52 protein-coding genes (1 of these 52 running past the window's edge) are annotated in these 57,159 nt (G+C 71.6%); 28 read left to right on the top strand and 24 right to left on the bottom strand.

Annotation, left to right across the window (positions count from 1 at the left end; all coding sequences use genetic code 11):
- Window positions 1-626, top strand: partial view of a non-homologous end-joining DNA ligase gene (gene ligD / locus ACFQE5_RS11810; RefSeq protein WP_379584909.1) — the 3' portion only. Its footprint begins 418 nt before the window's first position; only the last 626 of its 1,044 coding nucleotides appear in the window; its start codon lies beyond the left edge, outside the window; its stop codon occupies window positions 624-626.
- Window positions 627-670: 44 nt separating this feature from the next.
- On the opposite strand, the gene glmS is transcribed toward ligD, so the two are convergent.
- The 9 genes from glmS to ACFQE5_RS11765 all read right to left on the bottom strand — a co-directional run bounded on the left by glmS (window position 671) and on the right by ACFQE5_RS11765 (window position 12,824).
- Window positions 671-2,539 carry a glutamine--fructose-6-phosphate transaminase (isomerizing) gene (glmS, locus tag ACFQE5_RS11805; protein WP_379584908.1) on the bottom strand — a complete coding sequence of 623 codons (1,869 nt, stop codon included), beginning with the start codon at window positions 2,537-2,539 and terminating at the stop codon, window positions 671-673.
- A gap of 85 nt (window positions 2,540-2,624) precedes the next feature.
- Window positions 2,625-3,581, bottom strand: coding sequence for an NAD-dependent epimerase/dehydratase family protein (locus ACFQE5_RS11800; protein ID WP_379584907.1), 957 nt, complete (start codon window positions 3,579-3,581; stop codon window positions 2,625-2,627).
- Window positions 3,578-4,891, bottom strand: coding sequence for a nucleotide sugar dehydrogenase (locus tag ACFQE5_RS11795; protein WP_379585065.1), 1,314 nt, complete (start codon window positions 4,889-4,891; stop codon window positions 3,578-3,580). The genes ACFQE5_RS11800 and ACFQE5_RS11795 overlap by 4 nt, the downstream gene beginning before the upstream one ends.
- Window positions 4,892-4,944: 53 nt before the next feature.
- On the bottom strand, window positions 4,945-5,814 hold the full coding sequence (locus ACFQE5_RS11790; protein ID WP_379584906.1) for an endo alpha-1,4 polygalactosaminidase: 870 nt from the start codon (window positions 5,812-5,814) through the stop codon (window positions 4,945-4,947).
- Between the two features lie 104 nt (window positions 5,815-5,918).
- Entirely contained in the window at window positions 5,919-6,881 is a 963-nt protein-coding gene (locus ACFQE5_RS11785) for an NAD-dependent epimerase/dehydratase family protein (protein ID WP_379584905.1), read from the bottom strand.
- Window positions 6,881-7,621 (bottom strand): sugar phosphate nucleotidyltransferase, encoded by a 741-nt coding sequence (locus tag ACFQE5_RS11780; RefSeq protein ID WP_379584904.1) that lies wholly within the window; start codon window positions 7,619-7,621, stop codon window positions 6,881-6,883. Before ACFQE5_RS11780 ends, ACFQE5_RS11785 begins: the two co-directional genes overlap by 1 nt.
- Window positions 7,622-7,654: 33 nt before the next feature.
- Window positions 7,655-9,055, bottom strand: coding sequence for a hypothetical protein (locus tag ACFQE5_RS11775; protein ID WP_379584903.1), 1,401 nt, complete (start codon window positions 9,053-9,055; stop codon window positions 7,655-7,657).
- Window positions 9,052-10,875: a GT4 family glycosyltransferase PelF gene (gene pelF, locus ACFQE5_RS11770; RefSeq protein WP_379584902.1), complete on the bottom strand. Its 1,824-nt coding sequence runs from the start codon at window positions 10,873-10,875 to the stop codon at window positions 9,052-9,054. The genes ACFQE5_RS11775 and pelF overlap by 4 nt, the downstream gene beginning before the upstream one ends.
- A complete protein-coding gene (locus tag ACFQE5_RS11765; RefSeq protein WP_379584901.1) occupies window positions 10,872-12,824 on the bottom strand; it encodes an Agd3-related carbohydrate-binding protein in 1,953 nt (650 codons plus the stop codon). Before ACFQE5_RS11765 ends, pelF begins: the two co-directional genes overlap by 4 nt.
- A 437-nt stretch (window positions 12,825-13,261) precedes the next feature.
- Here ACFQE5_RS11765 and ACFQE5_RS11760 point away from each other — a divergent pair, with 437 nt between their 5' ends.
- Entirely contained in the window at window positions 13,262-13,498 is a 237-nt protein-coding gene (locus ACFQE5_RS11760; RefSeq protein WP_379584900.1) for a hypothetical protein, read from the top strand.
- A 97-nt stretch (window positions 13,499-13,595) separates the two neighbouring features.
- Here the strand turns inward: ACFQE5_RS11760 and ACFQE5_RS11755 are convergent, their stop codons facing one another.
- The 11 genes from ACFQE5_RS11755 to ACFQE5_RS11705 all read right to left on the bottom strand — a co-directional run bounded on the left by ACFQE5_RS11755 (window position 13,596) and on the right by ACFQE5_RS11705 (window position 21,313).
- On the bottom strand, window positions 13,596-15,176 hold the full coding sequence (locus ACFQE5_RS11755) for an alpha/beta fold hydrolase (protein WP_379584899.1): 1,581 nt from the start codon (window positions 15,174-15,176) through the stop codon (window positions 13,596-13,598).
- A gap of 77 nt (window positions 15,177-15,253) precedes the next feature.
- Window positions 15,254-15,883: an alkaline shock response membrane anchor protein AmaP gene (locus ACFQE5_RS11750; protein WP_379584898.1), complete on the bottom strand. Its 630-nt coding sequence runs from the start codon at window positions 15,881-15,883 to the stop codon at window positions 15,254-15,256.
- Window positions 15,880-16,440, bottom strand: a complete 561-nt coding sequence (locus ACFQE5_RS11745; protein WP_379584897.1) for a DUF6286 domain-containing protein — start codon at window positions 16,438-16,440, stop codon at window positions 15,880-15,882. The genes ACFQE5_RS11750 and ACFQE5_RS11745 overlap by 4 nt, the downstream gene beginning before the upstream one ends.
- Window positions 16,441-16,463: 23 nt before the next feature.
- Window positions 16,464-16,853: a hypothetical protein gene (locus ACFQE5_RS11740; RefSeq protein WP_379584896.1), complete on the bottom strand. Its 390-nt coding sequence runs from the start codon at window positions 16,851-16,853 to the stop codon at window positions 16,464-16,466.
- The gene (locus ACFQE5_RS11735; protein ID WP_379584895.1) at window positions 16,850-17,029 is read right to left on the bottom strand and encodes a hypothetical protein; all 180 of its coding nucleotides are present in this window, start codon (window positions 17,027-17,029) and stop codon (window positions 16,850-16,852) included. The genes ACFQE5_RS11740 and ACFQE5_RS11735 overlap by 4 nt, the downstream gene beginning before the upstream one ends.
- A 16-nt stretch (window positions 17,030-17,045) precedes the next feature.
- Window positions 17,046-17,282, bottom strand: a complete 237-nt coding sequence (locus ACFQE5_RS11730) for a hypothetical protein (protein ID WP_379584894.1) — start codon at window positions 17,280-17,282, stop codon at window positions 17,046-17,048.
- 31 nt (window positions 17,283-17,313) lie between these two features.
- The gene (locus ACFQE5_RS11725; RefSeq protein ID WP_379584893.1) at window positions 17,314-17,802 is read right to left on the bottom strand and encodes an Asp23/Gls24 family envelope stress response protein; all 489 of its coding nucleotides are present in this window, start codon (window positions 17,800-17,802) and stop codon (window positions 17,314-17,316) included.
- Between the two features lie 73 nt (window positions 17,803-17,875).
- The gene (locus tag ACFQE5_RS11720) at window positions 17,876-18,643 is read right to left on the bottom strand and encodes a pyrimidine reductase family protein (RefSeq protein ID WP_379584892.1); all 768 of its coding nucleotides are present in this window, start codon (window positions 18,641-18,643) and stop codon (window positions 17,876-17,878) included.
- 9 nt (window positions 18,644-18,652) lie between these two features.
- Complete coding sequence (locus ACFQE5_RS11715; protein ID WP_379584891.1) at window positions 18,653-19,513, bottom strand: (2Fe-2S)-binding protein; 861 nt, start codon at window positions 19,511-19,513, stop codon at window positions 18,653-18,655.
- A gap of 168 nt (window positions 19,514-19,681) precedes the next feature.
- Complete coding sequence (locus ACFQE5_RS11710; RefSeq protein WP_379584890.1) at window positions 19,682-20,677, bottom strand: inorganic phosphate transporter; 996 nt, start codon at window positions 20,675-20,677, stop codon at window positions 19,682-19,684.
- Window positions 20,678-21,313, bottom strand: coding sequence for a DUF47 domain-containing protein (locus ACFQE5_RS11705; protein ID WP_379584889.1), 636 nt, complete (start codon window positions 21,311-21,313; stop codon window positions 20,678-20,680). It lies immediately after the preceding gene.
- Between the two features lie 123 nt (window positions 21,314-21,436).
- Between ACFQE5_RS11705 and ACFQE5_RS11700 the strand changes: the two genes are divergently transcribed.
- From ACFQE5_RS11700 to ACFQE5_RS11665, 8 genes are all read left to right on the top strand, one after another.
- The gene (locus tag ACFQE5_RS11700; RefSeq protein ID WP_379584888.1) at window positions 21,437-22,399 is read left to right on the top strand and encodes an aldo/keto reductase; all 963 of its coding nucleotides are present in this window, start codon (window positions 21,437-21,439) and stop codon (window positions 22,397-22,399) included.
- Window positions 22,400-22,475: 76 nt separating this feature from the next.
- Window positions 22,476-23,816: an FAD-binding oxidoreductase gene (locus ACFQE5_RS11695; protein ID WP_379584887.1), complete on the top strand. Its 1,341-nt coding sequence runs from the start codon at window positions 22,476-22,478 to the stop codon at window positions 23,814-23,816.
- Complete coding sequence (locus ACFQE5_RS11690) at window positions 23,813-25,048, top strand: class I SAM-dependent methyltransferase (RefSeq protein ID WP_379584886.1); 1,236 nt, start codon at window positions 23,813-23,815, stop codon at window positions 25,046-25,048. The genes ACFQE5_RS11695 and ACFQE5_RS11690 overlap by 4 nt, the downstream gene beginning before the upstream one ends.
- Before the next feature lie 13 nt (window positions 25,049-25,061).
- A complete protein-coding gene (locus ACFQE5_RS11685) occupies window positions 25,062-26,459 on the top strand; it encodes a WS/DGAT/MGAT family O-acyltransferase (RefSeq protein WP_379584885.1) in 1,398 nt (465 codons plus the stop codon).
- 67 nt (window positions 26,460-26,526) lie between these two features.
- Window positions 26,527-27,459: a metallophosphoesterase family protein gene (locus tag ACFQE5_RS11680; RefSeq protein ID WP_379584884.1), complete on the top strand. Its 933-nt coding sequence runs from the start codon at window positions 26,527-26,529 to the stop codon at window positions 27,457-27,459.
- A 61-nt stretch (window positions 27,460-27,520) separates the two neighbouring features.
- Window positions 27,521-28,198 (top strand): response regulator transcription factor, encoded by a 678-nt coding sequence (locus tag ACFQE5_RS11675; RefSeq protein ID WP_379584883.1) that lies wholly within the window; start codon window positions 27,521-27,523, stop codon window positions 28,196-28,198.
- Window positions 28,191-29,576, top strand: a complete 1,386-nt coding sequence (locus ACFQE5_RS11670; RefSeq protein WP_379584882.1) for a sensor histidine kinase — start codon at window positions 28,191-28,193, stop codon at window positions 29,574-29,576. Before ACFQE5_RS11675 ends, ACFQE5_RS11670 begins: the two co-directional genes overlap by 8 nt.
- A 71-nt stretch (window positions 29,577-29,647) precedes the next feature.
- Entirely contained in the window at window positions 29,648-30,016 is a 369-nt protein-coding gene (locus tag ACFQE5_RS11665) for a PepSY domain-containing protein (protein ID WP_379584881.1), read from the top strand.
- An 8-nt stretch (window positions 30,017-30,024) separates the two neighbouring features.
- Here ACFQE5_RS11665 and ACFQE5_RS11660 read toward each other — a convergent pair whose 3' ends face one another.
- Both ACFQE5_RS11660 and ACFQE5_RS11655 read right to left on the bottom strand, forming a co-directional pair.
- The gene (locus tag ACFQE5_RS11660; RefSeq protein WP_379584880.1) at window positions 30,025-30,693 is read right to left on the bottom strand and encodes a response regulator transcription factor; all 669 of its coding nucleotides are present in this window, start codon (window positions 30,691-30,693) and stop codon (window positions 30,025-30,027) included.
- Complete coding sequence (locus ACFQE5_RS11655; protein ID WP_379584879.1) at window positions 30,690-32,267, bottom strand: sensor histidine kinase; 1,578 nt, start codon at window positions 32,265-32,267, stop codon at window positions 30,690-30,692. Before ACFQE5_RS11655 ends, ACFQE5_RS11660 begins: the two co-directional genes overlap by 4 nt.
- A gap of 245 nt (window positions 32,268-32,512) precedes the next feature.
- Between ACFQE5_RS11655 and ACFQE5_RS11650 the strand changes: the two genes are divergently transcribed.
- From ACFQE5_RS11650 to ACFQE5_RS11565, 18 genes are all read left to right on the top strand, one after another.
- Window positions 32,513-34,942 (top strand): glycosyltransferase, encoded by a 2,430-nt coding sequence (locus ACFQE5_RS11650; protein WP_379584878.1) that lies wholly within the window; start codon window positions 32,513-32,515, stop codon window positions 34,940-34,942.
- A 152-nt stretch (window positions 34,943-35,094) separates the two neighbouring features.
- Window positions 35,095-36,603, top strand: a complete 1,509-nt coding sequence (locus ACFQE5_RS11645; protein WP_379584877.1) for an ArnT family glycosyltransferase — start codon at window positions 35,095-35,097, stop codon at window positions 36,601-36,603.
- The gene (locus ACFQE5_RS11640) at window positions 36,600-37,976 is read left to right on the top strand and encodes an alkaline phosphatase family protein (protein WP_379584876.1); all 1,377 of its coding nucleotides are present in this window, start codon (window positions 36,600-36,602) and stop codon (window positions 37,974-37,976) included. The genes ACFQE5_RS11645 and ACFQE5_RS11640 overlap by 4 nt, the downstream gene beginning before the upstream one ends.
- The gene (locus tag ACFQE5_RS11635) at window positions 37,973-38,989 is read left to right on the top strand and encodes a hypothetical protein (protein ID WP_379584875.1); all 1,017 of its coding nucleotides are present in this window, start codon (window positions 37,973-37,975) and stop codon (window positions 38,987-38,989) included. Before ACFQE5_RS11640 ends, ACFQE5_RS11635 begins: the two co-directional genes overlap by 4 nt.
- The gene (locus tag ACFQE5_RS11630; RefSeq protein WP_379584874.1) at window positions 38,986-40,104 is read left to right on the top strand and encodes a hypothetical protein; all 1,119 of its coding nucleotides are present in this window, start codon (window positions 38,986-38,988) and stop codon (window positions 40,102-40,104) included. The genes ACFQE5_RS11635 and ACFQE5_RS11630 overlap by 4 nt, the downstream gene beginning before the upstream one ends.
- Window positions 40,105-40,109: 5 nt before the next feature.
- Window positions 40,110-41,165 (top strand): metallophosphoesterase family protein, encoded by a 1,056-nt coding sequence (locus ACFQE5_RS11625; RefSeq protein ID WP_379584873.1) that lies wholly within the window; start codon window positions 40,110-40,112, stop codon window positions 41,163-41,165.
- A 32-nt stretch (window positions 41,166-41,197) separates the two neighbouring features.
- On the top strand, window positions 41,198-41,734 hold the full coding sequence (locus ACFQE5_RS11620; protein WP_379584872.1) for a hypothetical protein: 537 nt from the start codon (window positions 41,198-41,200) through the stop codon (window positions 41,732-41,734).
- Window positions 41,735-41,745: 11 nt separating this feature from the next.
- Entirely contained in the window at window positions 41,746-43,260 is a 1,515-nt protein-coding gene (locus ACFQE5_RS11615) for a CBM96 family carbohydrate-binding protein (RefSeq protein WP_379584871.1), read from the top strand.
- Window positions 43,261-43,404: 144 nt separating this feature from the next.
- On the top strand, window positions 43,405-43,623 hold the full coding sequence (locus ACFQE5_RS11610; RefSeq protein ID WP_379584870.1) for a hypothetical protein: 219 nt from the start codon (window positions 43,405-43,407) through the stop codon (window positions 43,621-43,623).
- A 159-nt stretch (window positions 43,624-43,782) separates the two neighbouring features.
- Window positions 43,783-46,947, top strand: coding sequence for an efflux RND transporter permease subunit (locus ACFQE5_RS11605; RefSeq protein WP_379584869.1), 3,165 nt, complete (start codon window positions 43,783-43,785; stop codon window positions 46,945-46,947).
- A gap of 32 nt (window positions 46,948-46,979) precedes the next feature.
- Entirely contained in the window at window positions 46,980-47,414 is a 435-nt protein-coding gene (locus ACFQE5_RS11600) for a hypothetical protein (RefSeq protein ID WP_379584868.1), read from the top strand.
- A 33-nt stretch (window positions 47,415-47,447) separates the two neighbouring features.
- Window positions 47,448-50,594, top strand: a complete 3,147-nt coding sequence (locus ACFQE5_RS11595) for an efflux RND transporter permease subunit (protein ID WP_379584867.1) — start codon at window positions 47,448-47,450, stop codon at window positions 50,592-50,594.
- A gap of 119 nt (window positions 50,595-50,713) precedes the next feature.
- Window positions 50,714-51,670 (top strand): hypothetical protein, encoded by a 957-nt coding sequence (locus ACFQE5_RS11590; RefSeq protein ID WP_379584866.1) that lies wholly within the window; start codon window positions 50,714-50,716, stop codon window positions 51,668-51,670.
- Window positions 51,671-51,683: 13 nt separating this feature from the next.
- The gene (locus ACFQE5_RS11585; RefSeq protein ID WP_379584865.1) at window positions 51,684-52,388 is read left to right on the top strand and encodes a hypothetical protein; all 705 of its coding nucleotides are present in this window, start codon (window positions 51,684-51,686) and stop codon (window positions 52,386-52,388) included.
- A gap of 18 nt (window positions 52,389-52,406) precedes the next feature.
- Window positions 52,407-53,594, top strand: a complete 1,188-nt coding sequence (locus tag ACFQE5_RS11580) for a peptidoglycan-binding protein (protein WP_379584864.1) — start codon at window positions 52,407-52,409, stop codon at window positions 53,592-53,594.
- Complete coding sequence (locus ACFQE5_RS11575) at window positions 53,584-54,270, top strand: ABC transporter ATP-binding protein (RefSeq protein ID WP_379584863.1); 687 nt, start codon at window positions 53,584-53,586, stop codon at window positions 54,268-54,270. Before ACFQE5_RS11580 ends, ACFQE5_RS11575 begins: the two co-directional genes overlap by 11 nt.
- Entirely contained in the window at window positions 54,267-55,568 is a 1,302-nt protein-coding gene (locus ACFQE5_RS11570) for an ABC transporter permease (RefSeq protein WP_379584862.1), read from the top strand. The genes ACFQE5_RS11575 and ACFQE5_RS11570 overlap by 4 nt, the downstream gene beginning before the upstream one ends.
- A 23-nt stretch (window positions 55,569-55,591) precedes the next feature.
- Entirely contained in the window at window positions 55,592-56,434 is an 843-nt protein-coding gene (locus tag ACFQE5_RS11565) for a hypothetical protein (RefSeq protein WP_379584861.1), read from the top strand.
- Between the two features lie 23 nt (window positions 56,435-56,457).
- Here the strand turns inward: ACFQE5_RS11565 and ACFQE5_RS11560 are convergent, their stop codons facing one another.
- Window positions 56,458-56,715 carry a hypothetical protein gene (locus ACFQE5_RS11560; protein ID WP_379584860.1) on the bottom strand — a complete coding sequence of 86 codons (258 nt, stop codon included), beginning with the start codon at window positions 56,713-56,715 and terminating at the stop codon, window positions 56,458-56,460.
- A 215-nt stretch (window positions 56,716-56,930) separates the two neighbouring features.
- A partial coding sequence (locus tag ACFQE5_RS11555) for an arsenate reductase/protein-tyrosine-phosphatase family protein (RefSeq protein WP_449301269.1) occupies window positions 56,931-57,159 on the bottom strand: 229 nt, incomplete at its 5' end.

Genomic DNA, 57,159 nt, shown 5'->3' with positions numbered 1-57,159 from the left:
TCGACCTGGATCCGCAGCCCGGCACCGGGTTCGCCGAGGCGGTCGAGGTCGCTTCGGTGCTGGACGAGGTGCTCGACGAGGCCGGGCTCGTCGGCTGGCCCAAGACCTCCGGCGGGCGCGGGGTGCACGTGTCCGCCCGCATCCGTCCGGAGTGGACCTTCATCGAGGTGCGCCGGGCGGTGATCGCGATCGCCCGCCGGGTCGCCGACCGGATCCCGGATCTGGCCACCGTGGCGTGGTGGAAGGAGGAGCGCGGCGAGCGCGTGTTCCTCGACTACAACCAGGCCGCCCGGGACCGCACGATCGCGTCCGCCTGGTCGGTGCGCGGCCTTGCGCGGGCCACCGTGTCGATGCCGGTGACCTGGCAGGACCTGCCGGCGGTCGAGCCGGAGGACTTCGACGTGCGCACCGTTCCCGGGCTGCTGGCCGCGCGTGGCGACCCGCACGCGGGGATGGACGCCGCGGTCGGCGGGCTGGAGACGGCGCTGGACTGGTACGCCGCCGATGAGCGCGACCGAGGCCTGGGCGAGCTGCCGTACCCGCCGGAGTATCCGAAGATGCCGGGCGAGCCGATGCGGGTGCAGCCGAGCAGGGCCAGGACCGGCACGGTGCGAAAGTCCCGCTGATCGGTCGAGGAGACGCCCGGCAGCGACGAGCGCGGCCGGTTGCCTCACTCGACGGTCACCGACTTCGCGAGGTTCCGGGGACGATCGACATCGTGACCGAGTTCGACGGCGACCTCGCGGGCGAGGTGCTGCAACGCGACGACCGACTCGAGAGGGCCCCATGGCGGTTCCCGGGCGGGCAGGACGGCGGGTAGCACCGCATCCGGGATCCGCCCTCCGACGGTGATGACCTGCGCACCGCGCGCCGCGACCTCGCGGAGATTGACCGCAAGGCGCTGGGTTGGCATCGCGGTGACCGCGACGACCGGCACGCCGGAGGTGACGAGAGCGATCGGGCCGTGCTTCAGCTCGCCGGCCGGCAGCGCTTCGGTCCAGCGGTAGGCGAGCTCCTTCAGCTTGAGCGCACCCTCCTGGGCGTAGGGCACTCCCGCGCCGCGGGAGATGAAGATCCAACCGGGCTGCCCGGCGAACGTGCTCGCCAGCTCGGCGGCGATAGGCGCGGCCAGGGCGTCCGTCGCGGCAAGACGGTCGGGAACGGCGAGCAGCACCCGTTCCCACGCCAGGATGTCGCGCCGGCTGCGACTCGTGGACAGCGCGAGCGCCAGGGCGGCGCCCGCGAGAACCTGGGTGGTGAACGACTTGGTGGCCGCCACGGCGAGCTCGGGTCCGCACTGGATGTCGAAGACGGCATCGCACCGGCGGGCGAGGGTCGACCCCGGGTTGTTGGTGATGGCGAGCCAGGGGCCACGCCGTCCGTCCTGCAGGCACGCGAGCACGTCCGCGGTCTCGCCGGACTGGGAGAACGCGACGGTGAGAACGTCTCCGTCGCTGGGGCTCGCGATACGCTCGCTGGCCGTCATGACCCGGGTGCGGAGTCCGGCGAACTGGGTGAGCAGGCGGGCCGTGACGGCGGCGGCGTAGGCGGAGCTACCGCAGGCCAGCAGGTGTACCGGAAGCGTCGAGGGGAGGCCGAGGTCGTCGAGCAACCGGCCACCGACCAAGCGTCCGGCTACGGTGTCGAGGATCCGGGCGGCCGCGGCAGGTTGCCCCGCGATCTCCTTGCTCGTGTAGTCGAGCGCCCCGCCGAGCTCGGCGTCCACGTGCCGCACCGACAGTCGTAGCGGATCCGGCGGCGCGACGGCTCGACCGCCGCGGTCATACCAGCTGACCTGCCGGTTCGGCGCGAGGGCGACAACATCGCCGTCGCGCAGTTCGCGAACGTCCTCGACGTGCGGGCCGAGCCCGAGGGCGTCGGAGGCCGCCATCAGCGCCGTGCGGGTGACCCCGAGCAGCAAGGGACTGCGGTGGCGGGCCAGCACGATGCCGGGCACGCCGTCCATCGCCACCGCCAGGGCCCACGAGCCGCGCAGGTGTTCGACGGCCCCGGCGACAGCGGCGACGAGCCGCTCGAGCGCGGCGGGGCCTGCGACGCGATCGGCCGGGCCCTCGGTCGTGGTGACCGGGGATGCGCGCAGTGGATCGCAGGCTTCGAGCAGGTGCTCCTCGATCAGATGAGCGATCAGCTCGGTGTCGACCTCGGTTGCGATCTTGTGACCGCGCGCGTCGAGCCAGTCGGTGACCTCGTCGGCGTTGTCGATGGTGCCGTTGTGCACGACCGCGATCATCTGCGTGCAGTCCTGATGCGGATGGGCATTGGCCGCCGTGGGCTGGCCGTGCGTGGCCCAGCGGGTGTGGCCGATCCCGGTCGTGACCGCCTCCAGGCCGGAGTTCGGCAGTGCGGCGACCAGATCGGTGAGCCGGCCGGCGGCCCGATGGACGCACAGCCGGTCGTCGGGGCGGTGCAGCAGTCCTACTCCGACGGAGTCATAGCCGCGGTACTCCAGCCGCTTCAGCCCGGACAGCAGACGTGGTACCGCGGGCGGCGCACCGCAGTAGGCGACGATTCCACACATCGATGTCTCCTCATGACGGAAAGAGGGTTGTACCGGATAGGGCCGCGAAATTCACCGGCCCACCGGGTGGGCCGGTGACCGGCGATCAGGCCGGGTTCGCGTTCTCGCGATACCACTCGAACGTCCGGCGCACTCCCTCCGCCAGGCAAACCTTCGGCTCATAGCCGGTCAGCGCACGAAGCTTCGTCAAATCAGGACAGCGCCGAGCCACCGATCCGCGCGGTGCCGGAATCCTGTGTACCGCTGGCGTGAAGTCGGCTACTCGCAGCACCAGATCGGCCAGCTCGCCGATGTTCGTCTCTTCGGTGTCATTGCCGATATGAACGACCTGATCGGGAGCCACATCGGATCGCATCAGCCGCTCCATCGCGTCGGTGGCGTCGTCCACATGACAGAAGGCGCGATATTGTTCGCAGCCGAACACCGAAAACGGATCCTGTCGGCGGATCGCTCGAAGTGACAGCTCCGGGATGACATGATCAGTCCCCATCCGAGCGCCGTAGACGTTATGGAACCGTCCGATCACATAAGGGATCCCCTTTGCGCGGGCGGTATGGATGACCGCCGCCTCGCCGAGCATCTTGCTCACGGCGTAGGTGGATCGAGGCGCAGCGATGTCGGCCACCAGCAGCGGGACCGTCTCCGCGGTCGGCACGGGTACGGCGCCCGCTGTGACACCGTCGGCGTAGATCTCACTGGTGGATGCGAAGAACAGTCGCGCGCCCGGTTCCAGCCAATCCAACAGGTTCATCAGGGCGAGCGTGTTGATACGGATGACCCGGGCCGGGTCCATTTCGACATTGCGGACCCCGACCACGGCGGCCAGCATGTAGACCTGATCCCAGCCGTGGGGAATTCTCCGGTAGGCCATCGGGTCGGTGAGGTCGGCGTCCAGGATCGGGACGTCGACGGCGGACAGCTCCGGATCCTGGCGCCCACGAGAGAAGTTGTCCACGATCATGACGGAATGGCCGTCGGCCAGCAGCCGCCGCGCCAGGTGCAACCCGATGAAGCCCGCCCCGCCGAGAATCAGTGCCCTCATGCCGGGACCTCCGTCACCGTCGGCCGCACCATCGGGTCGAAGCCGAGACCGGCGTAGCGCACACCACACCCGGTCACCGCGGCCGCATCGAGGATCCGCCACGAGTCGAACACCACCCGGACCGGCGAGCCGCGCAGCAGGCCGGCCACATCGAGTGCGCGGTACTGCGGATGGTCGGTGATGACAAGAACCGCGTCCGCCGCCCGGAACCCGGAAACCGGATCGACCGGCCGGCCACCGTAGGCACGGATGACGTCGGCGCCCACGAGCGGGTCGTGTCCGAGCACGGTGATACCGGCGTCCTCGAACACCGGCATCATCGCCGCGATCGGCGTCCCCCGCATGTCGTCGGTGGGTGGCCATCCCTTGTACGCCCAGCCGAGGACGGTCAGCGTGCTGCCGCCCGTCGCGCGCATCAGTTCGACCATGCGGTGGGCCACGTGGACCGGGAGCTCCTCGTTCAGTTCGCGCGCCGTGCGGATCAGGTGCGGGACCGGCCCGCCAGCCCCCGAACTGGCGATCATGAGGTAGGGGTCCTTCGACAGGCAGCCCCCGCCCACATAGCCGGGCTTGGCGATGTCCGGTCGCGGGTAGTCCAGATTCGTCGCGCGGATCACCTCGAGCGGATCGAGCCCGAACCGCTCGGTCAGCATCGCCACCTCGTTGCCGAACGAGTAGATCACGTCGGTGTGGCAGTTGTTGGTGAGCTTGACCAGCTCAGCGGTCTCGAGGTTCGAGACCGCAACGATCTGTTTGGCGAACCCGGAGAACAGGGCCCGGCCGAGCTCGAGGCTCTCCTCGTCGAGTCCGCCCACGACCTGCGGCAGGTCCACCAGCTCACGAAGTGCCTGGCCCTGGATGGTCCGCTCGGGTGCCATGACCAGCCGCGCGGAACCCCAGCCGGCCACCAGCGGCGGGAGGACGACGCTGCGACTGGCGCCGACCGGCACGGTGCTGCGGACGACGACCAGCGTGCTCGGTGCGCACCGTTCGGCGACGTGCCGGGCCGCCGCGGCCAGGTTCCTCAGGTCCGGCTCGCGGGTGATCTCGTCGATGGGTGTCGAGACGCAGATGACGGCGGCATCGACGCCGTCGGCCGGCAGCTCGGATGCGACGACGAGGTTCTTGCCGATCAGTTCGCCGAACGCCTCCTCCACGCCCGGCTCGAAGATGTGTGGACGGCCCCGAGAAAGGGATTCCAGCACCGCCGGGCGAATGTCCACCCCGTGGACCTCGTATCCTTTCCGGGCCATTCCAGCGGCTAGCGTCAAGCCGACGTATCCCATACCGATGATGCCGATCCTGCGCATGTCACGCGGCGTCGATGGCATAGTTTCTCCTTCTGTCGATTCTGCGAAGTCCTTCATGAACATCGCGGTCGTAGTGTGTCGAGAGAACGTGTCGTGAGATAGCCGGCGAAACCCTCCTCCCGGTATCTCCGGCAAGCCTGGGTGACATTTTCCGGCCGGTCCGCGTAGTCAATCGCCAGCACCGTCTTTCCGGCCTTGCGGAGGGCGCGGGCCGCGGCCAGGTCCGTTGCGCAGTAGTCGTCGTCACACGGCCGGTCCATGGGCCGGAAGAACAACGACTCCATGGCTATCCCGTCGATCGCCTCGGCGTACCCGGGATACCTTTGCAGTTCGGGTGAGTTCAGCGGGAAGACGAGGAAGCCGGGAGCGGTGGATTTTCCGTAGGCGCTGATTCTCTTGATCAGCTCGACCATATCGTGACCCAGGTCGTTGCGGTTCCGGTCGGGTACCAGGCCGAGATCGATCTCCTCATAGGCCAATGGCGTGTCCAGGAAGACGCCATCGAATCCGGCGGCGAGTGCACGGTCGATCCGCGGTTGTACGGCAAGTTCCCACCAGCGTGGCTCCCAGTACTTGACGAAGTACTCGCCGGGCCAGTCCCGCCATTCGTTGAGCAGCAGCTGGGCCTGGTCGTTCGCGATGACCGAGAAGTCCGGGCGAAAATTCTCGACGGAGCCGATCTCGAAGTACGCCAGAACCGTGGTGGTCGCCCCCTTCAACCGGCGGATCTCGTCGGCGGTGAAGTAGTCCCGATGGGCGTCGCGGGCGAGATCGATCACGACCAGTTCGAACCCGCCATGGGCGATCTGGTCGAGGTGCCCACCGGGATAGTTCTGGAGCTGAATGGCGAAGTTCGGCACACCGGTCGGGGTGCCGGCACGGTGCGTGTCGACCGATCGTTCGTTGCCGGGCACGGTACTCATCTCCTTCCCCGAGGCGGGTGGTGTCAGCAGGCAGGCCTGGAGCAACAGCAGGCAGACCGCGAGAACTCGACGGGACCGTCCCCGACCAGCCACGCCGTCAGCTCCTACGGCGACGGCGCTGAGCGGGCCCGGACGAGTGCGGTGTCGCGACCCGCGGTCGTCCACGCGGCTTCCAGGGCCGAGCGAAGGTCGTGGGCCGGGACCCAGCCGAATGAGCGGTTGATCAGGCTCGTGTCTGCGGCGATCCAGTCCACCGTCCGGGAGCGGTCCGGCGCCGGAGCGGACTCGCGGATCTGACCGGAGAACCCGGCCACCTCGGCCAGCAGCTCGATGACCGCACGGGTGGGCACCGCCACGCCCCGGCCCACGTTGAGCACCGGTGCTGCGACCTCGTCGGCCAGCGCCGCGGCCGTGATCGCGGAGGCGACGTCACGGACGTCGACGAAGTCGCGGTACGCACCGAGCGGCCCGAGCCGGATGTGGTCGTCGCCGTGCTCCATGGCACGTCTCATGTCGGTCACCGCGCGACCCAGCACGGTGGTGTCCGGTGTACCGGCGCCGATCGGGTTGAACACGCGCAGGACGACGGCCTCCACCCGACCTTCGGCAGCCGCGAGCCAGGCCAACCGGGTGGCAGTCAGCTTGGTGACGCCGTAGTCGCTGGCGGGGCTCGTCGGCGAGTCCTCCGCCACCGGCTCACCGGCTCGAACCACTCCGTACTCGGCCGCCGAGCCCAGAACGACGAGCCGGGCGGTGGGCGCATGCATCGCGATCGCGTCCAGCAGGCGCGCGGTGGTCAGCACATTGGCCTCGACCAGTGCCGCGTAGCCACCCGACATCCGGCCGGTCGCGTTGATGACGACGTCCGGTTCGACGTCCTGCAGCAGCCGTCCCAGCTGCTCGGGTGTGCCGGTGACGAGGTCGTGCCGCCGCCGGCCCTGGTCGGCACGCTCCTGCCGCCCGACCCGGATGAGCGCGCCGACACGCGGATCACCCGTCAGGGCCGCGGCCAGCGGGCGGCCCAGGAATCCCGACGCGCCGAACAGCAGGACCCGCGCGGTGCCCATCACGCGACCTCCGGCCGGCAGGAGAGATCGACCTGCGGCAACAGTCGTGGCCGAATCTCGGCGAAGGTCTCGTTGGCCTCGTCGTAGTCGTCGGGCCGGCCGATGTCCAGCCAGTATCCGTCGAATGGATAGGCCTTCGGCCGCTGCCGCCGGGCCAACAGGTCGTGGACGAGGTCGTCGAACCCGAAGGGCACGTTCTTCGGATAGCGGGCGAGGGTCGAACGCGAGATGGCATACACCCCCATACTCACTCCATAGCGCAACGTCGGCTTTTCGCGAAACGTGACGATCTCGCCGTCGACCGTCTCCAGCGTTCCGAAGTCGATATTCACCCGGCGCTGGTAGGTGGCGACCGTCAGCGGGGCGTCCGAGCAGATATGTGTGCGCAGCAGGGATGCATAGTCCAGGTCGGTGAGAAGATCCCCGTTCATGACCAGAAAATGCTCGGGAAGGTCGTCGAGGAAGTTCAGTACCGGCCCGATCGTGGATAACGGCCGTTCCTCCTCGGCGTACCGGACGGTCAGCCCCCAGCGCGCGCCGTCCCCGACGAACGCGCGGATCAGCGAGCCGAGGTGCCCGATGGCCAGCGTCACCCGCCGGAAGCCCTGGGCGCTGAGCTGTTGCAGGATGATGTCCAGGATCGCGTATTCACCGCCGATCGGGACCAATGGTTTGGGTAGCGCAGTCGTGTACGGTCGTAGCCGGACTCCGCGCCCTCCCGCGAGAATTGCGACATGCATTGCGTGACCTCCGTGATCGGAGAGGTGACCGGGTCACCGGAAGTGGTAGACCCGTGACGTGGTCGTCCAGAGCTTGACCGACAGCAGGACGAGCAGCACAGAAGTGCTCGCGAGAAATATCTTGATCGGCCCACCCGGGCCGAGTTCGTCCGCCAGCAGGAGCACGCCGATGATATCGGCTGCGGCGACGGCCGCCGATATTCTGAGGAGTGCGGGAAATTGTTCGTGCCGGGCCAGGGTGAAACCTGCGAAATATGCGCCACCGAGTATGACGTGGGCTTCGACCAGGTACACGCCGTCCGTACTGAGCGTTCCCAGGCCCCGCAGGGCGATGAGCACGACCGCCGCGAGGACGCCGAGGACCAGGAGGCACCGGGCCAGTTCGCGCACGACCAACTGCCGGGTATCGCGGCGGAAATCCTCGGGGCCCGCGTCGCGGTCGAGCAGGTCGGCGGCTCGTTCGGTGAGCCGGACTGCACGCCATTCGACGGCACCCATCCCCAGCACCAGCGGCGCGACCGCGATCGCCAGGTCGAACTGCCCCACGATGTAGCGAGCGTCGGTGAACAGCAGGAACACCGCCCCCACCACCGCGTAGCCGACGCTGGGTGCCGCCCCGCGGGCCGCCCTGCGCCAGTGGACGACTCCCGGCGGATCGGGCTCGGCCCCGGCGATCTCCCGGAGGGTGATCAGCCATGCCGTGCCCGAGACCAGGGCAGCCGACAGCCCGGCCGCGACGATGGTCGGCTCGACCAGGACGCGGGGGTATCCCGACGCGATGTGGGTGACGCCGAGAAGCAACGCGGGGGCCATCATCGTGACGAGCCACCGCTCCTTGCGGTAGAAGACGAGGATGCCCGCGGTGAGCTGAAAGGCGATCTGACCGGCGACGAACGCCACCATCCCCGGTCTGGTCCCCCCGAGGAGCGCCAGCAGCGCGGCGATGACCAGGGCCGTGCCGATGCCCGCGACGCCGAGCCACCGCAGGGCCCTGCCCGCGGCCCGCTCCCGGCGCTGGCCCCGCAGCTGATAGGCGACGGCGCTCATCCCCATTCCCCACGCCCATCCCAGCCCGGTCGCGAGCACCATTCCGCGCACCATCGCGGTGGTGCCGAGGACGGTGAAGACCGCCGGGTACACCGCGCTGGGCAACGCGTACAGCGGGCCGTGGGCCACCATGCGCAGCGCGTCGAGCGTCTTTCGTCGATTCCGGCGCGGCGGGGGCTGCGCCGGGGGTGGGATGTCCCGCAGCAGCGTGGTCGCGAGATCGAACACGTCCTTGCGGCCGTAGTTCTCGCGCGCATCCTGGTCGGTGATCCCACGGCTTTCCAGCGAGGCGGCGATCTGCAGTTCGTCCACCGCGCCCGGCATCGCCGTGGCCACGCTGTGGGCGAGCTCCCGCTGTCGCCACCACTGGTCCCAGAACTCGGTCATGTCCGCACCCGCCGGTTTCCGTCCGCCCATTCGTGGGTGAGTCCCCGGTGCCGCCACCAATCGGCCCAGAACTCGCTCGTCAGCTCGCCGGTGCCGGACTGCCCGGGTGGCTCGATCCAGCTCAGGTCGGGACCGGGAACGCGGGTGCTCGTGGGTGGGGTCTCGACGGGGTGGTTGTCGGCGACATGCTTCTCGATGACAGGGTCGGCCGGGCTCCAGGTGCTCCACCACCCACCGGTGCCGGGATCGGCGCCGGGCCACCGGTCGACGGGGTTCGTGGCGAACGCCGCGGGCGGGTTCCACCGCAGATCCGGAGCCATCTCGTCGTAGATCCGACGGTAGGCATCGGTCCACTGGTCGAGGGTGAACCTCTCCAGCACGCGTTGACGGGCGAGACCGCCGAGCCGCAGCCGCAGCTCGTGGTCCTCCAGCAGCCGCAGACACGCGTCGGCGACCGCGGCTGGATCGCGTGGTGGCACCACGAAACCCGCATCGCCGACCGCCTCGGAGACTCCGCCGACATTCGTGCACACCGGTGGGCGGCCCGTCGACATCGACTCCACCACGGTGTAGGGGAAGCCCTCGGACACGCTCGTCAACGCAACGAGGTGCCCTGCCTCGTACGCGTCGACCTGCCGGGGGATCCGGCCTTCGAACACCGCTGCTCCCGAGAGGCCGAGCTGTGCCACGAGGGCGAGGCAGCTCGCGTAGTAGCCCTCGTTCTCCGGGGTCACCGGGCCGAACATGCGCAGCCGGGCCGCGGGGACCCGTGCCCGGACGATGGCGAACGCCCGGATCAACGTGTGCAGGTCCTTCAGCGGGTCGATCCGCCCCACGAAGACGATCGTCGGCAGCTCCGGCTCGCCCTGGGCCTGGGGGAAGGCCGCGGGGTCGATCCCGTTGTACATGGTGGTGATCCGGGCCGGATCCGCCCCGTTGTACAGCTGCCAGCGGCGGTTGTAGTTCGAATGCGGAGCCAGCAGGTCGGCGCAGCGATAGGCCGCTCGGGCCAGTGCCCGGAAGAAGCCGAGCATGATGATGTTGACGGCGCGCGGTGTGTCGGCCCCGTCGAGAGCCAGGTACTGCTCCCGGAGATAGACGCCGTGCTCGGACATCACGATCGGCGTCCCGTGAGCCCATTTGCCGGCCATGGCCACCAGGGCGCTGATGCCGTTCATCGACAGGTGACACACATCGCCCACCACCGGGGGGTGGGAGAGGGGGCGCAACAGATGCTCGAGGCGGTCGGTGGCGGTAAGGGCGTCGCGCAGGCTGAGCGGGCCGATATCCGCGTACCGTCGCGCCTCCCACCAGACCCGCAGGAGTCGTTCCAGTGCCTCGTTGCTCACGAGCGCCGAGCGAAGGTCGCCGGCCTGCGCATGGTCGAACATCGCGCGCAGCGCCCAGAGGAACTCGTCCGTTCGGTCGGGTGCGGAGTCGACGCCCGGTCCGGGCGGCCGGATGAGCGCCCGCAGGAAGGTCTCATGGGTTGCCGCGAACGACGCCGATCGGTTGCGGGCGGTCCGCCTGCGCGCCGGCGCGGGGCCCCAGAGGGGGATGTTGACGACCTGCACCAGGTTGCTCGGCGGCGGCCACGAACTGCGTTCGGTCCCATCGACGCTGACGGCGACCGCCGTGAACCGGTGCTCCGGCATTCCGTGGATCAGTTGGTGGCACCAGGTGCTGACCCCGCCGGGATGATAGGGATAGGTGCCCTCGCCCACGAGGACGATCCGCAACGACCGGTTGCGTGGCTGGCGCCGCGGCTGCGGCGTCGGAGGCAGGTGAACCTGCGGCTCGCTGACCTGGGTGAGCATCATGGGCGCGGCCGTGCGAACAACGTGACCTCGTCGGCGGCGGTCACCGCGACGCGTGCGATGGAGTCGGAGCCGTACATTTCCGCCTCCTGGATGCGGTTCCGGTCGGCGCCGGTCGGCTGCTCGGCCGCGACACCGGTGAAGAACAGGGAGTTGTCGCCCGTCGGGGTGTAGGAGATCGCACCGGTCACCCGGTTCCATACGGCGTCGTGACCGCCGGCGAGCTCGGCGAAATGAGAACTTCGAGCCTGCACGTAGGAGGCGAGCGCGGGCCAGTCGGGATTCTTCAGCGGAACGTCGTAGTAGGAGCTGTACTTCGCCAGAACCGCGTTGAGCCAGTCGAACATCAGGCTCCGGCCGGACGCGTACTCGTGCAGGTTCCCCTGGTGCAGTGTGTGCGTATAGACCGATCCGCTCATCGCGTGCCGCAATGCGATATTCGACTCGGCATCGAGGATCTCGTCATAGGTGAGGTCGTGGTCGGCGTGATCCGCTGCCCCGCCATTGGCTCCGTACACCATGTTGTACAGGTGAACCTGCTCCTCGGGTGTCGTCGCCTCGAAGGCGATGTTGGTCGGCCAGTCGGGGACGATGAACAAATCCGGTTGCAGCGGGTGGTAGGTTCCGCAGTTGAAACACGGCGGACGATGGCTGGCGAATGACATGTTCCCGTGCAGATATTTCACGCCCGCATCCTTGGCGGCGGTGAGCAGGGTCGTGTTGGACTTGTTCAGGCCGTGGTCGGTCGGTGAGCTGAGGGAACGGGGATCGGCGTTGAAAACACCGAGCCCGGAGTACTCCGGCGTCTTCAGTACGGTCGCGGGAACGGGCAGTCCGACCGAGGACGCCGCCTCGAGATTCTTCTCGATCTGGGTGCGGTTCTCGTCATACGGGGTGTCGTTCATGGCGGGATGGCTGAAGGTGTGGTTGATCCACCGGAACTCCCGGGCAAGGCATCGGGAGTAGCTGGACAGTGCATCGGGCGTGTTCGCGGAATCGCATTGGGCCGGGGCCTGCGAGTTGAGGTGGGCGCCGTTGAAGGCGATATTGAGCGTGAAATCGCCGACCAGGGGATAGCGTTCGCGCAAGGCGGCCTGCTGCCGTCCGACCGAGGCGGCATCCGAGCCGGAGAGGCGGAACGTTCCCGCGCTGCCGTCCGGCGAGCCGCGAAGGGTCGAGGCGAACCAGTCGTCCACGTCGACATTCATCCAGTGCCGATGTTCGCCCAGGAAGACTCCTCGGGTGGCCCAGCGCAGGAGTCCGTAGCCGAGGAGGTCGGTGACGATCTGGTTCTCGCCCATCGAGAACGTCAGTCCGGCCCGCTCCCTGCCGTCGGTCGCCGTGCTGACGAATCCGAGGACATCAGTACCCAGGGTGAGCAGCGGTTGCGCATTGCACGGCTGGGCGAACTGTGTGCGGTAGAGATAGGAGTTCTGGATGGGGATCCGAGCGCCCGGTTTGAGGTAGTCGAAAATCGTCGATCCCAGGTCGGTCAGGGTGGCCATGACCGGGTCGGCGGCCACCGGGCCGTCGGTTCCAGGGCGAAGGCAGTTGTCCTCGGGGAAGGTCCCGGGCGAGGACTTCAGACTCACCTGCCGGACCTTGAAATTACGTTCGTACTCCCACAGCGCGTTCCACCCTTCCGCGGTGAGCGCGCTGGTGAAGTTTCCGTTGCCATCGGGCAGCAGCAGAGCGTTGTCGGTCAACAGAACTGCCTGGTACCTGCCCACCCCGTCAGCGCGCACCAGGCGGCTCGGCGTAATCGGATCCGACGTGGCGAGGATGACGTCGTACGGTGTGCCGATCCTGTCGAGAATGGACTTCCAGGCCGCTAGGCCGAGATCCTTCTCGTCGGCGGCGATCACCAACTGGCGCAGGGCCACCCCGGACCCCGCAGGGGCGGCTCCCGGCGTCGATCGCATCCGGGCCGGGGCCAATTCAGTCGATGTCACGATCGGAATCATCACCATCGCCAATGCGGCGCACAGCAGCAGCGACGTCGAAATCTTGCCTCTGCGGTAACGCCATCGCATTAGTCTCCAATCCGAACCACTGCCTGTTGCTCACGCGGCGTTCACGGGTGGTTCGACGCGAATGCAGGGGTGGTGTCGCCGGTGGCGACGGGTACGGCCCCATTCCGGGCCGGCAGCGGTGCCCCTCAACACGGGCTGCTCATCGGGCATCAATCGTCGGGATACCGGCTGATCGGATCCAGGGGGTGCTCCCCAGAGGGTGCAGGGGAGAACCCGATCCCTCGGCTGGGGTGGACCCTCCGTTCCCGGGCGTTGCTCGGCCGGTGCGGGCCCGTCGTCGCGATCGTGCGGGGCGGTGCGTGCTACCGCACGCATCCGTGTGACTACTCTCGGCGGCCTGAGCCGAGAGGAGCACGATGAGCCTGGTGGCGGTCCTTGCGGAGATGCCGGACCTGTTGGAGCGAACGCTGTCCCAGCACGTCCCGGATGATCGCGGCAACTGCAGGGAATGCCGCGGCCCGTCGGGGGTCACCGCGACCTGGCCGTGCCTGATGCGCAAGGTCGCCGCCGAGGCACAGGACCTCCGCGCCGGAGGCCTACCGGGGACCTACCGCGGCGCCCGGCACCGGCCGCTCCGCGCGGTTGCCGGCTGAGGGGCCGGCTCTCAAGACTCGTCGGCTGCGCCGACCCCGTCGGCTCTGCCGACCGCGCCGACCGCGCCGACCGCGCCGACCGCGCCGACCCCGTCGGCTACGGCGGGCAGACGGCGCCGTTTCGCGGCACCGTTCCCTCCACCAGCATCCGGTCGACGATGCCGGAGATGCAGGGCGTCCGCGGGTAGGCCCCGCTGCCGGCGCCTTGCCAGCCGACGAAGCGGGCCGTCCGCAGGCTGTCGGCGGCATGTCGGGCGCCGTCGAGCGGGGCGCGCGGGTCGTGTGCGGTGCCGAGCACCAGGAGCGGCGGCGCGGTGGCGGCCGGTCCCGATGCGGGTGCGGGCGGTGTGGCCGGCCAAGGCGCGCAGGCCAGCAGGCGCAGCGCGAAAGCGCCGCCGAACAGCGGATGCTCGGTGGTCCACCGGGCGGCCAGCTGGCCGACCTCGGGTGGGGTGAGCCGGCGGTGCGTGTCGTTGCAGGCGGTGGCGAGCTCGGCGTCGAAACGGCCGGCCGAGCCCGCTACCGGCGCGAACATCGCCAGCAACGCGTCCGGGGAGCCCTGCACCGCCTGCCTCAGCGCGGACGCGAGCTCGGGCCACGAACGTGGCTCGGGGAGCGCGGCGACCAGGGCGTTGACAGTGGCGCCGGCCGTGAGCCTGGTTCCGTCGGCGGCCTCGAGCGGTTGGACGCGCAGCCGCTCGAGCAGAGCGGTCACCGTCTCCCGGGGGTCGGATCCCAGCGGACAGTCACCCGTGGCGGTGCAGGCCCTCGCGAACACGTCGAACGTCGATTCCGCGGCGCCCGCCCGGGCCTTGCTGAGTTCGGGTTGGTCGGCCGCGGGGTCGGACGGCCCGTCGAGGACGAGCCTGCCGACGGCCTCCGGATGCGCGGTCGCCCAGTCGGCCAGCGCCGCGGCGCCGTCCCCGACCCCGATCGCCGAAAGGCGCCGTACCCCGAGTGCCTGACGCAACTCCTCGATGTCGGCGGCAGTGCTCGCCGTCCGGTAACTGGTGATCTCACCCGAGAGGAACAGGTAGCAGCTCTGAACGACGCTGCGGGCCTGCTCGAGCAGGGCGGTCAGCCCGGCGTCGGCGCCGTCACCGCGGTCGGCGTTGATCAACGCGGTACGCGCCGTGGGCGGCGCGCAGTCCAGTGCGTCCACACCGGAGCCGCGCCGGTCCAGGCCGATGAGCTGGTACCGGGCCAGGACCTGAGGTGAGACCTGGGTGGCCAGCAGGACGGCGCGGTGGGCCGAGGCGTCGGTGCCGGTGTCACCGACGACGAGCAGCGGCGGGCGGGTGGCGGGAGCGTCGGCCGTCCCGGCCCGGACGACCCCGAGCCGGGTCCGGCCCAGCCCGCGCTGGTCGGGGTCGGTGGGGACGCTGATCTCGCCGCACTCGACGCGCTGCGGGCCCGTCGCGGGTGCCGCGATGCCGAGTGCGGTGAAGGTCTCGGCGGTGCAGTCGACGAACGGGATCGTGGCCTGCTGGGGCTCCGGGACCGGTAGCTGCTCGGGTGGTACGGCCGGTTCCGTGGTCGTCACCACGGGCCGGGACGGCAGGTTCTGTCCGTGGACCGCGACGGGAGGGCGCTGCGAGGGACCGGCCGCGCATCCGGCCAGCACGGCGATCACCAAGGACAGCCCCGCCAGCAGGGCGCGGTGCGGTGCGGGTGACACGCGCCCGTTCCTCCTCTCCCCGACGCCACGCCCCAGCTTGCCGCATCGGGGGTGTGACCCCGGTGAACGCCACCGGGTCACACGACGCGGGGGGTGCCGCTGGACGAGTCGAGTTCCAGACGCACGCCGACCGGCAGGTCGGCGACCCCGAGACAGGTGCGGGCCTCGGTCAGGACGTCGAGCTCGAGGCGACGGCAGACCTCGGTGACGTCCGCATCCTGCTCGAGCCACAGCGTCAACCGCATCGCCGGGACGCGGGGGGCACCGACGAGGCGGGTACGGGCCCTCGCGACGCCGGGTAGGGCCGCGGCCGCGCCGGTCACCGCCTCGGCCGCGGCCGCGGATCTGATCACGACCGCGGTGCCGGGATCGGCGTCGAGCATCAGGTCGGGGCGGCGCTCCGGGCGCAGGGACCGCACGGCCAAGGCCACACCGAGCACGGTCAGCAGCACGCCGACGCCCAGCGCGACGAGCCGGGCGGGGAGCGGGTGGGCCCGCAGGGTGTCCACCACGACGGGGTCGAGCAGCGGGCGGTCGGAGCGGCCGGTACCGAACACCCCGTAGGACAGCAGTGCGGTCAGCGTGCCCGCGACGAGCAGGAGCAGGCCGGCCAGCGCGACGAGCCAGCGATCACCGGCCGTGGACCGCGCGAGGGCACGGCGCGATCGGCGCCGCACGCCGGCGGGGGCGAGCACCGGCTCGCTCATCGCGGTCCCCGTCGCGCCCGGGTGGCGATGCTGACCCGGGGCCGCTTCACCGGCGACAGCTCGTCGAGCACCTGGTCGACCTGCTCCCGCACGTCGCGACGCAGCGCCGGGAGGTCACCGGGATCGTCCTGGCCGCCGGACACCCAGCCCTCGGCCCGGACGGTGATGACGCGGCCGGAGGCGGTCACCGAGGCAGCGGCGACGCCGTCGGTGGCGCGGACCCGGCGGCCGACCAGCCGGGCAAGGACCCGGGGCGAGATGACCACGCTGATACCCGGTGCGGGCGGGGCGAGCGGGATGTCATGGCGGCGGGCCGCGATCCCGACCAGTACCAGCAGCAGCCCCAGCGCCGCGGTGCCGATCGCGATGGGCGCCACCCACGGTTGCTGCCAGGTCACGTCCGCCAGCACCGAGCGCCAGCCTGCCCACGGCACGACCACCCCCGGGCCCGCGGGCGGTCGCAGCCACGCCGCGACCACCTCGATGATCGCGATCACGCCGACCGCTGCCAGGACGAGGCTCAGCAGCGGGGCGAGGACCCGCACCAGCGTGCGCATCGCATCTCCTGTCGCGTCGCGGTCTAGCCCAGCCGGGGCGGCGCCGGCAGTCCGCGCAGCCCGGTGACGGTCACGACGAGGCTGCGCAACCGATGTTCGGCCAGCCGCCACAGCTGGTGCTCGACCCGGGTCCGGACGGCGGCGATGACCGCGCGAACATCCCCGGGATAGCCGAGGGCCAGCTCGAGGTGGACGTCGAGCCCGGCCGGAACGCCTCCAGCCGGACTGATCCGCGCGCTCGCCCCGGTCGTCCCGACCTCGATACCGGCCAGCGTGCGCGCGTTGCGCAACGTGCCCGGTACCTGATCGGCGGTGTGCTCGACGATCTTGCGCAGCACCGTCGGGTTGATCCGGAGGCGGCCGCGTTCAGCCGCGGCGACCGCGGACCGGACGGCCGGTGCGCCGGTACTCACCGGTCCCGTCCCCGGCCGAGGACGTCACTCAGGTCGAGCTCGCCGTCGAGAACCCGGCCGATCAGCAGACCGACCGCGCCGACGACAAGGACGATGACGAAGGCGCTGAACCCGCCGAAGGCGCCCGCGGCACCGAGGATGAGACCCGCCAACAAGCCGGTCTGGGTGGCGTTCATCTGGCACTCCTGGGTTTCATGGTGGCGAAGCGCGTCCGACCCGCGCCTGACGTTGCCTGCGCACCGTGCGGATCAGCGCGACGGCAACCCGAACCGGGAAGGGGGCCTCGGCCGCGGGATCCGGCTCGGGCCCGGCTCGCTGCGCGTCCCGGAACCGGGCGAGCCCCGCCGCGAACACCGTGGGGTCACCACCACGGTCCGGGTGGTGCTCGCGGAGAAAGGCCCGGTAGGCGGCGCGTTCCTGTGGATTCACCGGCCGGTCTCCGGGCCGGGGCCGCCCGTCCTCATTCGACCCGGGACGTGGGAGTGGCCGGGGCCTCCTCGACGTCCTCGCTCGGCAGGTGGATGTCGTTGACGGCGATGTTGACCTCGATGACCTCCAGGCCGGTCATGCGCTCCACCGCGGTGATCACGTTGCGGCGCACCGCACGGGACAACTCGACGATCGACGCGCCGTACTCGACGATGATGTCGAGATCGATCGCGGCCTGCTTCTCCCCGACCTCGACCTGGACCCCGGCGACGTTGGCCGCACCCGTGCCGCCGCCGGGTATCCGCTCGCGGATCGCTCCGAACGCGCGGGACACGCCGCCACCCATGGCGTGGACGCCGGAGATCTCGCGGGCCGCGATCCCGGCGATCTTCTGCACGACCGTGGCCGCAATGGTGGTGCGCCCCAGCGCGGTGGCCTCGGCCAGCCGCGAGGTCCCTTCCGCGGCGGGCGCCGAACGCGTGGTGGGGGTGGGGGATGTCTGTGGCGTGCTCTCGGTCATCTCACGCTCCTGGTCGCTGCCGGTGGCCGGTGTCCGGCCGGACACTGATCTGATGCCCGGATCGGTGGGGTACTCACGGGTTGTCACCCGGTTGGGGTAGCGACCGGTCCCCGCGTGGCCGGGCGTAGCGCAGCAGCAGCACATCGTCGGCGTGCAGGGCCCCGACCAGTGTCATCGGCCGTGGGTCCGGACCGGCCGGGCCGGTGGCGATCCGGCCGGCGTGCCCGGCGACGAGCAGCGGCGAGAGGGTCAGGCACAGCTCGTCGACGGCGTCGGCGTTCACCAGGTCGCCATGCAGGCGCGGTCCACCCTCGCACAGCACGCGCCGTAGCTCGCGCCGGTCGAGCTCACCCAGCACGGCGTGCGGGGCGAGCGTCGGTAGCTCCACGACGTCGGCGCCCGCGGCCCGCAACCGCCGTCGGCGCTGCGCGGGCGCCGCCGTGGTGGTGAGCACGATCGGGGGGACCGACGTGTCGGTGAGCAACCTGCTGTGCGGGTCGAGGTCGGCGGAACCGGTGACGACGGCGATCGGTGGCGGGGTGTCGCGGCCGATGGTCGCGCGGCGCGCACCCCGGTAGTCCTCGGTGCGCACCGTCCCGGCCCCGACGAGGACCACCTCGGCGAGCCGGCGCAGCAGCCCGAAGACCCGCTTGTCGGCGGCGGAGCCGAGCCCGCCGGAGCGCCCGTCGACGGAGACCGAACCGTCGAGGCTGGACACGAAGTTGACCCTCACGTACGGCCTGGTGAGGTCCTGCGGGTAGGCGTACACCCGCGCGAGGGCTTGGTCATCGAGGTCGTCGAGCTCTCGGAGCTCGCGGCCGGTGGTCCAGGGTTGTCGCACCGGGACATTTCACCGGAAGTCGGTCAGCTCGGCATACCGCTGGGCGCGTTCGGCCGCGGGCGTGCGCGGACAGGTCGTGCACGCCGACCCGTCGGGGGAGACCTTGAAGTAGAAGCAGCACGACACCCGTCGTCGGGACAACCAGGGCCGGGCGCGGTTGTCGTGGAGGAGGTGCAGGGTCGACGCATCGGGGAACTCGGGCGTCCCGCCCGGCAGCACGAGCGCGGCGTCCCCGAGAACCATGGTGGCGGCCGCCGGGTCCGCGCATCGGGTGCCGCCGTCGGCCGCGCGCCAGATCCCCGTGTCCAGGCCGTCGAAGAACGCGCCGAGCCGGGCCCGCCGAGGCAGCGGGACACCGGGGCCGTAGTCGGCCAGAAAGGCATCGGCGTGGATGCGGACCTGGGAGCGCAGTACGGCGGCCAATGTGGTCTCGTCCGGCACGACCGTCGCGGCCGGATCCTCGGCCGCGGGATCGTCGGGAAGGCACCAGAACCGTTCGTCCAGCAGGGCGGCGCCGCTCGGGGCCGGGTCGTCCGGGGCCCGGTGGAAGGCCAGCGCGTCGCGATCGAGGCGCGGGATGCGCCGGGCGTGCCGGAACAGTGCGGCGCCTACCGCCCCCGGAATCTTCGCGTACCAGTGCAGGACGTAGGCGGCGGCGGTGGTCGGGTGGGTGGCACCGTAGCGACGGAGCAGATCGGCGGCGGCCGCGCGCTCCCAGTCCGCCAGGAAGTCGGCGTCGACCGCCGAACACCGGGTCCATGCCGGCTCGGCAGGCACATCGGCCGACCCGAAGCGGATGTCCAGCCCTTCGACGGCGGCGGACACCCGGGCGGCGGTCTCCGCGAGCGCGGTGCAGACCTGGATCGTCATGACAGTGAGGCTATCCTTACTTGATCGTGGTAGGTATGCCTTGTCTACCAACGTGAATGCCTCACCTCATCGAGGTGTCCGGTCGATGACCGAGGGTGAGCCGGGCGCGTGCCCGGGGCCCGGCCGGTCCCCGACCGGGTCCCGGGATCCCCGATCCGGGGTGCGGGATCAGGCCACGAGCGCGTGGATGATCCAGAAGGCGACCGCCCCGGACAGGGCGGCCATCGGGAGCGTCAGCACCCAGGCGACGACGATGTTGCCGGCGACCCCCCAGCGCACGGCCGACAGTCGTCTGGTCGCACCGACGCCGAGGATCGCCGAGGTGATCGTCTGGGTCGTGGAGATCGGCGCCGCGAAGACGAACGCGGTCGTGTAGAGCACCGTCGACGCGGTGGCCTCGGCGGCGAATCCGTGGGGCGGATCGAGATCGATGATCCGCCTGCCGAGCGTGCGCATGATGCGCCAGCCGCCCACATAGGTGCCCAACGACAGCGCGCCCGCGGCCAGTACGACGACCCACCAGGGAATCGCGAAACCCTCGTGGTAGCCGCCGACGACCAGCGCGAGCACGATCACGCCCATCGTCTTCTGGGCGTCCTGCAGGCCGTGGCCCAGCGCCATCGCCGCGGCGGAGACCGTCTGCGCGTGGCGGAACCCGCGGGTCAGTCGCGACGGTCGGCCCCGCCGGAAGATCCACAACAGGATGATCATCACGAGCCCCGCGAGGACGAACCCGACGAGCGGTGAGATGACCATCGGGATGATCACCTTGTCCACCACGCCGGCCCATTTGACGGTCCCCGCCGAGGCGAGCGCGGCGCCGACCAGTCCGCCGATCAGTCCGTGCGAGGACGACGAGGGCATCCCGAAGTACCACGTGACGAGGTTCCAGATGATCGCTCCGATCAGCGCGGCGAGCACGACGACCAGTCCGGACAGCCCCTCGGGCGGTGCGATGATGCCGCCGCCGACGGTGGAGGCGACCGAGGTGCCGAGAAAGGCGCCCACCAGGTTCAGCACCGCGGCCATCAGCAGCGCGGTGCGGGGGGAGAGCGCCCGGGTGGAGACCGAGGTCGCGATCGCGTTGGCCGCGTCGTGAAAGCCGTTCGTGTAGTCGAACACCAAGGCGACGATGATCACCACGATGATCGCGGCGAACTCCACTCACGCCTCCTTGACCGCGATGCTCTCGACGGTGTTGGCGACCGTCTCGAAGGCATCGGTGGCCTCTTCCAGGGTCTCGACGATCTCCTTGATCTTGATCACGGTGAGCACGTCGAGCGGGCTGCTGCCCGGTTGCGGGACGAGCAGGTCGCCGAGCAGGCTGCGATAGAGGTCGTCGCCCTCGTCCTCGAGTGAGTTGACGTGCACCCAGTACTCGCGCAGCTGGGCCATCTTCTCCAGGCCGGGCATCGCCTCGGCGGTCGCGATGGCCGCGCGGCGCAGCACGTCGACCTGGCGGGCGATTCCCGGCGGGAGGGTGCCGAGCCGGTAGAGGACGATCCGGTCGGCGGCCTCTTCCATGGCATCGATCACGTCGTCCAGCGAGGAGGCCAACCGGTAGATGTCCTCGCGGTCGAACGGCGTGACGAACGTCGAGTTGAGCTTGACCATGATCTCATGGGTCAGCTCGTCCCCGGCGTGTTCGGCGTCCTTGACCCGGTCGGCGAACTCCGAGCGTGCCTCGGGCTCGGCGGCGACGAGTTTCGCCAGCTCATCGGCTGCCGCCACGATGTTCTCCGCCGCTCTGGTGAACAGCGGGTAGAACCCGCGTTCGTGAGGCCTCAAGCGAAATGCCATGCCCTGAGTAAACACCTGTGAGTGAGAAACAGTGCCAGGGCACTGTTTCTCACTCACAACCGTCCGTCACCTGCGACGTTGTGCCAACGCGTGTTGACTGGCCGCATGCGATATCTCCAGGACATGAATACGGCGAAGCGGTACTCGGTGATCGGCCTCGGTACCTGGCAGTTCGGCTCCCGGGAGTGGAACTACGGCGCCGACTATGCGGATCGTGAGGCGGGCCGGATCGTGGCCAGGGCCCGTGAACTCGGTGTCTCCGTGTTCGATACCGCCGAAATCTACGGATTCGGTCGAAGCGAGCGGATTCTCGGCGCCGCGCTGCAGGCCAGTGGCGGCACCGACGACGTCGTCGTCGCCTCCAAGATCTTCCCGCTGCTGCCGACCGCCGCGGTCGTCCAGCTGCGCGGCGTGGCCAGTGCCCGGCGGCTCGGCATGCGGCGACTCGACCTCTACCAGATGCACCAGCCCAACCCCGTCGTCCCCGACACAACGGCGATGCGGGGCATGCGGGCGCTGCGCGAGGTCGGCATCGTCGACGACGTCGGCGTCTCGAACTATTCGCTGCGGCGCTGGCAACGTGCGGAGGAGGCGCTGGCGGCGCGGGTGCTGTCGAACCAGGTGCAGTTCAGCCTGGTGTCCCGGGAGCCGCTGGCCGAGATGCTTCCGTGGGCGCAGCGCACCGGACACATCGTGATCGCCTACAGCCCGCTGGCACAGGGTCTGCTGTCCGCCCGCTACGGCCCGACCAACGCGCCGACGAAGGGGGTGCGGGCGGCCAACGCGCTGTTCCTCCCGGAGAACCTCAGGGCCGCCGCGCCGCTGCTCGGCGCCCTGCGCGACCTCGCCGCCACCCACGGGGTGACCCCGGCTCAGATCGCGTTGGCCTGGTTGATCCACTTCCCGAACGTGGTGGCGATCCCCGGAGCCGCGAGCGTGGCGCAGATGGAGAGCAACGCGGCGGCCGCCGAGATCACACTGACCGACGATGAGCATCGCGAGCTCACCGCCGTCGCCGAGCGCTTCAACCCGGTGACCGGCGGCGCGGCGGTGCCGAAGATCGTCGCCGCGCTGGTCCGTCGGTGAGCCGCAGGTCGGGACCACCCGTGAGTGCGTAACAGTGTTCGAACACTGTTACGCACTCACAGGTAAGGTCGGGCGCATGCACGAGGCCGCCGCGGCAGAACTGGTGCGTCGATTCCGTGCGATCCCGCACGATCAGTCGGTGCGACTGGGCAAACGAACGTCCAATCTGTTCCGGTTCGGCACCGCCGCGTCGGACTCGCACCTGCTCGACACGAGTGCACTGTCGAGCGTGATCTCCGTCGACGCGAGCGCCCGCACGGCGACCGTGCAGGGCATGACGACCTACGCCGACCTCGTCGACGCCACCCTCGCGTACGGGCTCATGCCGCTCGTCGTCCCGCAGCTCAAGACGATCACCCTCGGCGGGGCGGTGGCAGGGCTGGGTATCGAGTCGACGTCGTTCCGCCACGGGCTGCCGCACGAGTCGGTGCTGGAGATGGACATCCTGACCGGGTCCGGTGAGGTCGTCACCGCCACCCCGGACGGCGACCACGCCGACCTGTTCGCCGCGTTCCCCAACTCCTACGGCACGCTCGGCTATGCGCTGCGGCTGGTGATCGAGCTGCAACCGGTGACGCCGTATGTCAAGCTCACCCATCGCCGCTTCGGGGACGCCGCCTCCGCCACCGAGGCGCTGGCCGAGCTCGCCGACAGCCCGATCGACTTCCTCGACGGCACGGTGTTCAGCGCTACCGAGCACTACCTGACGATCGGGGAGTTCGTCGACGCACCCGCGGCCGGGGCCCGGGTGTCCGACTACACGGGCCGCGAGATCTTCTACCGCTCGGTGCAGTCCCGCCCGGTCGATCATCTGCGGGTGCGTGACTACATCTGGCGCTGGGACACCGACTGGTTCTGGTGCTCGCGTGCGTTCGGCGTCCAGAATCCGCTGGTCCGCAGGCTGTGGCCGCGCCGCTATCGCCGTTCCGACATCTACCGCAGGCTCGTCGCCCTGGATCGCCGGACCGGGTTCAGCGAGCGGATCCGCCGCGTCACCGCCGCACCGGCGCAGGAACCGGTGATCCAGGATGTCGAGATCCCGGTCGAGCGGCTGCCGGCCTTCCTCGACGTGTTCCACCGCGAGATCGGCATCTCCCCGGTGTGGCTGTGCCCGATCCGGCTGCGTGGGCAGCGCAGCTGGCCGCTGTACCCGATGCAGCCCGGCCGGCTCTACGTCAATGTGGGGTTCTGGTCGACGGTGCCCGAGGTGCCAGGGCGACCCGATGCGCACAACCGGCTGATCGAGGAGCTCGTCGCGGAACTGGGTGGACACAAGTCGCTCTACTCGACGGTCCACTACGCGCAGCACGAGTTCTGGCGGCACTACAACGGCGATGTGTACCACGCGATCAAGAGCCGTTACGACCCTGCGGGACGGCTGCCGGATCTCTACGAAAAGGTGGTGGGGACTGGATGAGACGACGGGTGGCGGACCTCATCGGGACCGTGATCGGGGCGAACCTCCCGATCCGGGTCGTCGCGTACGACGGGAGTAAGACCGGACCCGACGACGCCGAGGTGGTACTGCGCATCGAGTCGCCGCGCGCGCTGGCCAGGCTGGCCTCCGCGCCGGGGACGCTGGGACTGGCCCGTGCGTATGTGACCGGTGAGATCGAGGTCGAGGGGGACATCTACGCCGCTCTCGACGCGCTGGCCGACGTCACGCTGAACTCGATCAAGCCGTCCGAACAGCTGCGGGTGGCCGCGCAGATGCTGCCGATGTGGCTGCGGTACCGGCCTGCGCCGCCCGATTTGGAGGCGCGCCCGCGGGGACGACGGCACTCCAAGTCGCGCGACAGCCAGGCCATCGCCCATCACTACGACGTGTCCAACACCTTCTACGAGTACGTGCTCGGACCGTCGATGACCTACACCTGCGCGCGCTACCCGACGGCCGGATCGACGCTGGAGGAGGCGCAGGCCGCCAAGCACGAGCTCATCGCCCAGAAGCTTGCGCTGGCGCCGGGCATGCGGCTGCTCGACGTCGGATGCGGGTGGGGCGGCATGGTCATGCACGCCGCCGCGGAGCACGGGGTGCACGCGCTGGGTGTGACCCTGTCGCGGAGCCAGGCCGAATGGGCGCAGGCCGAGATCGAACGACGCGGGCTGGACCGGCTCGCCGAGGTCCGGCACCTGGACTACCGGGACGTCGCCGAGTCCGGGTTCGACGCCGTCAGCTCGATCGGGCTCACCGAGCACATCGGCCGGGAGCAGCTGAGCTCGTACTTCCGGTTCCTGTGCGGCAGGCTGCGCCCGGAGGGGCGGCTGCTCAACCACTGCATCACCCATCCGCGGACGTTGCGGCAGCGCAGGGTCGACCCGTTCATCGGCCGCTACGTCTTCCCCGACGGCCAGCTGGAACCGGTCGGGCAGCTGATCACGGAGATGAACAACGCCGGATTTGAGATTCGCCACGAGGAGAACCTGCGCGAGCACTATGCCCGCACACTGGCGGCCTGGGGTGCCAACCTGGAGGAGAACTGGGAGGCTGCGGTGGCCGAGGTCGGCGTGGCTCGGGCCCGGGTCTGGCGGCTGTACATGGCGGCCAGCCGGCTGGGCTTCGAACGCGACAACATCCAGCTCCACCAGATGCTCGGGGTGAAGCTCGGGGCGGACGGCCGGTCGGGCTTCCCGTTGTGCGGTTGGTAGATCAGGGGATCCCATGATGGTGCGGGACCGGCTGTCGCCGCTGGATGCATCATTTCTGTACATGGAACAGCCCACCACGGCGATGCACGTGGGCGGGGTGATGACGTTCCTGCCGCCGGACGGTGGCGGGCGATTCGACATCGACGCCTTCAGCGAGCTCATCGGGAACCGCCTGGGGCTGGTCCCTCGCTACCGCCAGAAGGTGCGCGAGGTGCCGGGCTGGCTCGGACCGCCGGTCTGGGTGGACGACCCGGCGTTCGACCTGAGCTTCCACCTTCGCCGCTCCGCACTGCCCGCACCGGGCACCGACGAGGCCCTGCGCGAGCTCGCGGGCCGGGTACTCTCCCGCCAGCTCGACCGATCCCGCCCGCTGTGGGAGATCTACCTCGTGGAGGGGCTCGTCGGCGACCGCCTCGCGGTGATCACCAAGACGCATCACGCGATGGTCGACGGGCTGGCGTCGATGGACATCGGTGCGGTGCTGCTCGACCCGACTCCACAGCCCCGGCAGACCCCGGCGGACGAGTGGCGGCCCGGGCCCGAGCCATCCGGGATGGAGCTCGCCGCGGTGGCGGTGCTGGAGATCCTGAGCAGGCCGCGCGGCGCGCTCGACGCCGTCGCCAGGGCCGGAGCGGACCTCAAGGCGGCGGTGGCCGGGGCCGGGCGGGTGGTGGGCGGGTTCGTCGACGCCGTCGGCCAGGCCGCGCGCGGAGGCCCGCTGGCGCCGCTGAACCGGCCGATCGGCGAGCAGCGCCGCTTCGGGATGGCGCGGACGGCGCTGGTCGATCATCGAGCCGTCCGCAAGGCCCATTGCGGCACCGTCAACGACGTCGTCCTCGCCGTCGTCACCGGTGGGCTGCGGCGCTGGCTGAGCACCCGTGGCGAGCCGCTGGTCGCGGGCACGACGGTGCGGGCGATGGTTCCGGTCAGCACGCGCGCGCGCAGCGGGTCCGCCGGCGGCAACCAGATCTCGGCCTACTTCGTGGACCTGCCCGTCGGCGAGCCCGATCCCGTGGCCCGGTTGCGCCGCATCGCCGAGGAGATGGACGCGGCGAAGCGCGGCGGCCGGGCCGCGGGGCCGACGGCGCTGGTCGGCCTGGCCGGACTCGTCACCCCGGCGCTGCACAACCTGGGCGCGCGACTGACCAACGAGCTGTCGAGCCGGCTGTTCAACGTGCTGGTCACCCACGTTCCCGGTCCGCCCCGGCCGCTCTACGCCATGGGCGCGCGGATGGAGGATCTCTACCCGGTGGTGCCGCTGGCCAAGGGACAGGCGGTGGCCATCGGGATCACGTCGTACGACGGGCGGGTCTGCTACGGGCTCAATGCCGACCGGGACGCGATGCCCGATGTGGACGTGCTCGCCGACGCGATGAACCTGGCTCTGGAGGAGCTGCTGGAGCGCAGCTGAGCGATCGCGCGCCGACCCGGGGCGGCGATTCAGCGCGGCTTCAGGTCCGGTCTCCTACATTCGAGGGATGGTCAGCGGACGGCGCCGGGCGCTCGTCCTCGTGGTGCTGGCTCTGGTGCTTGCGGCGGTGGGCGTGCAGCTGGTCCGGGGCTGGCCGCCCGCCTGGCCCTGGACGAGCGCGCCGGACCCCCGGGCGGACCCCCCGGCGGCCGGCGAGCCCTACCCGGGGTGGAACACCCGGCCGGCGGTGCGGCTGGCGGTCGCCGGCGACGTCGGGACCGGCGGCGCCGCGGCACGGGCCACCGGGGCCGCGATGGATCGCCTGGAGGAGTCCGGCGAGTTCGACGCGGTGCTCCTGCTCGGCGACAACATCTACCCCGACGGCGACGTGGCGGCGGTCCAGTCGGCGGTCTTCGAGCCGTTCGGCCCGGTCCTGGACGGCGGTACCGACCTGCTGGCCGTGCTCGGCAACCACGACGTACGCACCGACGACGGCGAGCCTCAGCTCGCGGCGCTGGGCATGCCCGACCGCTGGTACCACGTCCGGATCGGCCCGGTTGAGTTGATCATGCTCGACTCCACCCGGGTCGAGGACCCCGAACAGCTCGCCTGGCTGGAGCGCACCCTGGCCGCCGCGGCCGCCGACGGGGTGCGGTGGACCGTGGTGGCCCAGCACCATCCGCCGCGCTCCGCCGGGCGCCACGGCAGCCACCAGCCCTCCCGGCGGCTGCTGGTGCCGCTGTTCGAACGCTTCGGGGTGGACCTCGTGCTCGCCGGGCACGACCACGACTACCAGCGCAGCATTCCCCAGGACGGGATCGTCTACGTGGTCTCCGGCGGCGCGGCCACGCTGCGCCCGACGGGTCGCGAGCCGTTCACCGCCGCGTCCGCCTCGGTCTACCACTTCGTCGAGCTCGCCGCGTTCGACGACCGCCTCGAGCTGCGGGCCGTCGACCAGCAGGGGCGGGTCTTCGACCGGTGGACCACCGCCGCCCCCTAGCCATTCGCCACGCCAGGATCGATCCTTGGCCGCACCACCCGCGTGGCTCTCGGGAGGACCGATGCGACTCCTGGTGGTCGAGGACGAGAAGGCGATGGCCGCCGGGCTGCGGTCCGGGCTGGAGGCCGAGGGCTTCACCGTCGACGTGGCGGCGGACGGGATCGACGGGCTGTGGCTGGCCCGCGAACGCTCCTACGACGTGATCGTGCTGGACCTGATGCTGCCCGGCCTGGACGGTCACACGGTGTGCCGGGAGCTGCGCGCGGCGCGGATCTGGACCCCCGTTCTGGTGCTCACCGCGCGCGACGACGAGCGCGACGAGGTCGGCGCGCTGGACATCGGCGCCGACGACTACCTGACCAAGCCGTTCTCCTACGCGGTGCTGCTGGCCCGGTTGCGCTCGCTGCTGCGCCGCGGGGTGCCCGAGCGGCCCGCCGTGCTGGAGGCGGGTGACCTGCGGCTGGATCCCGCGACCAAGCAGGTCTGGCGGGGATCGACCGTGGTGGCGCTGACCGCACGGGAACTGGCGCTGCTGGAGTTCCTGATGCGCCACCGTGGCCAGGTGGTGTCCAAACGGCAGGTCCTCGACCACGTGTGGGGGGATGACTTCGAGGGTGATCCCAACATCGTCGAGGTCTACATCCGGCATCTGCGCAACAAGCTCGACCGGCCGTTTCACCGGGACACCATCCGGACCGTGCGCGGCGCGGGCTACCGGATCGAGCTCGATGGTGACTGAGACCCGCCGCCGGCTGCGGGTGGGGCCGCGCTCGGTCCGGCTGCGCACCACCCTCGCCGCCGTCGTCGTCGTCGCGCTGGCCACATCGGCCGGGGCGATGCTGCTGCTCACCGTGCTGCGCGGGCTGCTGACCGACGAACTCGCCGCCGCCGCCCAGAGCCGGGCGATGCAGATCGCCACGACGCTGCACACCAGCCCGTCGCGGCCGGTCCTGGCGGTGGGCGATCTCGAGGACGACGTGGCCCAGCTCGTCGCCCCGGATGGGCGGGTGCTGGCGGCCAGCCCGAACGCCGCGGGCCGGCCGCCGGTCGTGTGGCCGGCGCCGGAGGATCCGGTCGAGATCGTCGGTCCGGTCGACGCCGAGCCGCTGCTCGTCGTGGCGCACCGGATGGACGGTGAGGTCGTGATCGTCGCGCGCACCGTCGACTCGCGCGACGACGCGCTCCGGTTCGTCGCGGACCTGCTCATGATCGGGTTGCCGATCCTGCTGCTCATCGTCGCGGTGCTGACCTGGGTCCTGGTCGGCCGCGCGCTGCGACCGGTGGAGTCGATCCGCAGGGAGGTCGACGAGATCTCCTCGACCGCCCTGCACCGGCGGGTTCCCGAACCGGCGGGCAGCGACGAGATCGCCCGGCTGTCGCGCACCATGAACCGGATGCTCGACCGGCTGGAACGCGCCCAGCAGCGGCAGCGACGGTTCGCCTCCGACGCCTCGCACGAGCTTCGCTCCCCGGTCGCGGCGATCCGCCAGTCCGCCGAGGTCGCGCTGGCCCACCCGGGCCGCACCAGTGTGCCCGAGCTCGCCCGCACCGTCCTCGAGGAGGACCTGCGGGTCCAGCACCTCGTCGAGGACCTGCTGCTGCTGGCCCGGATGGACGAGCACCTCCTGCAGCTGCGGACCGTCCCGCTCGATCTCGACGACCTGGTGTTCGCCGAGGCCCGGCGGCTGCGCGAGGCCGGCGGCCTGCGGGTGGACACCTCCGGGGTGTCGGCGGGCCAGGTCAGCGGCGACCCCGACGGGCTGCGTCGGGTGCTGGCCAACCTGGCGGACAACGCCGCCCGGCACGCCCGGTCCCGGATCGTCTTCACCCTCGCCGAGACCTCCGCCGGGGTGGTCCTCACCGTCGACGACGACGGGCCGGGAATCCCGCCCGGCGAACGTGAGCGGGTGCTGGAGCGGTTCGTCCGGCTCGACGACGCGCGGGCCCGCGACGCCGGGGGCAGCGGGCTCGGGCTGGCCATCGTGAGCGAGCTGGTCACCGCCCACGGCGGCAGCCTCGAGATCGCCGACAGCCCGGACGGGGGTGCCCGGCTGCGGCTGACCTTCCCGCCCTCGCCGGCGCAGGCGTCACCGAGATCGTTCGCCGACCGGAGCTGAGGCCGTCGGCGTTCAGCGGGCGTTCAGTGCCCCTGGGGCACCATCGAGGGAACCCACGGAAAGGAACCACCGTGCGCAAGCTGATCTGGATCGGCGGCGCGGCGCTGGCCGCGGCCGCGGCGGTCGCGGTCGGCGCCGGGGCCGCCGCGGCGCTGCCCGGCGCCACCCCCGGGGCAGCGGCCGTGAGCGTGGCCGCGGCGCAGGACACCGACGGGCCGGAGACCCCGGATGTCCCACTGACCGGCAGCGACCTGGAGCGGGCGACCAAGGCCGCGCTCGCGCACACCGGCGGCGGCACCGTGACCGAGACCGAGACCGGTGACGACGCAGCGGCCTACGGCGTGGAGATCCGCACGCCCGACGGCCGCCACGTCGAGGTCAACCTCGACCGCGACTTCGCGGTGACCGGCCAGGAGGCCGACGACAACGACGGGGACTGAGCCCGCCGCTAACCCTCGGACTCGGCGTTGAGCAGGGCCACCGCGCCGAGCTGCGAGCTGACCTCCAGCTTGACCAGGATGGACCGGATCTGGCTGCGCACCGTGGTGACCGAGACCACGAACTCCGCGGCGATCTCGGCCGCCCGGTGCCCCTCGGCCAGCCTCTCCAGCACCAGCCGCTCGCGGGTGGTCAGCCGGGCGAGCAGCACCGCCCGCCGCTCGGCCTCGGCCCGCTGTCTGCGGTCGAGCTCCAGCCAGCCCTGGCGCTCCTGCTCGGTCATGACCGGCAGCCCGGCCAAGGCCCGCCGCACCGTCTGGAACAGGGTGGTGAACGAGGCGGACTTCGGGACCAGGCCGATCGCCCCGGCGGCGATCGCGGCCGCGATCTGCGGCGGCCGTCTGCCGGCGCTGACCACGAGAACGCTCCAGCCCGCGGCCCGCAGCGTCGCGATCGCGTCGACGCCGTTGAGCGGGGTGCCGCGCGGACCCCGGCCGAGCTCGAGGTCGAGCAGCACCAGTCCCGCCGGGTGGGCGGCGGCCTCGCGCGCGATGCCGTCCACCGTGGTCTGCCCGCAGCCGAGGGCGGCGATCCGGTGTGCGTGCAGGCCGGCGACCAGCGCCTCCCGCACCAGCTCGTGATCGTCCACGACGAGCACGGGGCGTCCGGGTGCGTTCACTGGGATCGTTGCCCGCTGAGCTGGGTTCCGTTCGGCATACCGATCCGCCGTGCCGCCTGCCCGGTACGGCGCCGGGGCCGGCCGGACGTCGGGACCCGGCGGTGCGGCACCGCCGGTGGCGCCCACGGCAGCTCGACGATCGCCGTGCAGCCACCGAGGCCTCCCCGCGCCAGCATCCGCAGGCTGCCGCCGACCCGGTCCAGCAGCTCCCGGCTGACGAACAGCCCGAGGCCGTGGCCGTCGCTCGTTGCGCCGCGGACCCCGCGATCGAGCACCAGCCGCTCCTGGCCCGGGGCGATCCCCGGGCCGTCGTCGGAGACCTCGATCTGAATCCGCCCGCCCGCCGGGAGGGTGCGGATCCGGACCGCGGCGCCGGGGGCGTGCCGGGCACTGTTGCTCAACAGGTTGCCGATCACCTGGGTGAGCACGTCGGGTGATCCGGTGGTCCGCAGCCCGGGCGGGCTGTCCAGCTCGATGCGCGCACCGGCCGCCCGGCGCAGCCGCACGAGGTTGGTCAGCACCGGGGTCACCTCGTATCCCCGGTGGTCCGGGACGGGTGCGGCGAGGACGGTCCGGTCGTCCTCCACGATCGCGGCCAGTCGGGAGAGCTCGCGCAGCACCGCGGAGCGCAGGTGTTCGCGCTCGGTGTCCCCGGGTCCGGTGCTGAGCAGCTGGGTGATCCCGGCCAGCCCGGCCAGCCCGTTGCGCAGCTCGTGGTCGCGCTCGGCGACCCAGGCGCTCGCCCGCTGCATGTGGGTGGCCGCGACCCGCAGCTCCTCCTGTAGCTCCTCCTGCTCGCCGCGGGCCGCGTCGACCTCGCCGCGGACCACCTGGAGGGTGCCGACGAGCACGGTCAACATGCCGATCAGCCGGATCGCGCCGAACACCAGATCGGGTTCGAAGTGCTCGATGCCGGCGAGGACCCGATAGACGTGCGCCAGCGCGACCATCAGCAGGCCCAGGCTCATCCACCACACGGTCGGGTCCCGGCGGCGCAACCCGTCGACCATGAGCCAGGTGCTGGTGGCGGCCCAGGCGACGATCACCACGACGGTCAGCACCGCGGGCCGGGTGAGCGCGGTGAACACCCCGGGGGCGGCGACCGCGCCGTGCGCGGCCCCGATCGAGACCAGTACCCCGGCCGCCGCGGTGAGCCACGCCGCCCAGTGCCCGGCCCACACCGGCGGCCGCACCGCGACCAGCAGCAGGATCAGCATCGCGATGAAGGCGGTCATCCGGGACGCGAGGACCACGGTCGCGGCGCCATCGTGCGGATCGGGCCAGAGCGTGGTGTTGGGAACGACGACCAGGGTGTACAGGGCGAGTGCCGCGGCGATCCAGCTCGGCCGCAGGTCGGCCAGAAACCGCCCGGAGACGTCACCGAGCAGGGCGGCGGCCGAGCCGAGCCCGACCGTGCCGAGGATCAGCAGATCCAGCGCGTCATCCTGCGGGATGACCCCGTTCGTGGTCACCAGCAGGGTGAGCCCGACCAGGCCCAGGCCGATCAGGTACACGCCGATCAGATCGCGAGCCTGTCCAGCGAGACCACCCCGAAGGCGCCTCAATGCTGCCACCGCACGATCGTGCTGTCCCATCCCGTAGCTCCCTCGGCTGGTGGGAGGACTGTGCCCGGCCCTGTGGATGGTGTTCGCTTCGCGGGGCGGCCGTGTTACCGCCGGACGCGATTCTCGTTCGGCACCCAGAGATGGCTTTCGTCATTTCTGACGATGAGCGCCCTCCCACCCGGGGGCCAGCCTGACACGAGGAGTTCAGGTGTCGTTCAGCCGGACGACGGCGGTTGCTCACCTCGGGAAGTGGTATGGATCAGCAGGCGCGGTTCCGTACGACCGGCAATGGCCGGTCCGCCCACCCGAACCAGCACACCGCGGTGCGGGTCAGCGTGGTCATCCCCACCCGGCACGAGGGCGACAACATCGCCATGCTGCTCGACCGGTTGCTGGTCGCAGCGCGTGACCCGGCCATCGAGGTGATCTTCGTCGACGACAGCGACGACGACACCCCGGCGCGCATCACGGCATACGCGACGTCCAGCCCGGCCCGGATCCACCTGGTGCACCGGTCGCCGGGCGAGCGAACCGGTGGGTTGGGCGGGGCCGTGCTGACCGGGATGCGGCGGGCCGGGGGCGAATGGGTCGTCGTCATGGACGGCGACCTTCAGCACCCCCCGGAGCTCGCGTGCCGGCTCGCCGAGATCGGCCGGTCACGGAACCTGGACCTGGTGGTCGCGAGCCGCTACGTCGGCACCGGGGACGCCTCGGGGCTGGGCAGCGGAGCCCGGCACGCGGTCTCCGGTGCGGCGACAACGGTGGCGAAGGTGGTCTTCCCGGCCCGGCTGGCCCAGCCGACCGACCCGATGAGCGGGCTGTTCGCGGTGCGGCTCGGCGCGATCGACCTCGACGACCTGCACCCCACCGGCTTCAAGATCCTCATGGAGATCCTGGTGCGGCGACCGGGGCTGCGGCTGGCCGAGGTGCCCTTCGCGATGTCGCCTCGCAACGCCGGGGAGAGCAAGGCCTCCCTGCGCGAGGGGCTGCACTTCCTGCATCACCTCGCGCGGCTGCGGCTGGGCCTGTTCACCGCCCAGGTCGACCGGTCGGTGCGGACCTCACCCTGGCACTGGCTGCTGCGGATGTTCCTGTTCGGGCTGGTCGGGTTGTCCGGGCTGGTGGTGAACACCGTCGCGCTGTGGCTGCTGCACCAGCAGGTGCTCGGGCTGCACTACCTCCTCGCCGCCGGACTCGCGACGCAGCTGTCGACGGCCTGGTTGTTCCTGCTCGCCGAGTCGATCGTGTTCCGAGGTTCGAAACCGGGCCGTCGCCGGTCGCGCGGGATCCGTTTCTTCCTGGTCAACAACCTTGCCCTGCTCCTGCGGCTCCCGCTGCTGGCGCTGCTCGTGGAGGCGTTCGGGGTGGGTGTGCTGATCGCGAACCTGGTGACGCTCGTCCTGATGTTCCTCGTGCGCTTCGTCGTCGTCGACGCCGCGATCTACGGCACCGGGCCGGTCGCCGGCGGGCCGACCCGCCCCCGGGAGCCGATGCGGGTGATCGTGGAGGTGCCGCCCACCGGCGCGGGCCAGCCGGCCCCCACCCGGTCGTTCGCCCCGTCCCGGTCGGGCCACCCGGCGGCGCGCTACCTGCCGTACCGCTACGCGATCCCGGGCGTCGCCACGATCGGGTCCCAGGTCCGGTTGCCGGAGCTGGAGTACTTCCGGGTGCAGTCGCTGGGCAACGACACCGAGATCCAGGTGCGGCTGGGCGCCGTCGGTGACCGGACCCTGCACCGGCGCGCGGCGATGACCCAGCTGGCCGCCCCCCCGGCGGTCTGCTACCAGGAGCACCTGGGCAGGCTCGCCGCCAACTTCAGCGTGCGACTCGGCACCCCGATCGAGGTCGTGGTCGCGCCGCCGCTGGCCCGCTCCCCGCACGTGGTCTACACCAACGTCCTCGAGGCGTTGCTGCGGTTCGTCGCGGTGTCGAAGGGCGCGATGCTGCTGCACGCGGCATGTATCCAACTCGACGGCACCGGCCTGCTGATCTCGGCCCGGACCGACACCGGCAAGACCGGCACGGTGCTGCGCCTGCTGCGCGAGCACGGCGCGAAGTTCCTCGCCGACGACATGACCGTGCTGCACCCGGACGGGCGGGTGGGGTGCTTCCCCAAACCGCTCACCATCAGCCACCACACGCTGCGCGCGGTCGCACCGGACGAGCTGACCGCGCGGGAGTGGCGCCGGCTGCGGGTGCAGAGCCTGCTGCATTCCCGCGAGGGCCGGTCGCTGGCGATCCAGCTGAGCCGGCGCAACGTCCCGATCATGGGAATCAACGCGCTCACCCAGCGCCTCGTGCCGCCGCCGAAGTACGCGGTGGACCGGCTACTGCCCTGCGAGATCGTGGCCGGTACGCCGGTCTCGGAGCTGTTCGTCATCGAGCGCGGACCGCGCGACGAGGGTGAGCTGGCCGCTCCGGAGGCCGTGACCACGCTGCTGGCCAACACCGAGGACGCCTACCGGTTCCCGCCGTTCGCCCAGTTCGCGCCCGCGATCGTGCTCGGTGCCGATGACCACGAGGAGCTGCGCCGCAAGGAGCGGCAGATCCTCGCCGCTGCGGTGGCCTGCTGGCGCTGCCGGTGGCTGTCGACCCCGGACTTCACCTGGGCGGACCGGATTCCCGAGCTGCTGGTGCCGCCGGTCCGGAACCGGCGGCCGCTCACCGGTTCGAGGCCGGGGTGACGGGGAGCATACTTCGGCCGTCCTGTCGCGACCCGGCGCGGCGGACGGCGGCTGGTTTATGGGGCGCGTGGTCGACACCGGCCGGCCGGTCGGGGATCGCGGTCCCGGATCGGGGACGCGCGCCCGACCCCCGTACCCCACCCCGTCCGGCGTTGTGGCTGGCGCGGCACCCGCGGACGCGCCACCACCTCCCGCTGGCCCTCGTGCTCGTCGCCGGCGCATCGCTGCGGCTGTGGCAGATCGGTGCCGTCGGGTTCAACAGTGACGAGGCCGTGTATGCGGGGCAGGCCGCAGGCATCGTCGGGGATCCCGAGCTCTCCGAGCTGTTCCCGGTGTTCCGGGCGCATCCGCTGCTGTTCCAGACGATCTTGTCGCTGTGTTACCTCGGCGGGGTGGACGACGTCGTCGGCCGGGTCCTGGTCGTCGCGTTCGGGGTGGCCACGATCGGGCTGGTGCATCTGCTGGGCCAGCTGCTCTACGGCAGGCGGGTGGGACTGACCGCGGCCGCGATCGTGGCGCTGATGCCGTACCACATCGACGTGAGCCGGCAGGTACTCCTCGATGCTCCGATGCTCTTGTTCGCCGTCCTCGCCCTGTACTTCGTGGCCCGGTACTGCCAGGAGGGCGACGGCCGCTGGCTCGCCGCCGCCGGGATCGGCCTCGGCCTGGCGTTCCTCACGAAGGAGACGGCGATTCTGCTGGTCGGCGGGCTGTTCGTGTTCTTCGTGCTCTCCCAGGGGGTGCGGATCCGGCGGCGCGACGCGGTCATCGCGCTGGGGCTGGCGACGGTCATCGCGGCGGCGCTGCCGGTGTCGCTGCGCTTCTCGGGGCGGACGAGCACCGGGCAGAGCTATCTGGGCTGGCAGTTGTTCCGGCCGGCGAACCACGACCTGTTGTTCTACCTCCAGACGGTTCCGTTCGCGATCACCCTGCCGGTCGTGGTGCTCGCCGTCGCCGCGCTCTGGTGGACACGGCGGCGGCTGACCTGGCGGGAGCTGCTGCTGATCTGCTGGGCGGCGATTCCGGTGGTCTACTTCGAGATCTGGCCGGTCAAGGGCTATCACTACCTGTTGGTGATCGTGCCCGTCGTGGCGGTGCTGGCCGCCCGGATGCTCGTCGAGCTGCCGGTCGGGCGGGTGCGGTCCCCGCGGGCGGTGCGCGCGATCCGGGCCGCCGTGACCGGCGCGGTGATGTTCGCGCTGCTGGTCCCGGCCTGGGGTCGGGTGAACCCCCAGCCGACCACGACATTCCTGGCCGGATCCGGGGGACTGCCGGCCGGCCGGGAGGCCGGCGAGTGGATCGACGCCAACCTGCCCGCCGGCAGCCGGCTGCTCACCCTGGGGCCGTCGATGGCGAACGTGGTGCGTTTCTACGGGCACCGCCCGGCCTTCGGGCTGTCGGTGAGCCCCAACCCGGCCCGCCGTAACCCGTCCTACCAGCCGGTGGAGAACCCGGACCGACAACTGCGTGAGGGAGATCTGCCCTACATCGTCTGGGACGCCTACACCGCCGCCCGCTCCCCGTTCTTCTCCGAACGGCTGCTGCGCTACGTCCAGAAGTACCGCGGGGTGGTGCTGCACACCGAGACGATCGACGTCGAGTCCGCCGACGGCACCGTCGTCAGCAAGCCGGTCATCATCGTCTACCAGGTCCGGCCGTGAGGCGGCTGCGGGCGGCGGCGGTGGCGGCGCTGCTGGTGGCGCTGCCCCTGATCGCCGCCCCCGGTATCGAGCCCGGGCCGCCGGCCCGGCTCGCGCCGGTCCAGCCCACCGGGCCGGTGGTCCCCGCTGAGGGCACCGCCCGCACACCGGTCGAACACTTCGTCGTGCTCATGCAGTCCGGTCACACCTTCGACAACTACTTCGGCACCTACCCGGGTGCGAACGGGATCCCCCCGGACGTGTGCATGCCACTGAACACCCAGGTCCCGGCCGAGGGCTGCGTCCAGCCGTTCCGGCTCGCCGACAACCCGCCCGAACAGCTCGAACACGGCCTCGACATCCATCGCCAGCAGTACGACAACGGACGGATGAACGGGTTCGTGGCCGCGCACCGCCACCGGGGCCGCGACGGCACCTCGGCCATGGGCTACTACGACGACCAGGAGCTTCCCTACTACTGGAACGTCGCCCGCGAGTTCACCCTGTTCGACAACTACTTCAGCTCCGCGCGGGCCGGGAGCCGGGCCAACCACTTCTACTGGGTGGCCGGTGTGCCGCCGCCCGGGACCGGGGCGAGCATCCCGCCGGACGGGTACGGCGACATCCCGACGATCTTCGACCGGCTGCAGGCCGCGGGCGTGTCGTGGAAGTTCTACGTCGAGAACTACCACCCCGGTGCGACGTGGCGGACTCCGCAGGCCCGTCCCGCCCAACCGCTCAAGGTGCCGTTGCTGGGGTTCGCCCGGTTCGTCGATGACCCGGAGCTGGCCGGGCGCGTCGTCGAGCTCGGTGAGTACTACCGGGACCTGGAGAACGGCACCCTCCCGGCGGTGGCCTACGTGGTCTCGCTCACCTCGAGCGAGTCCACGCCGGGGCGGGTGAAGGCCGGGCAGCGGCTGGTGCGCCGGATGGCCGGCGCGCTCGCCCAGAGCCCCTACTGGTCCTCCTCGGCGTTCATGTGGACCTACGACGCCTGGGGCGGGTGGTACGACCACGTACCACCGCCGCAGGAGGGCCTGGACGGTTACGGCTTCCGGGTGCCCGCGCTGCTGCTGAGCGCCTACTCGCGGCGCGGCGCGATCGACCACACCCAGCTGGATCACACCGCCGTCCTGCGGTTCATCGAGGACAACTGGGGCCTGCCGGCCCTCGGCGAGCGGGACGCCCGCTCGCCCGGCCTGATGGGTGCGTTCGACTTCGCCGCCGGGCCACGTCCCCCGCAGCTGCTGTCGCGGGAGCGTCCCGTCGCTCGGACGGCCCCCACCGCGGTGGTCTACCTGACCTACGGCATGGCCCTGCTGATCGCGGTGGCCGGCTTGAACACCGTCGTGCGGGGGCGCCCGCGGCGACCCGAGCCGGAGCCGCTGCGATGAGGGCGACCCGGTGGTGTGCGGCGGCCGTCCTCGCGATGCTCGCGCTGGTGGTGCTGCCGGGGGACGCGCTGGCCGCGCCGGCCCCGCCGGTGGTGACCGTGGAGATCGCCACCGTGCCCCCGGTGCCCGCCGCCCGGTTCGCCATCAACGGCACCCCGATGACGACCGACGGCCGGGGGGTCGCCCGGCTGCGCCTGCCCGGCTCGTCCGAGCTGCACCGGCTGGAGCTGCTCACCCCCACCGTCGACGGGCCGGACGGGAGGGCGGAGTTCGTCCGGTGGCGTGGCAGCTCCGTGCGACACTCCGGCTACGACCCGGTCCTGCCGACGTTGCGGGTCACCAGGAGCGTCCGGCTCCAGGCGGCCTTCCGGGTCAGCCGGCTGGTCACCTACCGGTTCGTGGACCAGGCGCATCGGCCCGTCGATCTGGCGCGGGTGACCGGGATGACGCTGCGCAGCGACACCGGGCATCTGGAGGAGCTCGCCGGGAGCGGCACGATGCGGCTGACCGCCATCCGCCCGTCGTCCGGCCAGGGCCCCGTGGTGGCCACCGAGACCAGCTACGCGATCCAGAGTGTGCTGATCGACGGCACCAACGCGGTGACCAGCGGCGAACAGCGGTTCCGGCCCAACCAGGTCCAGGACCTCGCCATCGTGGTTCGGCTGCACTCGGTCACCTTCCGGGTGCAGGACCGGCTGCTGGGCAGACCCCTGCCCGCGACGGTCCGCCTGACCTATCCCGACGGACGAGCGGTGGAGCTACCGACCGGACTGCAGGGCGAGGTCTCGGTGGCGGGACTGGCCCGCGGCACCTACGAGGTCCAGCCGATCGGCGCCGGCTACTCCCCGCCGCGCGAGCTCGCCCTGTCCCGCAGCCTGTACCTCGACCTGGCCGTGCTCAGCCGGCCCGATCTCGCGCTCGCCGGGGGATGCGGCGCGCTGTTCCTGGTCGGGCTGTTCGCCCTACGGTGGTGGCGCGCACGGCGTCGCGGATCGTCCGGGGGTGGCGGATGAAGCCCGCCGGTCTGCTCGTGACCACCCTCCTCGCGCTGATCCTGTCCGTGTCCGGTGAGCCGGACCCGCCGCGCGGTCAGCCCCCGCCGACGTCCGTGGCCCCCGGGGCGCGGCCCGCGGTTCCGGTCTTCGCCTACTACTACATCTGGTTCAACCCCTCGACCTGGGACCGGCCGCTGCACGACTTCCCGAGCCTCGGGCGGTACTCCAGCGACGACGCCGACGTGATGCGCCGGCACATCCGGCTGGCCGCGGCGGCCGGCCTGACCGGGTTCATCGTCAGCTGGAAGGGCACCGAGGCCCTCGACCGCCGGCTCGCGCAGCTCGTGGAGCTGGCTCGCGCCGAGTCCTTCTCACTGGCGGTGATCTACGAGGCGCTGGATGCCCGGCGGGAGCCGTTGCCGGTGGAGCGGGTGCAGGCCGATCTCACGGCGTTCCGGCAGCGGTATGGCGACGACCCGGTCTTCGGGCTCCTCGGCAGCCCGGTGGTGATCTGGTCGGGCACCTGGCGCTACTCCCCGCCGGAGGTGGCCCGGGTGACCGACGCGGTCCGCGGTGGGCTGTCGGTGCTGGCCTCGGAGCGGGACGTGGAGGGCTATCAGCGGCTGGCCGACCTGGTCGCCGGAAACGCCTACTACTGGTCGTCGGTGGATCCGCGGGAACATCCGGGCCACGCGGCGAAGCTGCGCGAGATGGGCGAGGCGGTGCACCGCCACGACGGGCTGTGGGTGGCCCCGTTCGCCCCCGGTTTCGACGCGCGGCGCGTCGGCGGCACCTCGGTCGTCGACCGGCGCGACGGCGCGACCTTGCGCGAATCGTACTCGGCCGCGGTGGCCTCCTCGCCGGACGCGCTGGGGCTGATCAGCTGGAACGAGTTCGGCGAGGCCACCCACGTGGAGCCGAGCGTGAACTTCGGCCCCCGGTACGTCGAGGTGCTCGCCGACCTCACCGGGTCCGCCGCCTCGGCCGCGGGCGACCGGGCGCTGGACTCCAGCCGGTTCGCCGAGACGACCAGGGCCAACCCGTACGCCGTCGTGGCGTTCGCGCTGCTCGGGACCATGTTCCTGGTGGCGGTGGGCATCCGGATCGCCCGCCGGGTACGCGGAGGGGGCTGAGCGGGATGCGCCTCCTCCGCCGGTCCGGTCCCGGCATCCGGCTGGTGCTGCCGGTGGCCGCCCTGGCGCTCGCGATGGTTCTGGCGGGTTGCACCGGGAACCCGGCGCGGTCCGCGCCGCAGCAGCCGTCCGCGCCGCAGCAGCCGTCCGCGCCGTCGCGGCCGGTCGTGACCTCGGTGCCGGTGCCGGCTCCGGCCCACTACCTCGGCGTCAAGCCCGCCCGATCCGCGCAGGAGGTGATCGTCGGCGCGGCGGGGGACATCGCCTGCAGCCCACGCGCCAGGGGCAGGGAAGGGTCGGCCAACGTCTGCAAGGACGCCTTCACCGCCGAGCTGCTCGGGTCGATGCAGCCGGACGCGGTGCTCGCGCTGGGGGACAACCAGTACCCCAATGGCAGCCTCGACGACTACCGCAACGGCTACGACCGCATGTGGGGCCGGTTCAAGAGCGTGACCTACCCGGTCCCGGGCAACCACGAGTACGACGCCAGCGACGCCGACGGGTATTTCGACTACTTCGGCGCGGCGGCCGGTTCGGTGACGACCGGGTACTACAGCTACGACCTCGGGGCCTGGCACGCCGTGGCGCTCAACAGCGAATGCGACCGGGTCGGCGGCTGTCAGGAGGGCAGCCCACAGGAGCGGTGGTTGCGCGCCGACCTGGCCGCGCACCCGGCCCGGTGCACGCTCGTGTACTGGCACGATCCCCGCTTCTCCTCGGGGGTGCACGGCAACAGCCGCTCGATGGACGCCCTGTGGAAGGCGGTCCACGCGGGGGGCGCGGACCTGGTGCTGACCGCGCACGACCACGACTACGAGCGGTTCGCCCCGCTCGGGCCGGATGGGGCCGTCGACCCGCAGCAGGGCGTCCGGCAGTTCGTGGTGGGAACGGGTGGGCACAGCTTCCGCTCCTTCCACGACGTGGTCGCGGGCAGCGAGGTGCGGATCGCCCGGCTCGCCGGGGTGCTGCGGCTCGTGCTGGCGCCCGACGGCTACGAGTGGAGCTTCCTGGCCGAACCCGACGGCGCCGTGCGCGACGCGGGCTCCGGAACCTGCCGCTAGCCGGCGTGCGGGGACGATGGGAGGGCAGTGCGATGGATGGTGCAGACGCAGACCGTGACCGCAGATCGGCCGGCCCCGCGCCGGGGGCGACCGGGCGCCGGCGGCTGAGGTGGATCGCCGCGGTCGTCGTGCCCGCGGTGGTGCTGATCGGGATCACCGTGCTGGGGACCGTCCCGGCGGCATCCCAGCCCGGCCCCCCGCCACTGCCCGATCCGCCGCCGGTCCCGGGGACGAACCCGGCGGTCCAGCGGTGGCTCAACGATCAGGAGAGGCTGCAGATCGATCTCAACAATGCGCTGCTGACGGTGCAGCGGCTGGATCCGGCCGCCCCGGATGCGATGGAGAACTGCCGGCGGCTGGGCGAGCTGACGGCCGGTCTGCTCCGGTACCGGCCGGCTCCGGATCCGCGGCTGACCGGACCGTCCCGGGCCGGGTTGGAGCAGTTCGCCCGGGCCGCCGCGGCCTGCCGCACACGGGACTTCGCCACCGCGAAGCGCCTCGTCGAGGAGGGGCTCGCCGCGCGGGTGCCCGCGCAGGACGACATCGACCGGATTCTCGAAGGCGACTAGGGGCGGCCGGGATGATGCGCATCCGCATCGCCGTGGCCGTCGCCACGGCGCTCCTGTTCGGCTCGGTGTCGGCGCTGGTCTCGGCCCCGCCGGCGCTGGCCGCGGTCACCACCCTCGGCCCGGTGGCCGACGCGTACGTGCGGGCCGACCAGCCGACCGCGAACTTCGGGACCGCCACCACGCTGCGGATCGATGGCTCCCCGGTGAGCATCGCCTATCTCATGTTCGACGTGCAGGGCCTGGCCGCGCCCCCCACCAAGGCGACGTTGAAGGTCTGGCTGCCGGTCTCCACGACCACGCCGATCAACGCCGCCTCGGTCGCCGACACCAGCTGGACCGAGACCGGGCTGACCTTCGACAACCGGCCCCCGAGCAGCTCGCCGATCTCCTCGGGCGCCCCGCTGGCGGCGAACACGTTCATCTCCTTCGATGTGACGTCCCGGGTGACCGGCAACGGCCCGGTGGCGTTCGCGATCGACACGGCCAGCAGCACCAGCAAGAGCCTGCCCAGCCGGGAGAACCCCGTCGCCGAGCAACGGCCGCAGCTGGTGCTCGAGACCGGCACGGCGCCCACCACCACGACCGCCCCGCCCACCACCACGGCGCCGCCGGCCACCACGACGTCCGTCCCGCCCACCACCACGACCCCACCCGGAGGCGGCGGCACCGTGATCGCGTTCGGTGGCGACGTCGCCTGTGGCACGACCGAGGCCGGGTACAACGGCGGGGCAGGCACCGCGGACAAATGCCACATGCGGGCGACCTCGGACCTGATCCTGGCGATGGCGCCGGCCCGGGTGCTGGCCGCCGGCGACCTGCAGTACAACAGCGGTGCCCTGGCGGAGTTCCAGGTCAGCTACGAGGGCAGCTGGGGGCGGTTCAAGAACATCACCCACCCCGCGGTCGGCAACCACGAGTACGGGACCTCCGGCGCGCGCGGCTACTTCACCTACTTCGGCGCCGCGGCCACCCCGCGACAGCCGGGCTGCACGAGCAACTGCGAGGGCTACTACAGCCTCGACGTGGCCGGCTGGCACCTCGCGGTGATCAATTCGGAATGCACCCGGCTCAACGGGGGCACGGGCTGCGCGGTCGGCTCGCCGCAGTACCAGTGGCTCGACCAGGACCTGGCGAGCAGCCCGGCGGCCTGCACGATCGTGATGACCCACCGACCGCGCTGGTCGTCCAACAGCTTCCACAGCGCGGACATCCAGCCGCTGGTCGACGTGATGTACGCCCGCGGGGTCGATCTGCTGCTGGCCGGGCACGCGCACAGCTACGAGCGGTTCGCCCCGCAGAACGCCGCCGCGGGGCGCGACGATGCGACGGGCATCCGCCAGATCATCACCGGCACCGGCGGCCGGGACTCCCAGGGCTTCGGGACAGTGGCCCCGAACAGCCTGGTCCGCAAGAACAAGATCTTCGGCGTTCTCCAGGTCACCCTGAAGGAAGGTGCGTACGACTGGAGCTTCGTGGCCGACCCGGCCACCCCGTTCACCGACACCGGCAGCGGCACCTGCCACTGAATCGGACCCGCATCGGGCCGGCCCTCGCCCGGGGCGCGCACCGCCGTACTGCGCCCCGGGTCGGGAGCGCAGTACCCTGACGCCGAGTGTCGCGACGGTCGCCCGCGCCCCGATCCGGCCGGGTGATCGGTGGAGGGGGGCGAGATGGGGACACGGGCGCCGTGGCGGCCGCTGCGGTGGTTTCTGCTACGCACCGGGCTGCACCGGCACCGCGCCGACCCCGACCTCTCGGCGCTGCTCGCGTTTCCGGCCTGCCGCTGCGGCGTTCTGCTCTGGCCCACCGCGCAGGGGTCGCGCGAACCGGCCCGGTCGTCGCGGCCGGCGCTGGGCGGTCCGCTTCGCCGCTCCTCCCGGCGCGGCTGAGCCGGCCGGACGCGCCGCCGATCAGGGCTGCGCGGGATCGGATCGCCAAATCCCATAAATTGACGATGCCGGTCATCGGACGCTGGCCCACGCTGGTCGCCTCACAGCTGAAGGTTTGCTGAACGAGTCGTCGAGCATCCGAGACGAGGCGACGCAGCCATGCTCCGTTGGGCGGTGCAGACCGGTATCAGGTTCCGTCTTCTCGTCGTGGCGCTGGCCGCCGGCGTGCTCGCGCTCGGGATCGTCCAGTTGCAGAACACCCGGGTGAATGCGCTGCCCGAGTTCAGTCCACCCTATGTCGAAGTCCAGACCGAGGCGCTCGGGCTCTCCGCCGAGGAGGTCGAGCAGCTGATCACGGTTCCGCTCGAGCAGGACCTGTTCAACAGCGTCGCGTTCCTCGACGAGATCCGGTCCGACTCGATCCCCGGGCTGTCATCGATCGTGATGATCTTCGAACCGGGTACCGACCTCTTCCGGGCGCGCCAGCTGGTGAGCGAGCGGCTGACCCAGACGGCCGCGCTGCCGAACGTGTCCAAGGCGCCGGTCATGCTCGAGCCGGTCTCGTCGGCGAGCCGCGCCCTGGTCATCGGGATGTCCTCGGAGCGGCTCTCGCTGATCGAGCAGTCGGTGCTGGCGCGCTGGACCATCAGGCCGCGCCTGCTCGGCGTCCCCGGGGTGTCCAACGTCTCGGTCTTCGGCCAGCGGGAGCGGCAGCTGCAGGTGCAGGTCGACCCCGCCGAGCTGGAGGCCAAGGGGCTGGGCCTGCAGGACGTCATCAGCACCACCGGTAACGCGACCTGGGCTTCGCCGCTGACCTTCCTGGAGGCCTCGACCCCGGGGACCGGTGGGTTCATCGACACCCCGAACCAGCGCCTGTCGATCCAGAACGTCTCGCCGATCGTGGACGCCGCGACGTTGTCCCAGGTCGCCGTCGAGGGGCACCCCGGGCTGCGCCTCGGCGACGTGGCCACGGTCGTCGAGGACCACCAACTGCTCATCGGCGACGGCATCGTGCGCGACACCAACGGCCTGATGATCGTCATCCAGAGGTTCCCGGACGCCGACACGGTCGCGGTCACCCGGGGCGTCGAGGCGGCGCTGCACGAGCTCGCCCCCGGTCTCGGTGACATGCGTCTCGACGCGACGGTGTACCGGCCCGCGAGCTTCGTCGAGGCCGCGACGCACAACCTGGGGCTGACCCTGCTCATCGGGGTGGGGCTGGCGCTGCTGCTGATCGGGCTCTTCCTGTTGTCCTGGCGAGCTGCGGTGATCGCGCTCGTGACCGTCCCGCTGGCGGTCGCCACCGCGGTGGTGGTGCTCGGCCAGTTCGGTGTCACGATGAACCTGCTCGTGCTGCTCGGCCTGATCGCCGCGCTGGTCGTGATCATCGACGATGCGGCCCGCGACCCGGAGGCGATCCTGCGCAGGCCGGGTGACCGGCCGACCAACGGCGAGACCAACGGAAGCCGTACGGCCGCGATCGTCGCGGCCGCGCTGTCGATGCGCCGACCGGCGGTCTACGCGACGCTGATCGTCGCGCTGGCCGTGGTGCCGGTGTTGTTCGTCCCGGGCTCCCCGGGGGCCTTCCTCACCCCGCTGGCCGTCGCGTACCTCGTCGGACTCGCGTCCGCGATGCTGGTCGCGCTGCTGGTGACGCCGGTGCTGGCCTCGTTCCTGGCGGCCCGCGGCGGCCCCCACCGGGAGGCCCCCGCGGTGCGCGGGCTGCAGCGTGGCTACGACCGGCTCGGCGGACGCGCGGTGCCGCGGGCCCGCTCCGCCGTGGTGAGCGCGATCGTCGTGGTGGTGGTCGGCGCGGCCATGGTGCCGCTGCTGTCCACCTCGCTGATGCCGACCCTGCGGGAGTCGGACCTGCTCATCACCTTCGACGGGTCGGCGGGGGTGTCGCGGCCGGAGATGGCGCGGATCACCACGGCGGCCAGCGCCGAGCTGCGCGCCCTGCCCGGCGTCGATCAGGTCGGGGCCCACGTGGGGCGGGCCCTGCAGTCCGACCAGGTCAGAGATGTCGACACGGGTGAGATCTGGGTGCACCTCGACCCGGCGGCGGATCACGACGCCACCGTCGCCGCGGTCCAGGCGGTCGTGGACGGCTACCCCGGGCTCGAACGCGCCGTCCAGACCTACCTCGGAGCGCAGAGCGGGACGCTGCTGTCCGCCCCCGACTCCGCGTTGGTCGTGCGCCTGTACGGCGACGACTCCGCGATCCTGAACACCAAGGCCGACGAGGTGGCGCGGTTGCTGTCCGGCGTCGCGGGGCTGCAGGACCCCACCGTCCAGCGGACGCCGCTGCGGCCGACCCTGCAGGTCGAGGTCGACCTGGCCAAGGCCCAGCAGTTCAACATCAAGCCCGGGGACGTGCGGCGCACCATCGCCACGCTGCTGGCCGGGCTCGAGGTCGGCAGCGTGTTCGAGGAGCAGAAGGTCTTCGAGGTCATCGTCTGGGGCACCCCGGAGCTGCGCCACAGCGTCGCCAGCGTGCAGAACCTGCTCGTCGACCGGCCCGACGGCGCCGGGCAGGTCCGGGTCGGTGACGTGGCGAACGTGCGGATCGTCCCGGCCGCCGCGGTGATCCACCGCGACTCGTCGTCCCGCTTCCTGGACGTCACGGCGACCGTCGCCGGACGCAGCTACGGGGCGGTCGAGGCCGAGGCGCGTGAGAAGCTCGCCGCGCTGGCGTTCCCGTTCGAGTACCGGGCCGAGATCGTCGGTGACAACGCGGCCCGGCAGGCGGCGACGTGGCAGATCATCGGGGTGGCCATCGTCGCGGTGATCCTGATCTTCCTGCTCCTGCAGGCCGCGACGCGCAGCTGGTGGTTGGCGCTGATCTTCCTCGCGACCCTTCCGGTGGCGCTGTCCGGCGGCGCGATCGCCACGGTGATCGGTGGCGGCGTCGTCTCCCTCGGGACGGTGATGGGCCTGCTGACCGTTGCGGCGATCGCCCTCAAGCAGGGCCTGTCCGTGCTCGGCGCGTTCCAGCAGCGCCGGGCCGCCGGTGAGGAGCTCGGTCCCGAGCTGGTGCACCGGGCGGTCCGCGACCAGCTCGGCCCGATCGGGGCCAGCATGCTCGCGATCGCGCTGGTCGCGCTGCCGATCGTGATCAGGGGTCCGATCGCCGGGCTGGAGCTCCTGCACCCGCTGGCGGTCACGGTGCTGGGCGGGCTGGTCACGACCACCCTGCTGGTCCTGTGGGTGATCCCGGGGCTGTACGCGGCCAGGGCCGGGGGCCAGGAGGAGGACCTCGCACTCACGGCGCCGGCGGCCCAGGGCGGCGGTGAGCAGCTCGTGACCGGCGGGACCAGGACATGAGCACGGTGCCGGCGACGCGAAGGAGCGAAGGGATGCACCGCACAACTCGCTGGATCGCGGCGGCGGCGGTCGTCGTGGGCGCGGCCCTGCCGCTCGCGGCCTGCGGCCAGTCCGGGGCGACCACCGCGAAGGCGCCCGCCCCGGCCACGATCGAACCGGTCGGCGACACCGGGGTCAAGCGGATCACCCTCACCGACAAGGCGGTCGAGCGGCTGGCCATCGAGACCTTCCCGGTGGCCGTGCACGACGGCCGGCTGGTGATGCCGTACGCGGCGCTGCTGTACCTGCCGGACGGCACGACGTTCACCTACACCAACCCGGAGGGCAACAGCTACGTCCGGGCACCGGTGACCGTCGAGAACATCCGTGGCGACCAGGCCGTGCTCAGCTCGGGACCGCCGACCGGCACTCTCGTGGTGACCGCGGGCGGGACCGAGCTGTGGGGCGCCGAGTTCGGCATCAAGTAACGGTTCGGACCGCCAGGTAGGGAGAGCCCGGCCATGTTGCGCTGGATCGTCGGAACGAGCCTGAAGTTCCGCTTCCTGGTGGTGGCCGGGGCCGCGGTGCTGATGTTCTTCGGCATGCTGCTGTTGCCGAAGACCCCCGTCGACGCGTTCCCCGAGTTCGCGCCGCCCCGCGTCGAGATCCAGGTGCCGTGCCTGGGGCTGTCCGCGACCGAGGTCGAGGAGCTGGTCACGGTTCCGATGGAGCAGGCCCTGGCCGGTATTCCGGGTCTCGATGTGATGCGCTCGAAGTCGGTGACCGACCTGGCGCAGCTCGATCTGCGTTTCGAGCGGGACACCGACCTGCTGCGGGCGCGGCAGCTCGTCGCCGAGCGGGTCCAGCTGGTCTCACCGAGCCTGCCGAAGTGGGCCTCGCCCCCGTTCATGATCCAGCCGTTGTCCTCGACCAGCCGGGCGATGAAGATCGGGCTGTCGTCGGAGACGAAGTCGGTCATCGAGATGTCGATGACCGCCTACTGGACGATCCGGTCCCGGCTGCTGCGGGTGCCGGGCGTGGCCAACACCACCATCTACGGCGAGCGGCTGCAGATGTACCAGGTGCAGACCGACCCGAACCGGATGGCGGCCAACCAGGTCTCGCTCAACCAGGTGATGCTCGCGACCGCCAACGCGCTCGACGCCGGCCTGCTGCAGTTCTCCGACGGCGGCTTCATCGGCACCGGCGGGTTCGTCGAAACCCCCAACCAGCGGCTCGCCGTGCAGCACGTGCTGCCCATCGTGACCCCCGAGGACCTCGCGCAGGTCACGCTCGCCCAGCGGGACGGTCGCACGCTGAAGCTGTCCGACGTGGCCAACGTCGTCGAGGACCACCAGCCGCTGATCGGCGACGCGGTGATCAACGACGGCCCCGGGCTGATGCTCATCGTGGAGAAGTTCCCGTGGGCCAACACCGTCGACGTCACCGAGGGCGTCGAGGCCGCGATCAACGAGCTGCGGCCGGGACTGTCCGGGATCGAGATCGACACCACCATCTTCCGGCCGGCCACCTTCATCACCCAGGCCATCGACAACCTGACCCTCGCGCTGCTGATCGGCTGCCTGCTGGTCATCCTGATCATCGGTGCGTTCCTGTTCGAATGGCGCAGCGCGCTGATCAGCGTGGTGGCCATCCCGATCTCGCTGGTCGCCGCGGGGCTGGTGCTCTACTGGACCGGCGCCGTGGTCAACACGATGATCCTGGCCGGGTTGGTGGTCGCGGTCGGCGTCGTGGTCGATGACGCGATCATCGACGTGGAGAACATCCTGCGCCGGCTGCGCCAGCACCGCGCGCAGGGCGGGGACACCCGGTTGCGGTCGACGGCGCGGATCATCCTGGAGGCCTCGCTGGAGGTCCGCGGGGCGATCTTCTACGCGACGGTCATCACGCTGGTCGCGGTCATGCCGGTGTTCTTCATCGGCGGGCTGTCCGGCTCGTTCTTCCGCCCGCTGATCGGGGCGTACGCGCTCGCGGTCGGCGCCTCGCTGCTCGTCGCGCTCACCGTCACCCCCGCGCTGGCGCTGATCCTGCTGCGGGGCGCCCCGCTGGAGCGCCGGGAGTCGCCGGTGATGCGGATGCTGCGCCGCGGCTACACCGCCGTGCTCTCCCGCACGGTGCGCAGCCCGAAGCCGGCCTACGCCATGGTGGGGGTGATCATCGCGCTCGGCGTCGCGGTGTTCCCGCTGCTGGGACAGTCGCTGCTGCCGTCGTTCAAGGAACGCGACTTCCTCATGCACTGGCTGCTGCGCCCCGGCGCCGGGCACACCGAGATGATCCGGGTCACCGAGGCGGCCAGCAGGGAGCTGCGCGCGATCCCCGGGGTGCGCAACTTCGGCGCGCACGTCGGTCAGGCGCTGCTGGCCGACGAGCCCTACGGCATCGACTTCACCGAGAACTGGATCAGCATCGACCCGAACGTGGACTACGACGCCACGCTCGCGAAGGTCCAGGAGGTCGTCGACGGGTACCCGGGCCTGCAACGTGACGTGCAGACCTACCTCAAGGAACGGGTCAAGGAGGTGCTCACCGGCTCCAGCGACTCGATCGTCGTGCGGATCTACGGGCCGCAGCTCCCCGAGCTGCGCGCCAAGGCCGACGAGGTCAGGAAGGCCATGGAGCAGATCGACGGAACCGTCGACCTCAAGGTCGAGCGGCTGGTGGACGTCCCGCAGATCCAGGTCACCGTCGATCTCGAGGCCGCCCAGCGCTACGGGCTCAAGCCCGGCGACGTCCGGCGGGCCACCGCCACCGTCCTGTCCGGGGAGGAGGTCGGCGACATCTTCCGCGGCGGCCGGGCCTACGACGTGCAGGTGTGGACCACGCCCGCTACCCGGCAGCACCTCGACGACATCCGCGCCATGCCGATCGACACACCGGGCGGCGAGAGGATCCGGCTGGACCAGGTCGCGGCGCTGGAGATCGTGCCGACACCGAACCACGTCGACCACTACAACACGTACCGGAAGATCGACGTGACGGCGAACGTGAAGGGGCGTGACCTCGGCTCGGTGGCCCGCGAGGTCGCGGACAGGGTCTCGACGATCCAGTTCGCGCAGGAGTACCACCCGGAGGTCCTGGGGGAGTACGCCGAGCGACAGGCGGCGTCGGCCCGGCTGAACGCGCTGGCGATCGCCGCCGCGGTGGTGATCTTCATCCTGCTGGTCACCTCGTTCCGCAGCACCCGGCTGGCCGTGCTCTCCTTCGTGACCCTGCCCTCGGCGCTGGTCGGCGGGGTACTCGCGGCCTGGTTGGGGGGCGGGGTGCTGTCGTTGGGATCGTTGATCGGGTTCCTCGCGGTGTTCGGGATCGCGGCTCGCAACGGGATCATGCTGATCAGCCACTACCAGCACCTCGAACGGTACGAGGGCGTGCCGTTCGGCCGGGAGCTGGTGATCAGGGGGGCCCGGGAACGGCTCGCGCCGATCCTGATGACCACCCTGGCCACCGCGCTGGCCCTGGTTCCGCTGGTGGTCGCGGGCTCGGTGCCGGGCAACGAGATCGAGCACCCGATGGCCACCGTGATCCTGGGCGGCCTGGTCACCTCGACGCTGCTCAACCTGTTCGTGGTGCCCTCGCTGTACCTGCGCTTCGGCGGCCGGAAACGGCCGGCCTCCGCGGCGCCGCCGGCCCCGGTGGGTGCCGGCTGAGCGGAGTCAGCCCGCGAGGGCGCCGGTGCCGGCTCCGGATTACTGAATTTTGGCGATGAGGCCGACCCCGGCGCTGCCGGAGAGTCGGTCCGGACAGCGGCCGGGCGGAGGTGCTCCGGATGGGTAGGCGGCGCGGCACGACGGTGGCCCTGGGACTGGTGGTGGCGGGCTCGATCGCCGGGTGCGGCGGCGGTGGGGCGCCCCCGCCCGCGGCGGCCCCGCCCCCACCCCCGGCGGCCCAGCCCACCGTCACCCCCCATGCGACCGCACCGCCGTTCGCCGAGACGGTCGACTGGGCGAACCAGCTGGAGAACATCGAGTCCGCGACGTTCTCCGAGCCGACGCGCATCGACAACAGCTGGTACTCGCTCAAGCCCGGCACCCAGTTCATCTACGAGGGCTACAGCGACCAGCAGGGCGAGCGGGTCCCGCACCGGTTCGTGCAGACCGTCACCGACCTGACGAAGCCGATCAACGGGGTGCGGACGGTGGTGGTCTGGGACCAGGACTTCAAGGGCGGCGAGCTGGTCGAGGCAGAGATCGCCTTCAACGCCCAGTCCGACGCGGGCGACGTCTGGCGGCTGGGCGAGTACCCCCAGGTGTACGAGGGTGGTCAGATCGTCGAGACGCCGACCTGGATCGCCGGTATCGCCGGTGCCCGCGCCGGCATCACGATCAAGAAGGAGCCGCAGCTGGGCGGGCCCAGCTACTCGCAGGGGTGGTCGCCCACGGTGCCGTGGACCGATCGGGCGCGGGTCACGCAGGTGGGCGTCACGGACTGCGTCCCGCAGGGCTGCTACCAGAACGGCATCGTGACCGAGGAGTTCAACCGCGAGGAGCCGGGTGCCTTCCAGCTGAAGTACTACGCCCCCGGGGTCGGCAACACCCGGGTGGACTTCACCGGCGCGGACGCCACCCGCGAGCAGCTGGAGCTGATCAAGGTCGTCCAGCTCGACCCGGCGGGGCTCGCCGAGGCCAGGGCGGCCGCGCTCGAGCTGGACAAGCAGGGCTACGAACGCAGCAGGGCCGTCTATGCCCTGACCGAGCCCATCGAACAGCCCCCGCCCGGACGGTAGGCCGGGAGAGCCGATGCGTCGGACGGTGTGGCTGCCCGTCGCGCTCGCCGCCGGACTGCTGGTGCTCGGCGTCGGCGGGTGGATCGCGTGGCAGAACGTGCGCGGCGGCTCGTTCACCGACGAGTTCCCGGTGGACCGCGGCGCGCTCTCGGCCACCGGCCGCAACCCCTACTTCGTCCTGGAACCGGGCTACCAGCTCGCCTACGAGGGCGGCACCGAGCGGCTGGTCATCACGGTCCTGGAGGCGACCGAGCCGGTCGACGGGGTGGTGACCCGCGTGGTCGAGGAGCGCGAGACCGTAGGCGGGACGCTGGTGGAGGTCTCGCGGAACTTCTTCGCCATCGATCCCCGCACCCTCGACGTGTACTACTTCGGCGAGGACGTCGACGACTATGCGAACGGGCAGGTCGTCGGCCACCAGGGCTCGTGGCGGTCCGGGGTCGGGGGCGCCCGGTTCGGCCTCATGATGCCGGGCGAGCCGTCGGCCGGGGCGAAGTACCACCAGGAGGTCGCCCCCGGCGTCGCCCAGGACCGTGCCGAGATCATCAGCACCACGGATACCGTCCAGACGCCCGTCGGCACGCTCACCGCGGTGGTGACCGTGCAGGAGACCAGTCCCCTCGAGCCGCTCACGAGCGCCGCCAAGCAGTACGCACCCGGAATCGGCATGGTCCGCGACGGCGGGCTCGCGCTGGTCCGGTACGGCCCGGCCGGCTGACCGCAGAGGGGGTGCCCGATGACCTTGACCCGCCGCAAGCTCGTCCTGGTCGTGCTCGCCGCGGTGGTGGTGTCGTCCCTGAGCACCGCGCTGGCCGCCACGCTGATCCGGTCACCGGCCGAGCTCGCGGCCCGGGCCGCGCCCCCGGCGCCGACGCCGATCCTCGTGCCGGTCGAGCAGCGGGTGATCACCACCAAGGTGCTGAGCCGCGGAACCGGGCGGTTCGGCTCCCCCCAGGAGCTGACGCTCAGCCGGTCGGCGCTCAAGACCGGGCCCCGGGTCGTCACGCAGCTGCCGGAGCCCGGCGCGGAGCTCCCCGAGGGAGCGGTGGCGATGACGGTGTCGGGTCGCCCGGTTTTCCTGCTCGGCGGCGCCCAGCCCGCCTACCGCGACCTCGGCCCGGGGGTACGGGGCCCGGACGTGGAGCAGCTGGAGGTCGCGCTGCGCCGGCTCGGGCTGGCTCCCGGTCCGGTCGACGGCCTCTACGACCAGGCCACCGGGCAGGCGGTCAGTGCGCTGTACCGGCGCGCCGGCTTCGCGCCGATGGTGGCGACCGACGCTCAGCTGGAGGCGGTCCGACCGGTGGAGGCGGCCCTCGTCGCCGGGGGCCGCGCCTCCGGCGGTGTGCAGCTCGCCGCCGACGAGGTGGTCTTCGTGCCCACGTTGCCCGTCCGGGTGGCCGAGGTGAAGGTCACCGTGGGCGGCGAGCCCACCGGAGCCCTGCTGACCGTGACCGACTCACGGGTCAGCGTCCACGGCTCGCTGACCCTCGACGAGGCCCAGCTGGTCAAGCCCGGCATGGAGGTCGCGATCGACGAGCCGGCGCTGGGGATCACGGCACACGGAACGGTCGAGCAGGTCGCCGAGCGGCCCGGCACGGAGGGGCTCGACGGGTTCCACGTGTTCTTCTCCACCGCGGTGGCCGAGCCGCCGCCGACCCTGGTCGGGGCGTCGGTGCGGATGACCGTTCCGGTGCGGTCGACCGGCGAGGCCGTCCTCGCGGTTCCGGTCAGCGCCGTGTCGCTCGCCCCCGACGGCTCGTCCCGCGTCCAGCGCGCGGTGAACGGGACGCTGGAGTTCCTCCCGGTCGAGCCGGGGGTCTCCGGCGACGGGTTCGTCGCCGTCACCGTGCCCGGCGGTGACCTCAAGCCCGGTGACCAGGTGGTCGTCGGGGTCGAACCGATGGGGCCGTCCGGTGCCCGCTGAGCCAGCGGAACTCGTCACTCTCGACCGGATCGGTCGGCGCTTCGGCGCGGATCCCCCGGTGGTGGCGTTGCGGGGCGTGGACCTGCAGGTGCGGACCGGCGACTGGCTCGCGGTCGTCGGGCCGTCGGGCTCGGGGAAGTCGACCCTGCTCAACATCATCGGCTGCCTGGACCGGCCGGACGAGGGCTCCTACCGGTTCGAGGGGCTCGACGTCGCCGCGCTGTCCGATCGCGACCGGGCCGGGCTGCGCAGCCACCGTCTCGGCTTCGTGTTCCAGTCCTTCCACCTGCTGGCCCATCGCAGCGTGCTGGAGAACGTGATGCTCGCCGAGGTGTACGCCATGCGGCCGCGGTCGGGCCGCCGCGACCGCGCGCTGGCCGCGCTCGCCGCGGTGGGGCTGGCCGATCGGACCGACCACCTCCCGACGCACCTGTCCGGCGGTGAGCGCCAGCGGGCCGCGATCGCCCGCGCCCTGCTCAACGAACCTGCCCTGCTGCTGTGCGACGAGCCGACCGGCAACCTCGACTCGCGGACCACGGCGGCCATCCTCGGGCTGCTGGGTGAGCTGCACGCCCACGGCCTGACCATCATCGTGATCACCCACGATCCGGGGGTCGCCGAGCGCGCGCAGCGCCGGGTCCGGATCGTCGACGGCGAACTGCGGGACGACGGATGAGGCTGGGCCGGGCGCGGGTCGAGACCGCGGCGACCGGCGCCACCCGCGGCGCCGGCGAGGACGGTCCGCGTCTCGGCGCGGCCGGCGCCGTCCCGCCCTCGGGGATGCGCACCCGGGATCTGGTGGACGAGGCCGTTGCGGGCCTGTTCGCGCGCCCGGGCCGGACGCTGTTGACCGTCCTGGGCGCCGTGATCGGCCTGGCCGCGCTGGTGGCCACGCTCGGGTTGTCGTTGACCGCGAGCAGCCGCATCGCGGGCCGGTTCGACGCGCTGGCCGCCACCCAGATCACGATCACCGTCAACCCGGTGGAGGACCGGCCGCAGCGGGCGATCCCGTGGGACGCGCCGCAGCGCCTCGGTGGCCTCAACGGGGTCGTCGCGGCCGGCAACCTCAGCGAGATCGACGTCGGGGAGGCGCTGGTCAGCGCCTCGCCGATCAACGACCCGCAGCGGCGCACCCACTTCAAGCTCGGCGTCTGGGCGGCGTCGCCGGAACTCTTCGCGGCCGTCCGGGCCCAGCTGCGGACCGGGCGCCTGCTGGACGGCGGGTTCGCCGCGCGCGGCGAGCGGGTCGTCGTGCTGGGTCCGAACGCCGCCGACCGGCTCGGCATCAGCCGCGTCGACCAGCTCCCCACGATCAGCATCGGCGACGAGCTGTTCACGGTGGTCGGCATCCTCGACCGGGTCGAGCGGAAGTTCGACCTGCTCAGCGCCGTCATCCTGCCTGAGGGCACCGCGCAGCGGCGCTATGGGCTCGCGGCTCCGGCGTCGGTGATCGTCGAGACGAAGCTGGGTGCCGCGTCGCTGCTGGCGCGGCAGGGCCCGCTCGCGCTCGACCCGACCGACCCCACCGCATTCAAGGTCGCCGTTCCGGAGCAGCCGCAACGGGTCCGGGAAGGCGTGCAGAGCGACCTCAACCTGCTGTTCTTGATGCTGGGTGGGGTGTCGCTGCTCGTCGGCGCGATCGGCATCGCCAACGTCACGCTGGTCTCGGTCATGGAGCGGATCGGCGAGATCGGGCTGCGCCGCGCGCTCGGCGCGACCCGCTGGCACATCGCGCTGCAGTTCCTGCTGGAGAGCGGGGCCATGGGGGTGCTCGGCGGGATCCTGGGGGCCTGTGCCGGTCTGCTGGTCGTGGTCGGGGTGGCGCTCGCGCAGACCTGGACACCGGTGATCCATCCCCTCGTGCCGCTGCTGGCCCCGTTCGTCGGCGGGGTGACCGGGCTGCTCGCCGGCCTCTACCCGGCCGTGCGGGCGGCTCGGCTGGAGCCGGTGGAGGCGCTGCGGTCCGGAACCTGACGGGGCCTCATGGGAGGGCAGACATGCGGAAGATCCTCGGCGTCGCGATTCTGCTGGCCGTCCTCGCGGCGTGCGGCGGCGGTGGCCCGGGCCCCGGCGGCCTTCCCGGGGGCCGGGAGTTCGGCCTGTCCGACGCGGATTTCGTTGCGCGCGTCGAGCGGACACAGGTGCTCATCGCCGACTGTATGAAGCGGGCCGGGTTCGAGTACATCCCGGTGGACGTCGCGACGATCGAGCGGGCCCAGGAGTCGGTGCGCACGGAGCCGGGCATGTCGCGCCGGGAGTACAAGCAGCGGTGGGGGCTGTCGGTCACCACCCGCTTCGACGATCCGGTCCGCACCATCGGGCTCGGTCCGAACGTGCAGATCATGGAACGGCTCTCCGCGGCCGACCGGGTGGCCTACGAGCTCACCCTGTTCGGCGAGGGCCGCGACTCCGACTTCGCCTTCGCCCTGGACGAGGAGGACTTCTCCGCCACCGGCGGATGCACCCGCGAGGCGGTCGCCCAGGTGTTCACACCCGAACAGCTGGAGGGCACCTACGTCAACCCCAAGGACGTGCTCGTCGCGCAGGACCCGCGGGTCATCGCGGCCCAGCAGGAGTGGACCCGGTGCATGCAGGACAAGGGTTTCCCGTACCGCGACGACCAGGGCATGATCATCGAAGACTTCCGGAAACGCCTGGACGCACTGCTCGGCGGCGACGACCCGCAGACCCTGACCGGGGAGCGGCTCGCCGCGTTACGCGCACTGCAGGCCGAGGAGATCGCGGTGTCGCTGGCGGACCTGGACTGCCAGGAACGCCACACCGACGCGGTCTTCCGCCAGGTCGAGACCGAGGTGTTCGGGCGGCCGGTCAGCGGTTGACCCGGGGTCGCCCCGGCGGGCCCTCACCCGACCACAGCGGCCAGCCGCGACATCACCAGGACGTACATCAGCATGACCGTGAGGACACACAGCGCGCCCCCGGCACCGGCCAGCGCCGGGCCGCGGCTGCTCCACCTGCCACGTCGGCCCGCCGACAGCAGGGTGGTGCGCGTCGGTCCGACGAGGTGGTGGAGCTGAGCCTGCGACTCGGCCTCGCCGCGCGCGCGCAGTTCGTGCGACGACACCCGGCGGGTGCGCAACACGGGTCTGGTGCTCGTCATGGGGCCTCCTCGGGTGGCCGGTCCGGTTGATCGCGCGCGACGGACGCATTGTGCCCACCGAGCGCTGAACCGGACCTGAAGCCCCCGGTCCGGCCGCGACCAAGATCGCCGTTTCGGCGGTCACCACCGCGCGGGTCGCGGCTCCCGGCTCCGGGACGCCGATCTTCAGGTGGCTCGGACCCCGAGCAGCCGTCCCACCGCGGTGCGCACCTGGCTCACTGCCGCGACCTCACCCAGTCCAGCAGGCCGGGCATGGCCGCCTCGATCATCCCGAGGACCTCCACGAAACCCTCCCGGCCGCCGTAGTAAGGGTCGGGCACCTCGGCGTGGGCGGGCGCTTCGGGGTCGAAGGAGCGCAGCAGCCGCACCCGGTCGTGCTCGGGCACCGATCGGCGCAGCGCCCGGAGGTGATCGGTGTCCAGTGCGACGAGCAGGTCGGCGGCC

This window comes from Pseudonocardia hispaniensis (assembly GCF_042658695.1).
In the GTDB taxonomy this organism is placed as follows: Bacteria; Actinomycetota; Actinomycetes; order Mycobacteriales; family Pseudonocardiaceae; genus Pseudonocardia; species Pseudonocardia hispaniensis.
Note: the sequence above shows the minus strand (reverse complement) of the source record. Positions and strands in the feature narration are given on the sequence as shown.

Bases quoted from the DNA above. Each gene is read 5' to 3' on its own strand.
- glmS (WP_379584908.1), bottom strand. From the start codon at position 2,539: ATGTGTGGAATCGTCGCCTACTGCGGTGCGCCGCCCGCGGTACCACGT.
- ACFQE5_RS11800 (WP_379584907.1), bottom strand. From the start codon at position 3,581: ATGAGGGCACTGATTCTCGGCGGGGCGGGCTTCATCGGGTTGCACCTG.
- ACFQE5_RS11795 (WP_379585065.1), bottom strand. From the start codon at position 4,891: ATGCGCAGGATCGGCATCATCGGTATGGGATACGTCGGCTTGACGCTA.
- ACFQE5_RS11790 (WP_379584906.1), bottom strand. From the start codon at position 5,814: ATGAGTACCGTGCCCGGCAACGAACGATCGGTCGACACGCACCGTGCC.
- ACFQE5_RS11785 (WP_379584905.1), bottom strand. From the start codon at position 6,881: ATGGGCACCGCGCGGGTCCTGCTGTTCGGCGCGTCGGGATTCCTGGGC.
- ACFQE5_RS11780 (WP_379584904.1), bottom strand. From the start codon at position 7,621: ATGCATGTCGCAATTCTCGCGGGAGGGCGCGGAGTCCGGCTACGACCG.
- ACFQE5_RS11775 (WP_379584903.1), bottom strand. From the start codon at position 9,055: ATGACCGAGTTCTGGGACCAGTGGTGGCGACAGCGGGAGCTCGCCCAC.
- pelF (WP_379584902.1), bottom strand. From the start codon at position 10,875: ATGATGCTCACCCAGGTCAGCGAGCCGCAGGTTCACCTGCCTCCGACG.
- ACFQE5_RS11760 (WP_379584900.1), top strand. From the start codon at position 13,262: ATGAGCCTGGTGGCGGTCCTTGCGGAGATGCCGGACCTGTTGGAGCGA.
- ACFQE5_RS11750 (WP_379584898.1), bottom strand. From the start codon at position 15,883: ATGAGCGAGCCGGTGCTCGCCCCCGCCGGCGTGCGGCGCCGATCGCGC.
- ACFQE5_RS11745 (WP_379584897.1), bottom strand. From the start codon at position 16,440: ATGCGCACGCTGGTGCGGGTCCTCGCCCCGCTGCTGAGCCTCGTCCTG.
- ACFQE5_RS11735 (WP_379584895.1), bottom strand. From the start codon at position 17,029: ATGAACGCCACCCAGACCGGCTTGTTGGCGGGTCTCATCCTCGGTGCC.
- ACFQE5_RS11725 (WP_379584893.1), bottom strand. From the start codon at position 17,802: ATGACCGAGAGCACGCCACAGACATCCCCCACCCCCACCACGCGTTCG.
- ACFQE5_RS11715 (WP_379584891.1), bottom strand. From the start codon at position 19,513: ATGACGATCCAGGTCTGCACCGCGCTCGCGGAGACCGCCGCCCGGGTG.
- ACFQE5_RS11705 (WP_379584889.1), bottom strand. From the start codon at position 21,313: ATGGCATTTCGCTTGAGGCCTCACGAACGCGGGTTCTACCCGCTGTTC.
- ACFQE5_RS11700 (WP_379584888.1), top strand. From the start codon at position 21,437: ATGAATACGGCGAAGCGGTACTCGGTGATCGGCCTCGGTACCTGGCAG.
- ACFQE5_RS11695 (WP_379584887.1), top strand. From the start codon at position 22,476: ATGCACGAGGCCGCCGCGGCAGAACTGGTGCGTCGATTCCGTGCGATC.
- ACFQE5_RS11690 (WP_379584886.1), top strand. From the start codon at position 23,813: ATGAGACGACGGGTGGCGGACCTCATCGGGACCGTGATCGGGGCGAAC.
- ACFQE5_RS11685 (WP_379584885.1), top strand. From the start codon at position 25,062: ATGATGGTGCGGGACCGGCTGTCGCCGCTGGATGCATCATTTCTGTAC.
- ACFQE5_RS11680 (WP_379584884.1), top strand. From the start codon at position 26,527: ATGGTCAGCGGACGGCGCCGGGCGCTCGTCCTCGTGGTGCTGGCTCTG.
- ACFQE5_RS11675 (WP_379584883.1), top strand. From the start codon at position 27,521: ATGCGACTCCTGGTGGTCGAGGACGAGAAGGCGATGGCCGCCGGGCTG.
- ACFQE5_RS11650 (WP_379584878.1), top strand. From the start codon at position 32,513: ATGGATCAGCAGGCGCGGTTCCGTACGACCGGCAATGGCCGGTCCGCC.
- ACFQE5_RS11635 (WP_379584875.1), top strand. From the start codon at position 37,973: ATGAGGGCGACCCGGTGGTGTGCGGCGGCCGTCCTCGCGATGCTCGCG.
- ACFQE5_RS11630 (WP_379584874.1), top strand. From the start codon at position 38,986: ATGAAGCCCGCCGGTCTGCTCGTGACCACCCTCCTCGCGCTGATCCTG.
- ACFQE5_RS11625 (WP_379584873.1), top strand. From the start codon at position 40,110: ATGCGCCTCCTCCGCCGGTCCGGTCCCGGCATCCGGCTGGTGCTGCCG.
- ACFQE5_RS11620 (WP_379584872.1), top strand. From the start codon at position 41,198: ATGGATGGTGCAGACGCAGACCGTGACCGCAGATCGGCCGGCCCCGCG.
- ACFQE5_RS11615 (WP_379584871.1), top strand. From the start codon at position 41,746: ATGATGCGCATCCGCATCGCCGTGGCCGTCGCCACGGCGCTCCTGTTC.
- ACFQE5_RS11610 (WP_379584870.1), top strand. From the start codon at position 43,405: ATGGGGACACGGGCGCCGTGGCGGCCGCTGCGGTGGTTTCTGCTACGC.
- ACFQE5_RS11605 (WP_379584869.1), top strand. From the start codon at position 43,783: ATGCTCCGTTGGGCGGTGCAGACCGGTATCAGGTTCCGTCTTCTCGTC.
- ACFQE5_RS11600 (WP_379584868.1), top strand. From the start codon at position 46,980: ATGCACCGCACAACTCGCTGGATCGCGGCGGCGGCGGTCGTCGTGGGC.
- ACFQE5_RS11595 (WP_379584867.1), top strand. From the start codon at position 47,448: ATGTTGCGCTGGATCGTCGGAACGAGCCTGAAGTTCCGCTTCCTGGTG.
- ACFQE5_RS11590 (WP_379584866.1), top strand. From the start codon at position 50,714: ATGGGTAGGCGGCGCGGCACGACGGTGGCCCTGGGACTGGTGGTGGCG.
- ACFQE5_RS11585 (WP_379584865.1), top strand. From the start codon at position 51,684: ATGCGTCGGACGGTGTGGCTGCCCGTCGCGCTCGCCGCCGGACTGCTG.
- ACFQE5_RS11580 (WP_379584864.1), top strand. From the start codon at position 52,407: ATGACCTTGACCCGCCGCAAGCTCGTCCTGGTCGTGCTCGCCGCGGTG.
- ACFQE5_RS11570 (WP_379584862.1), top strand. From the start codon at position 54,267: ATGAGGCTGGGCCGGGCGCGGGTCGAGACCGCGGCGACCGGCGCCACC.
- ACFQE5_RS11565 (WP_379584861.1), top strand. From the start codon at position 55,592: ATGCGGAAGATCCTCGGCGTCGCGATTCTGCTGGCCGTCCTCGCGGCG.
- ACFQE5_RS11560 (WP_379584860.1), bottom strand. From the start codon at position 56,715: ATGACGAGCACCAGACCCGTGTTGCGCACCCGCCGGGTGTCGTCGCAC.